Source organism: Staphylococcus nepalensis (assembly GCF_014635045.1).
GTDB classification, from domain to species: Bacteria; Bacillota; Bacilli; order Staphylococcales; family Staphylococcaceae; genus Staphylococcus; species Staphylococcus nepalensis.
Genome location: NZ_BMCF01000002.1, coordinates 461,371 through 519,041 on the forward strand (window position 1 = coordinate 461,371; position 57,671 = coordinate 519,041).

Consider the following 57,671-nt stretch of genomic DNA (forward strand, 5'->3'; position numbering starts at 1 on the left):
TGCTTCTCTTATATATGGCGGCGCTGGAAAACCTGAACAACTTGAACAAGGTTACTTTGTAAAACCAACGATTTTTAGTGACGTGAATAACCAAATGACGATTGCCCAAGAAGAAATATTCGGCCCAGTAATGTCAGTGATCACTTACGAAAATTTAGAGGAAGCTATTAAAATCGGAAACGATACAAAATACGGACTAGCAGGATATGTATACGGTGAAGACAAAGAAACACTCCATAAGGTTGCTCGTTCAATTGAAGCAGGTATTATAGAAATTAACGAATCAGGCCAAGCTTATAATTTACCGTTCGGTGGCTATAAACATTCTGGTATAGGAAGAGAATGGGGAGATTATGGTATTGAAGAATTTTTAGAAGTTAAATCAATTGCTGGATATTATCAATAAATTGGTAGTACAAGAGGAAATTTAGAATGTAACATTTGCATGTACTTTTCAACTAGTTGCTTAAATATATAAATGTGTGGCTGTTTTCACACTTGAGAAGTGGGAACAGCCCCTTTATTTGTAATAAAGACTTTTGAAATATATGGTATTTGTAACGCTTATATTACTAAAAATTTATACATTCTTAGTTTTGTTTCAATCTAATTATAAACTAGAGTATCAAACACCCATACAATTTATTCTAGGAGGCTAAATTATGGATTATACATTATTAGGCCATTCAGGGTTAACTGTTTCAAAATATGCTTTAGGCACAATTCCGTTCGCAGGTACAAATGGTTTCGAAAATGCTGGTGGCATGACCCAAGAAACCGCAAATTATATGGTAGATTATGCGTTAGAACAAGGTATTAACCAATTCGATACAGCTAATTTATATTCAAAAGGTGAGTCAGAAATTACTTTAGGAAAAACTATCCGAAATAAACGCGAAGAAATGATTATCAGTAGTAAAACTGGCGTACAATTATCAGAAAACCCTAATGATGGCGGGGCGACTCGTATTAATATTGAACATTCCATCGACAAAACATTAAAACGTTTGAATACCGATTATCTAGACTTATATTACGTACATTTATGGGATGGACAAGTGCCTGTGGAGGAAACTATCCAAGTGATGAATGACTTAATTAAAAAAGGAAAGATACGTTATTGGGGCGTTTCTAATTATAGTGGATGGGCATTAGCGAAAACCCACACGCTAGCGTCAGCCAACAATATGGCGCCACCGATTGCTCAACAAATTTACTATACTCCAGAAGCAAGAGAGGCAGAATATGAATTATTGCCTGCAGGCAAAGAGTTAGGCGTTGGCAATAGTATTTGGTCTCCTTTAGGTGAAGGCTTATTAACTGGAAAAATTAATAGAACTCAATCTGGAGAAGCTGGCACAAGACAAGGGGATGGTTGGCCAGAACCTTATATAAAAAATAAAGCATTATTTTATCAATTGATTGATGTCATGCAAGAAATTGCTTTGAATTATAACGTGTCTGTAGCACAAGTAACGCTTGCTTGGTTAAGAGATAGACCTAATGTAGATTCTATAGTCCTAGCCGCAAGAACTGAAGCGCAGTTAAAAGATAACATCGCGTCTTATCATCTACAACTAGCAAATAGTGAAATTGAAGCGATTAGCAATTTAACGACACCAGAACCGATTTATCCGTTATGGCATCGTGCGATGAACGCATACGATAAAGCTTCAGAAGCGGAAAAAATATATCTTAGTGAGTATAATAAACTTATGAACGACAAAAACAATTTATTGTAAGTTAAAAGCCAAGAAACTGGTACATTAAAATAGATAATAAAATTAACAATATCATAAATAATAAATAATGGTTAATAGTTAGGCTGTTTTCATAAATATCATATGAGAACAGCCACTTTTAATGTTTCAAGAGGTTCGTTAAAATTTCTGTATAACTATTAAAATGTATTATGTGTTTACGAATAATATGCTTTCTCTTTTTTACTGTTTTTGGCGCTTCAGCCATTTATTTACAAAATAACAACGTGGAAAACATAACTAGATTTGCTACCGAAACAGCAACGTTTGCTACCTTACAACATTATCCATTAGGCTTTATTTTAAGCATGCTCACATTGATTGTTATAGCTATATTCTTTATTACTTCAGCTGATTCAGCGACTTATGTTTTAAGAATGTTAACTACGAAAGGTTCTATCTCGCCACCTAGTTTTGTGAAGGTTCGTTGAGGGTGATTTTAGCCTTATTTTCTATCATCATGTTTTATACAGGTGGTATGCAGTCTATACAAAATTTGCTAATCATTACTGCTTTAACTTTTTCTATCATTATTATATTAATGATTTGTTCTTTTTTTAAAGCTTTGCATGACTATCACAAATTAAAAATGTATTTTGAAAATTATAAATCACACTTAAGATATATATTATTTTATAAAAAGATACATATGCGTAGTTGCACATGTATCTTTTTATTGTTTTACACTTGCGTATCAGTTTTAGTTCATATAAAACAACTATAAATTCCAATCATTATTATGCGAAATTTCAGTGTTTTCGTTTCTTTTTAATATGTTTCTCTTACCAAATTCAAGACTTCAAAATTCTGAAAGAAAACACCCTCGAAATATTATTTTTTAAGATAATGATCAACGTTTTTTTCTATTTCTTAAAACTCTATACCTATTTTTTTGTCGATAACCATATGTGCTTTCTAATACAAGTTTTTCATCAGATAACCCAATTCCAATAGCGCCGACAACTGTAGCTAAAGAAGAAGCAAACCATGCATATCCAGATAACGTGTAAAACCTATACCTTCTTTAATGCCTAAAGTTTGCCCTAAGAAACTGGGTGGTAATAAAGTTACAGAAAGTAATAAAAATAAAAGGAACAAAATGAAATAAAATATTAAAATAGAACTCATTAAAGTTGATAACGTGGTTAAGTTATATAGTTTCCTAAATTTCTTTCTGTTTTTTTTAGATGGCACTTCCCATAAATTATGGGAAACAGTGATCCAAGCGAGCATTCCTAGAATGGAAGATACAGAAGCAAGTAACAGTCGCCATCCATTAAATAAATAACTTAATTGCCACATTGTAGTAAATGCCATACAAAAAGCACCTGTAGTAAAACCGATAGCTAGTACGCCGCTTAGTGTTTGTAGCATATTAAGTGGGTTATTAATAAATGTCATACCCGTAAGTATACGCATATAGCCCTTTATTTTAGAACCTAATATAAAACGTGTATGGAAGCTATCCGTTTCTTTAATTTTCAACCTTACACTTTTATAATTTCGGGGAAATATATTTATGAAAGAGGGGCTTCGTTTATTATTAGAATCATTATCACTTTCACTTATAGTTAAGGCCATTTTAATAATTAACTGTTTTATAACGTTCTTTTTAAGTTTCCATCCTAAAGAAGGGAGCGAAATTAAAATAACATCATTTTTTTCATTTATATCAGCGTTAACTACTTTGCCTTCATGAAATATTGGTAAGTCTGTGATTCCAATGGTAACGTCCCAAGCATTTTTTTTAGTATGCGCATTTATTTTTTGGAATATCTCATTAATAGATTCAGCAGATCCTGTTAAGGAATCAACGATGGTTTGAACCTGCCATTCTTCTGTGTTTTGACTTACTTCTTTTAAAGCACAAGGAATCATATCAATTAATGTGTTCACCTTTTTTTCGGCCTCTCCAGGTGAAACAACTAGGCCTAAAATTTTTTTATTCACTATGAACACCTCACTTTATATTATTTCTTATTTGAAGATTTGGCTCTATAGTATCTATTTAATTGTCTATAAGAATAAGTGATTTTTCTGATTTTTTCTTTTTTCTGCATTGTAGAACCGAAAGCACCCACTATCACGCCCAATGAAGTAATAAACCAACTTAACTTTAAATAATTGAGGGTTGAATGCTCAGGGTTAGCTTTTCCCCACATAGTGAACAACGTTTCTGGTATAAAAAATACAATCATTAAAGTCAACATTATATATAATATTAAATAATTTGTAATGGTTACGACACTTAATGTTGTAAAAGTAGTGATATTGTATATAAATCTGTATTTACGCTTATTAGCTGAAGCTTTAGGTTCCCATAAATTATGGGTATACATTAACCAAACAACCATACCAATAATAGCTATAAGTGTAAGCATGATAAAACGAATTAAGGAGAAATTGTCACTTAATTGCCAAGGTGTGGGAAAAATAGATATATAAGTACCAGTTGCAAACGATAAGGATAATATCTTTGTAAAAGAAGTTATCGCTTTCCATGGTTGGTTTAAATATGTCATCCCGCTAATAGTCTGCATTTTCCCAATCATTCTAGAATTTATAATATAGCGTTTGCTAACATGTTTTTTATTTTTAAAATCTAATTTATTAACCTTTGATAATAGGTTTGTTGTTATATGCATTTTTTTAATGTGCTGAGGATTATATTGTGCTGTTTTTGAAAGCAAATCATTGAGTATGTCTTTAATGATATTATGTGCCTTGCTTGTCATATTAATTGCACCTAGACTCGGGAGGAAAATAAGCGCAGAATTTTGGCTGATGTTCACGTCAGAGATAATCGTCTTCTTTTTTGAAAACCTAGGTAAATCTGTTAAACCTATTATATAATCCCAATTTTTCTCTTCTCTAATACGATTAATGATATGCATTGCTTTATTTATATGCTCAGAAGAATCAGTTATTGGGTCTTTTTTTATTTCAAACTTTAAATTTATATTCCAATTGTTTTCTTCTTTGATATTTGTAGATAATTTATTAACAATCTTAGACGTGATTTTTTCTGGCATCCCTGGTGAAGGGACTAAACCTACAACGATGGCATCCAATGTATCCCTCCTTTACTTTACGACTTCTTCAATCTATAAATTTTATATTCCCTTAATTGTTAGATAAAAACTGCGAAATAATTAACAGCATAATATATGTTGTCAATTTACAATTTTAGGGTAAACAAATCGTAATATAGAAAGGAGTTTATATGATGAAGTTAAATGCAATTATTTTAAACGGCTCTTTGAAACATGGAGATGAAGGTTCTAATACTGAAGCTTTAGCAAAAGAAGTTATTGAAATTTATCAAAAAGAGAATGTAAACAGCGAAATCATTCGTTTAAGTGACTATCACATTTCATATGGCATATCTGATGATATGGGCGAAGGTGATGAATGGCCTGAAATTTTAAAAAAAATTGCAAATGCGGATATTTTGATTATTGGAACACCTTTATGGTTAGGAGAAAAAAGTAGTGTTGCTACATTAGCGATTGAACGGTTATATGGCAGTAGCAGTTTAACAAATGAGCAAGGTCAATCAATTTTCTATAATAAAGTAGGCGGCGCCGTAGTTACAGGTAATGAAGATGGCGCTAAACATGCAGCAACTTCCATATTATATTCGCTATCTCACATCGGGTTTACTATACCACCGAACGTCGATGCATATTGGGTAGGCGAAGCTGGTCCAGGCCCTTCATATATGGATATTGATTACGAAAATGACTTCACAAAAAAACATGTAGAAATGTTAGCATATAATACCATTCATTTAGCTAAAATTTTCAAGGAAAACCCTATACCGAACAAAGGTAATCTATTAAATGACTAAAAGCAAAATTTGAAATCATTTTATAAACGTAACAAATAAGGTTCTTGGGCAACATCCTTCTACAAACTACCACGCTAACGATGACACTTGCCTAAGTGCTCAATTTAAAATTGTTTATTAAAATTAGCAAAACGTATTTTCAAAACTAAATCGAACGGTAATAAAGAAGACATTATAACGAAGACAACTCTTATTATCGTAGTAACCAACCAATCTATAATAAACAAAAGTAACCTAAAGTTTATTTATTACAATATAAGGGAAAAATTTATGTGACACAGTAAAAATTAGAAAGAGGTGGCAATATGAAAGCAGTTACTTTTCAAGGACAAAAACAGATGGAAGTAAGACAAGTCAAAGATCCTAGCATTGAGGCAACTACAGATGCAATCATTAAAGTTACAGCATCCGGTATTTGTGGATCGGATTTGCATTTGTATCACCAAGGTGATTTAATGATGGATCCAGGATTTGTTATAGGGCATGAACCTATGGGCATCGTTGAAGAAGTGGGTAAAGACGTTAAAAAACTTAAAAAGGGCGATCGCGTTGTCATACCATTTAATATCGGTTGTGGAGATTGTTATTATTGTAACCATGATATGGAATCTCAATGTGACAATTCAAATCAAGATCCAATAAACTGGAAAATGGATAATGGCGGTTTGTTTGGTTTTGGTAGTATGCACGGCAATCACTGGGGAGGCCAAGCCGAATATCTTAGAGTGCCATATGCAGACTTTTCTTCTTTCGTAGTACCTGATAATGATAAAAAAGATGAAGAAGTACTTTTTTTATCTGACGTAGTGCCAACTGCATATTGGAGTGTAGAACATGCTGGTGTTAAATCAGGTGATACTGTAGTTATACTCGGTTGTGGACCGATTGGTTTAATGGCTCAAAAATTCTCTAAAATGAAGGGGGCTAAACGCGTAATCGGTATAGATAATGTAACGCATAGACTGCAACACGCGAAACAATATAATCAAGTTGAAGTTTACAATTTCGACGAAGAAAAAGAAATCGGAAAATTACTTCGTGAAACAACGCAAGGCGGCGCAGATGTCGTTATTGATTGTGTAGGCATGGACGGTCAAGTAAAAGAATCTGAACGTAATTTAAGTTCAAATTCAGCGCAACGTGGAACGATAAGTCCAATTGATACGGCGGCTGAAGCAGTAAGGAAATTTGGCACAATTCAATTAACAGGTATATATGCCAGCCCAGCAGACGATTTTCCGTTAAATTTAATATTTAACCGTAACGTTCAAGTAAAAACAGGCCAAGCGCCAGTCATCCATCTCATGCCAAAACTATATGACATGATTCAAGATGGCACTTTTGACCCAACTGATATTATTACGCATACGATGCCTTTAGATGAAGCAGCTGAGGCTTATGAAATATTTGATCAGAAAAAGGATAACAATATTAAAGTCGTGTTAAAACCTTAAATACGCTACAGCAAATCTATCATAACAATATTTTGAACAACAAACACTATAGAGCCTTATCTAAAACTCAAGAGAAATGTTATAACAATTCAAATAGTAAACAAAAAAATCTCCACGTAAATCAGATATTTATTAATGGAGATTTTTTTATGAGGAATTCAATTATATATTTAAAACTAAAATAAAAAAAGCAATCATCGTAGTCATATAGTAATTTAACTTAAAATTCAACATAATAAAATGACTCATATTATCTGATTAGCTTATAGAGATAGACATCAAATAATCTAATCAGATAAACTAGTATTCAAAAAGTGATATAAAACTTTAAGTAATTAAGTATCACAAAGTGGAGAAGCATCTCAAATCGTAAATACAACTATAAACCTAACTTTAATATAACTTCCTATAATATATATTATGTAAACTAAAATATGAAAATAAATATAGTAATTGAATGATATGTCTTTTACGATACGTTTCATCAAGTTACTATAGGTGTATACGTTATTCAATTGTAATTTAAACTTTAAGTACATACGTTTATATATAGCCATCGTTATCTATTGAATATCAATTTAGTTTTAAATATTTCATATCATAAACTTTATATTGACTAAGCAATTTAAGCGTATTTAAATTGCTTAGTCAATATATATACTTATAAGTATGCCAATACATCTTAATTAAACTGATAAACTGACGTTATAATCTAAACAAGCAATAAGTTGCTATATACTAATTATAATTATTTACTTAAATTAATTGATAGTTTATTAAGTACAGCGCTTTGTCTATAAAGTGAACTATCTATAAAAATGTCTGTGATCTTATCTATTGCAGTTAAATCATTTACAATAGCATGAATATCAACACACGGTAATACAATTTGATGCTCAAATATAGGAACGTCAGCGTCATAAATCATTAAAAATAGTGCATTCGTAGTAAAATGGCTGCTATAAGTTTACAAATGACAGGTTTTGCTATAAAAATATATAATATTTTAGTCTTTAACTGATGGTTTTGAAGTAGTATATTAAACTATAAAGTTTACATAACATAAATAAAGTAAACTAATAAAATATTAAGTCTACTTCTTATAGCAATAAATCGCGCTTTTTTCACATATTTCACGTGTTTCCATCAAAAAAACCCAAAGAACCGAGACATTGTACATATCCCGGTTCTTTGATGAATGGCTATTTATTACTCATCCTCTTGGTATAAATAATCTCTTGTCATCGGTAAATCATTGTTCACACCTTTTGTAATCAAGAATTGATGTAAATCCGACACACCATAAGTGAAGTTTGCAGCACATGCATTTAAATATAAACGCCACATTCGAATAAATCGTTCATCAAATTGATCACGAACTTTATCTATATTAGATTCAAAGTTTTCTACCCAATGACGTAACGTTAATGTATAGTGTCTTCTTAGGCTTTCCACATCAACAATTCTTAAATTATTTTGTGACATATGGTCAATTAATTCTCTAATCGATGGAATTGCGCCTCCTGGGAAGATATATTTAGTAAGGAACTCATTACCTTCTACTTCCTCCAGGCCGGTAATACAATGCAACAGTGCTACTCCACCCTCTTTTAATAACTTGTGTGTATTATCCATAAATGTTGGGATATTCTCATGACCGACGTGTTCCAGCATACCTACGCTCACAATGCGATCAAAGGTTATATTTTCATTCATAAGGTCTCTATAATCCATCAATTTCACATCTACTTGCCCTACTAATCCTTCAGCTTCAACACGTTCTAATGTTTTTCTATATTGCTCTTCACTTAGTGTGATTCCCAATGATCGAACATTATATTGCTTTGCAGCTTCAATGATGAGATGTCCCCATCCTGAACCAATATCTAACAAACGTTGCCCTGGCTGTAAATTCAATTTTTTTAGTATATGGTTCATTTTATTGACTTGTGCTTCGTACAATGAATCATGTTCTGATTTAAAATATGCACATGAATAGTTCATAGTAGGATCTAACCAAAGACGATAAAAATCATTGCCTATATCGTAATGAAACGAAGCATTTTCTTTAGATGTTTGTTTGTTATTCCCTTTTTTAGTTGATTTGCTTAATTTTTTCTTAGGTTGATTTATAAAACTACTTTGTTTAGAAAATATCGTTTCCATTACATATTCTAAATGACCTTCTACTTCAATATCTTTATCCATATAACCTTCAGCTAAGGCAATCATAGGATTTTCTTTTAAAGATTTTCGATTTAATGGTTTATTAAAAGTCAAACGGAATTTCGAAATTCCGTCATTATAATGGATTGTTGAACCATCCCAAAACGTCACATCAAACGGCTCCGTTGATAAATTTTTCAATAACTTTTTGTATATCACTTTTTTAATTGACATAGCCATTGATTAAACACTCCTATACATACTTTCTAATAACATACTATATATATAGATTGAACTTAAATAGAGATTAAATCAAATATTACAATTTAGCTTTCTATAAACAATTAACATAATAATATTATTGAAAATAAACGTGTTGAAGGCTATGGTTTGGGGTAAATATTACTTAGAATGGGGTGAAATAGATGTATCCAAAAACAGGCATCAAATGGTCTAGCTTATTAATTGGCGTTTTTTTCTTAATTATTGGTGTATTTATCGTTAGTTTTCCAGAAGAAAATTTATTTGCTATTACTTGGTTGATTGGTATTTTATTTATTATTAATGGTTTTATTGAAATATTTATCAGACGTGTTATGAAACAAGCGACTCAAAATGGTTCCAATATACTTATTGTATTGGGCATTATTAATATTATCATCGGTGTACTTATATTATTTAATGTAGTAACAAGCACGACATTTATCGTTTATTTATTCGCGATTTGGTTTATTATTAACGCACTTTTTAATATGTTTACTGTGACACCAGCAGAAAAATCAAATAGAGGTTTCCATAGTTTATCTATCATTTTAAATATTATAGAAATCATATTTGGGGTTATTTTACTATTCAACCCTCTTATAGCAGCTGTTATCATTGCTATATTTATGAGTGCTGTTTTCTTTATTATTGGCATAACTTATATTATAGACGCCTTACATTAATAAGTTTCAATATATATTAAATATTGAAATATTTCTTTTAGTAATTTAACAATCAAAGAAGCATATTCCTGAAATATAAGGAATATGCTTCTTTGATATATTTTTAATTTTATATTATAAAATTATTTTTTACTATTCTGTTAATAGAATGAATTGATATTGCAAATGATATGCGTTGTACTTTATACTAAAAATGTGGAAGACAACTAGAATTTACATTACATGATAATCCACTCAAAGTTCACTGTTATATGAAGTGTGTGTCTTTATATAACCGACTTTTGAACATAAGAAAGCATACTGGATTGGGGCTTATGTTTACCAGTATGCTTTCTTTTTTATTTTTTGATTTTTTTTCTAATATTATTCAATGTATTAAATAACCAATATTTAGATTTCTTAATCGGTTTATAAAAATCACCAATTAATTCTTCTATTTGTACTCCAAAACCACGTTTAAATCGATATACGCCATAATCTTCACTGTTTTCAGTAAAATCACCTGATAAACCGTAGAAGTTGTAACGGCCGTATCCATGATCAAAACAATAATTAATCATATGCCAATGCATCATATAAGGGCCCATATATTGGTTATATTTTTCAGATGAACCACCTGAAAAATAATTCACTTCATAAGCATTAGCAAAATACACGCCTGCCGCAAGATTTAAAATAGAACCGTCTGTTAACCTTAACTCACTGGCATGTAACAATTCTTTTTTGTCATGCTCAATTTGTTTATCTATTTCAGCAATTTTTTTTAGTTGTTTATCTGATTTATTTTCTTTTTGCATCATTTGATCTCTGCGTGCTTCTTTATCATTAATACTTTCTTGTGTATTAATGATATATTCGTCTAAATCTATATAGGCTAAAGGAAGTAATGCTTTGTCTCCATAATTGTCTATAAAATTATAGAAATATTCATCCGTTTTAGATACAAACCCAGCCCGCTCTTCTGTTTCACGGTAAAGCGATAAAAAGAGATCAAATTCATCTTTTTCTAAAAATCTTACTTTTACCCCAAAATTAATTGCCTTATTAATATTACGCTTTCTTTGACTATCAAATTGTTTTTTTAGTGATGCTGGCGTTTGGCCATCCAAATTCAAAACGCCCATCCATCTTACTTGACTTGATGTATCATATTCAGTTGTAAATCCATGGTGTGTATAGCCATGAGACTTAAATAAATTAACAAGCGCATCACTTTTTTCATGATTGGGTAATGGATTAACGTCTTTATCATAGATTTGATATATCCAATATGGATCCATTTTTACATACAAACAGTTTTGTTTTTGAAGATAAGTATCTAATTCCCGTAAATAGAAGTCCACTAAGCCTAAGTCTTTATAATCCATTACTGGACCTCGATTTGAATAATATACATAGCTACCCATCGTTGGAATTTTAGAGAAAAGACTAGCAGCAATCACTTGATTATCATCATCTTTTAAGCCCAATAAAACAACTTGAAAACCATCTTCTTCTCTAGTAGCTATATTTTCCTTTACTTGAAAATAATGACTCTCTAATGCTGGGTTTTGTACAAAATTGTCATATTCTTTGACAGTTAACTCTGTAAATTTCATTATAGCTAGTTCCTTTCTAAATTATATTGCTTATTTCTTTTTATCTTTTAGCGTTTTTAATGTTGTATAAATTTTGTACATTGGTTTATTTATTGGCTTGATAAAGTCTCCAACATATTCAACGACGTTGGCGTTAAAGCCTTTTTTAAATTTAACAACACCTGCATCTTCAGCATCTTCTGAAAAATCTCCACTAATCCCATAAAAATTATATCTATCAATATGATGATCAATAGCATAATTTATCATTTTCCACTGTATCGCATAACTCCCTGCAAAATGCCTAAACTCATTAGATGTGCCTCCAGCATAATAAACTACTTCGTACGGGTTAACGATAAAGAACGCCGCAGAAATTGGTAATTCATTACCATGCGTTTCTTGTAATGCTTTCGCTTCATCAATTTTTTGTTGATTTGCAATGAGTTGTTTTTCTAAATTTTCTTTTTTATTATATGCTTTTTTATTTTCAGGGCGTTTTTCAATATCTTTAAGCGCTTTATTTATATCTTTGCTGAGCACTTCACGTTCAGATTTTAATTCTTCAATATATTCATCAAAATCCATATAAGCCAATGGAACTAAGACGCGACCTTTGTAGTATTTCAACCTATTGTAATAGAAGCTATCCTCTCTATCGTCAAAATCTTTCGTTTCTGAGGTATCCTCCATAAATGAACGGAAAATAGGTAATTCATCTTCATTTAAAAATCTTACTTTTACGCCGTTTTTTTGAACTTTTTTCGTATTACGTTTACGCAAACTATCCATATTATTGAGAACATCTTTTGCAGTTTTATCTTTTAAGTCTAATACCGAATGGAATCTAATTTGAATAATTGGATCAAAACCAGTTAAAAAACCTTGATGTTTATAACCAAGTTGTTTCATTTTATCAAAGAGCCAATCATGGCCTGCATTTTCTAATACTTCTCCATCATGATTACGGTACTGGTATGCAACATACGGGTCTACTCTTAAATATAACGCGTTGTGTTTTTTAACATATTTTGATAGTTCATTGAAAAAATAATGGACTAGTTCCTTATTTTCAAAATCAATAACTGGCCCACGATTAGTGTAAAAGTATTTGAATAATTTCATTACTGGTACAGCAGTTAATAAACAAGCTGCAACCACTTCGTTGTTGTTATCTTTTACACCTACTAAGTGTGTTTCAGTACCTTCTGCAATTTTCAGCTCATAATTTCCAACCATTTGTGTAAAATGACTGTTTGGCATATGATCAACAAATGCCCCAAACTCTTTAGCAGTTAAATTCGTAAATTTCATTTTATATACTCCTATTTGTCTATAGTTCTTTTTTCGAGTTTAAACTTCAATCTTGATTATTATACAATATTCATTTACAAAACTAAATCGATACCCTAGATATATTTGCTAAATGCTACAATTAGGTTTTAATCTATGTATTTTATATTATAGCACTATATTTATTTTAACAAAGAATACTCATTTAAACACAAATCTAAATTGAATAATAAGCATGTTCTATAAAAGACATAGATATAAATATATTTTCCTAAAATTATAGATTTTGTGCTTGTAAAAATGATTAGAGCAATAAAATAATAAGCTGTTGTAAGCCTTTTTTCGAACTTGCTTCACTACTTGCGATAATAAAGAAGGATCTGGGATATTTCACTATATCCCAGATCCTTCATAAAATTATATATAATTTATCTTCTATATTAATTTAAAGCATCTCTTAGTGCTTTACCTATTGCTACGCTTGATTGAGGATTTTGACCAGTAATGAATTGATTATCTGTTTCAATATGCTCTGTAAAGTCTTCATTTGTTATAAATTGAGCACCTTGTTGTTCTAATGCTGTTTGTGTTAGGAAAGGCACTTTATACTCTAGACCCATCGCACGTTCTTCATTATCTGTGAATGACGTTAAAGTAACGCCTTCTACTAGGTACTTGCCATTTTTATCTTTTGCACCTACAAAGGCACTTGGACCATGGCACACAGAGGAAATGAACTTGCCTTCATTTTTGAAGTCAGATAAGATATTAGCTAATCTTTGGTTGTGCGCAAAATCGAATACCGTACCGTGGCCACCCGGTAGATAGACTGCATCATATTCTATAACATTAACTTCATCTATGCTCGGCACATTTTTAATTTTTTCTACAAATTGCGCATATTTATTCAACTCGTCGTTTTGAGTTGAATTTGGATCTAAAGGAATTTCTCCTCCCTCAATTGAAACTATATCAACTTGTATACCATCTTCCGTTAGAATATGATAAGGTTCACTGGCCTCTTCTAACCATAAACCTGTTGGTGTGCCATCTTCATACTGTGCTCTACTTGTTATAATGAATAAAACTTTTTTACTCAACATAGTCACCTCTTCATTCGTTTGACTCTTTATTTGAATTAAATTGAATTCAATTTAACCATCTATAATTGATTTCTATTACAATTAATACCCGTCTCATACGAACTTCACACATCTAATATGTTTTTTATTTATCTAACGCTTTTCTGATAGAATTTAGATAATTTACTGTTTGTTGGTTCTGATCGCGATCAAATCGTTTAACAATTTCGCTGCCAATAACTGCACCATCTGCTACTTCAACAATATCTTCTACATGGTCAGGTGTACGAATACCAAATCCTGCAACTACTGGTACGTTTGCTTTTAATTTGATATTGTTTATTCTTTGTTTTAAGTCCGGATGAAACTTACCATTTTCACCTGTAGTCGCGTTCATAGTAACTGTATAGATAAACCCTTCGGCGTTTGCAACAATTTGATTGATACGTTCTTCTGAAGTAGTCATAGCGATTAGAGGGATAAGGTTCACTTTCCGGTTGGGATGCCTGTCTTTTAATTGTTGTACAAGCTCATGTGGTAAATCAGGTATGATTAAACCATATACACCAGCTTTTTCACACGCATCAAAAAACGCATCTTCCCCGTAATAATTTATAATATTAATATATGTCATTAACACATACTTACTAGATAATCTTTCACGATGAGCGGTTAACGCATCCAAGATGTATTGTATATTTACACCATCTTGAATCGCTTTATTGCCAGCTTCCATAATCACAGGCCCATCAGCTACAGGGTCAGAAAAAGGGACGCCTACTTCTATAATATCAGCACCTGCATCGCTTAACGTTTTCATGTTTTCAATAAAACGTTTGTTACCCATAATATATGGAATAAATAATTTACGCATCTTTGTCACCGTCCTGTTTCATGTAATTTCTTATTGTTTCCATATCTTTGTCGCCACGTCCAGATACAGTTACCACGATTATTTGATCTTTATCCATAGTTGGCGCTATTTCTTCAACAAAACTTAATGCATGTGCACTTTCAATAGCAGGAATAATACCTTCTGCTTTCGTAAATCTCACCAATGCATCCATCGCCTGTTTATCACTAGCTGTAGCATATTTTACTCTTCCAATATGATGATAATATGAATGTTCTGGCCCGACGCCTGGATAATCTAGCCCTGCAGATATGGAATGTGCTAATTCAATCTGACCGTGATCGTCTTGAATTAAATACATTTTAGTGCCATGTAAGATACCTTCTTTTCCTTTATTAATAGCAAGTGCATGTTTATCGCTATCAATACCTTCACCGGCTGCTTCAACGCCATACAATGCAACATCATCTTGTATAAATGGATAGAAAGTGCCAATCGCATTCGATCCACCACCTACGCAGGCAATAATCGCATCTGGTAATCGCCCTTCTTTGTCACTAATTTGTTCTTTAATCTCAGTACCTATTATTTTTTGAAAATCTCTAACTATAGTTGGAAACGGGTCTGGTCCTAGCGCCGATCCCAATAAATAATGCGTTTCATCCACATGACTGACCCAATATTGTAAAGCTTTATTTACAGCATCGGATAAGGTTCCCTGACCTTCAGTCACGGGTTCAACCGTTGCACCAAGTAATTCCATTCTAAATACATTTAACGATTGGCGTTTAATATCTTCTTCACCCATAAATACTACTAGTTCCATATCAAACAATGCTGCAGCTGTTGCGCTTGCCACACCATGTTGTCCAGCACCAGTTTCTGCTACTAATTTATTTTTCCCCATTCTTTTAGCCAAAAGCGCTTGCCCAAGTGCGTTATTAATTTTATGTGCACCTGTATGGTTCAAGTCTTCTCTTTTTAAATAAATTTTTGCTCCACCAAGTGATTCTGTATAGGAAGCTGCGTAAGTGAGTGGTGTTTCTCTGCCTACATAATCTTTTAAATAACCATTAAGTTCATTTTGGAATGAAGGATCATTTTTAGCTTCTGTATAAGCTTGTTTCAGTTCTTGAATTGCTGGCATTAATGTTTCAGGAACATATTGACCGCCAAAATTACCAAAGAACCCAAATGCATCCACTTCAGTTTGTATATGCTTAACCATAATTAATTAACTCCTTTTACAAGTTCTATAATTTCGTTCATTTTTTTACTATCTTTGGTGCCGTCGGTTTCAATACCACTTGCGATATCATAACCGCTATGTTTTAAGTCGCGCTCTTGCACACTTTGTATATTTTTATAATTCATACCACCCGCTATTAAAAAATCTACATCTTTAATTGCATTGAGCATGTCCCAGTTGTATGATTTACCAGTACCGCCGTAAGAAGTTGACGGGGTGTCTATAATAAATTGATCTACAAAGTCTTTATAAAACTGGATAGCTTTTATCAATATTTCTGAATTTTTTGCTGGCAACGCTTTGATGATTTTAATACTTTTCTTTTTTTGACGAATAAATGCTATTGTCTCAAGTGATTCATTTCCATGTAATTGAATCGTTGTCATATCTGTACCATCAATAAGTTTTGATAAAGTTGGGTTGTTTGGATTTACTACAATTACTACTTTTTCTTTGTCATTTGGTACAATCTTGGTAAGTGTTTGAATTTTTTCAATATCTACAAAACGTTTACTTTGTGGAAAATGGATAAACCCTATAGCATCGATATTTAAATCTTTAGCTTTGTTTACATCTTCGAGTGTTTTAAATCCACAAAATTTTAATTTCATACTTTCACCTTTTCTAATTTAAGTCCTGGTAAAAATTGGCTTAAGTCACCACACTTCATTAAAGATTCACCGATGAGCAAACCATCTATACCAGCATTCACAATATTCTCAACATCTTGCTGATTGCGTATACCACTTTCAGAAATATAATAATATCCATCTTTTTTATTTTCTAAAATTTCATTTGTATGCAAAACATCAGTTACAAATCTTTTTAAATCTCTATTATTAACGCCTATTAATTTAGGATTTAATTTATAAGCACGTTCTAGTTCTTCTTTATCGTGGACTTCTACTAATACTTCTAAATTTTGTGATGTCGCGTAGTTGTATAGCGTACTTAACTGTTCATCATCCAATACATTTACAATTAATAAAATGATTGAGGCACCAGCTTTTTTAGCAACATCAATTTGGATAGGGTCCACTACAAAATCTTTACATAACACTGGTAAATTCGTTAATTTTGTCAGCATTTGTAGACGTTCATAACTGCCACCAAAATAATGTTCATCGGTTAAAATTGAAACTGCGTTAGCACCATGAGCTTCATAATCTTTGACTTGCTGTGCTAAGTCTCTACCAGGAAGTTCATTTAATGTCGGACTTTTAGACTTAATTTCTGCAATAATGGCTAATTGATTCGATTGTTTTAATTGTGTTTCAAATGTTTGTTTATGAGATACATCTACCTCATTAAGTTCTGCTAATTTTGCTTTATAATACCCTTCACTTAATAAATCCTTTTTATATGCTACAATTTCATCCAATATAGTCATACGTTTTGCCTCCCATTTTATTATATTGTTTTAAAGCTTCGCCGTTTTCAATTAATACTCGAGCTTTATCAACACCTTTTTGAATTGTTGTCGCTTTATTTGCAACATACAAAGCAATACCTGTGTTTAATAAAACGACATCTCTTTTAGCACTGCGATCTTTGCCATTTAATATTTGTTTCGTAATTTCCAAATTGTCTTGTGGTGTGCCACCATACAAATCGCTATTAGGCGCATAATCTAAACCTAAATCTGTTGCATTCAATGTGTAAGATTGAATTGTTTTATCTTCTGTTACTTCATATATTATATTGTCTCCAGATAACGTGGCCTCATCCATACCATTTGCACCATGTAATACGATAGCTTTTTTTCTTCCTAAATCTGCTAATGTTTGAGCAATCTTACTTAAATTACTTGGTTCATATACACCCATAACTTGATAATCTAATTTAAATGGATTAATCAATGGACCAGTAATATTAAAAATAGTTGGATTGCTAATCGCTTTTCTCAGAGGTTGTATATTTTTCATTATTGGGTACGTTTCGGTTGCATTTAAAAATACTAATCCAACGTCTTTTAATTGTCCTTCTGTTTCCCTAACGCTGCGTGTCGCAATATTCATCTCATTTAATAAATCTGTGCTTCCTGATGAAGATGTCACGCTTTTATTACCATGCTTTATCACTGGTACACCTGCACTTGCTAACACAAATGAAACTGTGGTTGAAATATTAAAACTGTTTGATTTATCTCCGCCTGTTCCACAAACACACATGCTATCAGGACAATAGGGTTGTTCTGGGTACATAGAGCTAATGAGACTATGTGAAATATAAGTCAATTCATCTTGAGTTAGCTCTCTTTCTGAAAATGCTTCTAATAATTCTAATTTAACTGCTTCTTCTAAATCGTTCGCAATCAATAGTTCTATAAATTCATTCATTTGAGTTTGATTAAGTGGTTTATACTGTTTTATATGACTTTGTAGACTCATTATAATTGACCTCCTTAATGATATTTAAAAAGTTTTTTATAATTTCTTCACCATATTCCGTTGCAAATGATTCAGGGTGGTACTGAATTCCATAATGCAAGCCATTTCTGTGTTCAAATGATTGAACGCAATCATTTGTTTTAGCAGTTATTTTTAATGGTTTAGGTAACGTCTCAGGGTTACTGATTAATGAATGGTACCTCATTATTTCTGAATATTCAGTAATATCTCTATATAATTTAGAGTCACTTACAATTTGCATCGTATCTTTTTTACCATGTTTTATTTTTTTATTTTGTATTACATCGCCACCGTAATAACATGTTAATGCCTGTGACCCTAAGCAAACACCTAATATTGGTTTCTCTTTATAATGCTCAATAATATCCATTAAAAGATTTGTATCAAGAGGGTGGCCTGGACCAGGAGATATAATTAACCCATCAATTTCTAAACCAAATATTTCAGGGTCATCTGGATATTTAATCACCATATCTTCTGTTTTGCCTATAATATTCACTAAGTTATACGTAAAAGAATCATAATTATCAACGACTAAGATCATGGTGACACCTCCAGTAAACTTTTCGCTTTAAGTTTCGTTTCTTCTAATTCTTTCTCAGGTATTGAATCATATACAACACCACAACCTGCTTCTACATTAATATATGTTTCATCGATCATCATTGTGCGTATGGCTAATGCAAAGTCTAAATCATGATTGCAATTGATGTATCCTATACCTCCGCTATACACACCGCGTTTTTGAGGTTGTGCTTCATAAATTCGTTGAATTGCCCTTAATTTCGGCGCACCTGATACTGTACCTGTTGGCAATAAACTTGCAATAACTGTCATTGGTGAATAGTTAGATTTTAGTTTTCCAGTTATTTCACTCACAATGTGCATTACATGCTCATAACGTTCAATTGCCATTAACTTTTCAATTTTAGAACTAGCTATTTCACTTACTCTGTGAATATCGTTTCGGCCTAAATCAACAAGCATGCTATGTTCACTGATTTCTTTTTCATCGTTGATTAATTGTTGTTCATTTTTATAATCTTCTGCTTCAGTAGCACCTCTTTTTATCGTTCCAGCTATGGGATTAGTAACAACAGTTTGTCCTTTTACCTTCACAAAACTTTCTGGTGAACTACCTACGATAATCGGTTCGTCTAAATTTAAATAATACATATAAGGGCTGGGATTCTGGCGTTTTAGGTTTTGATAAAGTTGGTAAGATAACAATTGTATATTTACACCAAACTGATGCTTATATTTATAAATAATTGAAGGGACAACTTGGAACATATCACCTTGTTGTATTAATGACTTCATATCGCTCACTGTTTTTATAAATTCTTCTGGTGCAATATTCGATTCAATTTGTTTTTCATTTATCTCATTCTTTATAGGAGAAGGGTAAATATTGATATCCTTTAATGCTTCAACACGATGATTTACACGTTGTGCTAACTGTTGTTCACTATCATTAGAAAATAAGTCTGTTGCTATGACATAGAGATGTTCTTTGTAATGGTCAAATACATAGACGTCTTCGACCATATAAAATTTTGCATCGTGCTGTGGATGGTCATCTAATGCAATCTGTTTCAATATTGGAAATTCATGTCTAACTAAGTCAAAACTACATGAGCCTACAAACCCTGAAACAAATGGTAATAAAGCTAAATCTTCATCTTCTACAACAGCTTTATATTGGTCTATAAATGCTTTTAATTTATCATAGGGTTGCTCAGTTTCTATTAGCGTCTCTTTATCACTGTAATGTATCATCATATTTTCATTATCCAATGTAAGTGATCCATATACGTCAAATATCACAATTGAATAACGTCCTTTAAGTTTAGATTGGTCTGTGCTTTCTAAAATAATTTTGTGTTGCTTCAATCTTGCTAGTGCTTCTGGAGTTACTTCAGCATTTATTTTTTGATATTGCACCTTCATTTTATATTCCTCCCCATAAAAAAATCAGCGTCCTTAAATATTAATTAAGGACGCTGACGCGCGGTACCACCTAAATTAGTAGACATATGTCATAAACTATCTACCCACTCATTTGAATCTTCACTTGTAATCCAACAAAACCCAATTTCAGTATATGTAGGTGTTAGTTTTCATCAGCCACTAACTTTCTGTACGCTACCTTTCATAACTTACTTCATTTTGTTTTCTTTTTTAAATATAAAAAACACCACACTAACGCATGCTGTAAGGACGCGTTACCGTGGTGCCACCTTAGTTAACAAATTTATTGTTCACTTTAAATATATTAATCTGTATCAACATTTAAAAGCCCAATTCACAATATATGTTGTGCTAATTTTCATCGACCATTAGCTTTCTAATTGCTACAAATCACATACGCTACTCTATCTTTCAAATGACAACTTGTGTTTGTTGTAAAATGAATTAATTTAAATAATACAAGTATCATTTTCATTTGTCAACTTATAATTTAAAAACGCTCTTATTTTTAAAATAATATGCTGAGTTAACATTGTAACTAAACTGGTGTAATTAAATTTGTAAGTTTAACTTTAAATGGCAACTTAATCCAAATTATATTATAAAAATCATTCTAAATAAGCAATACTTGGATGTCACTCATAGTTGCTTATACTACGATGATTTAAACCGTTATTGAATAATCATTAACATAAATTCTCATAAATTTTTACTTATTTTAATAAAAAGTATTGAAAATAGCACATATTATTTTAAAATGAGAGTGAACGTTCTCTTTTAAAGGTGGGATATAATGACAAAATTAACTAAAAAACAGGAGCAATTAATCTACAGTGCCAATCAACTTTTTGATAAGCAAGGTTTTAGCGCAACAGGCATTGATCAGATTATCCAAGCATCAAATGTTGCAACGATGACTCTATATAGAAATTATAAATCTAAAGATGATTTAATCGTCGCGGTTTTAAAATATAGAGAAGATGTGTATATGAACTTCTTAGAAAATAACAATGATAAAAGCTTAAACCATATGATCGAACAGCATTTAGAATGGTTAAAGCGCAAAAATACAAACGGGTGTTTATTTTTAAAAGCTATGGAAGAATTTAGACATTCCAATCAAGATATTGTAGATATAGTCAGTCACCATAAAATAAAGGTGGCAAAATTAATAGAAGAAAAGTTAGAAAACGAAAATTATCGTAACATAAAAGATTTAGCTAAAAAGTTACTATTCATATTGGAAGGCAGTACATCAATGATAGAACATATGGATTTTGCAGATGTTAAATCTATTACGATGAGTCTTTCAAAAGGAGTGCTAAACAATGAATAATAAAATAATTATTTCTGGGACTTTAATGATTGCCGTTACTTACGGTTTAGCAAGGTTCGCTTTCGGACTATTATTACCCAATATTTCAAATGACCTCAAATTAGGTAGTGGTACTATGGGTATGATAAGTTCCGCAACTTATATTGCTTATTGTCTCGCTATTGCGATTTCTACTTACTATTCAAACCAAAAAGACCCAAAGATGTTTGTTAGTTTAGCTGGTTTAACTTCTATTTTAGGTATTTTTATCATATCCGTATCTCATGAAGCAGTTCTATTGTTCTTAGGTGTTTTTATTGCTGGTATGAGTACAGGATTTGGTTCACCTGCTTACGGTGAGGTGGTTCAAAATAATTTGGATAAAAACACGCAAAACAAAGCTAATACGTGGATAAACGCCGGTACTGGTTTTGGTATCGTAATCTCTGGACCTATCGCTTATATATTGTCTGATAATTGGAGAGTTGTTTATTTAATATTTGGAATTATAGCAATTATCGTTTTATTAATAAATTATCTTTATATACCTAAACATATTTCTTCTATAAAAAAATTCAAAACTCAAACACAGCCTTACAGTTTGAAACCATTACTACAAAAAAGCATGTCTATCAACATCGCTTCTTTGATTTTAGGTTGTGCGTCTGCTATTTATTGGACTTTCTCTAAAGATTATATTGCAACCGTACCTTCTAATTCAGATTTCATTACATCTTCTTTTTGGATATTGGTTGGAGTATCAGGCATCATCGGAGGATTTTCAGGTGGTTTAATTTCTAAATTTTCAATTAAAACTTTATATATTATCGTAGTATTAATGATGGCAACCTCTATTTTATCTTTAAATATTGATAACACTAACTTATTTATTATATTCTTATCCGCGCTATTTTTCGGCAGTTCTTATGTGTTTCTAACAGGCATTTTAATGATATGGGGTATTAAAATTTTTGAAAAGGCGCCCTCTTTAGGTATAGGTGTCCCATTTTTCACACTAGCTTTTGGCCAAATCATAGGTGCCATGGTTTCAGGGAATGTAATTCAATTTTCTTCTTATACCTTGGCTTTTTCTATATTTGGTGCCTTCTCTTTAGTCTCAATTGTATTTAGACCTAAAATTTAATTATTTTCTTTTTTGTAAAGTTTGCAATTTAAAATAAATTGATATCTAAATTATTTAAAAAATATGGCTAGCTTTCTTTTTACAAGTTTTATTGATCATGGAAAGTAGTAGTTTTGCTGACATAGTCTGAAATTCATGTATGCTAGGCTTACACTTAATATAGTTATTATATCATTATACAGAATGGTAGTACAAAATCATATAAATGGTTTACTCCTGCTTTTGTTGCATAATTTCATTACTATAAATATCACAGCTTATTGTTATAAATTGACTGCATTCGAGATGATTAACTATGTGATTATAATAACTATTATATATGTTTCAATATCATAGATAATTAAACAGATAGTTTTGTTATCTATTTCATGTTTTAAAATCAAACACGTATTGCGAATTAGCTTTTCCTACTATACAATGTTACTATTCTGAAAATTTTGATAGAGGTGGTCAGCAAAATGCAACAAATACTTTTCGTAGGTTTAGGTTTAATCGGCGGTAGTCTTGCGAGTAATTTAAGATATTACCATAATGATATTGAAATCACTGCTTATGATGCAGATGCCTCCCAACTAGAAAAAGCGTTATCTATTGGGATTATTGATTATCAATCTACCGATTATAAAACTTGTGTGGAAAATGCAGATATTATTATTTATGCCACACCCGTACAACAAACAATTAAATATTTACAAGCACTACCAAACTATCAAACTAAAAGCAATGTGATTGTTACTGATACTGGCAGTACTAAATCAACTATATTACAATATGAGCAGTACCTTTTAAACCATGATATTCACTTGATTGGCGGTCATCCTATGGCTGGAAGTCATAAATCAGGCGTGCTTAACGCAAAAAAACATTTATTTGAAAATGCTTTTTACGTGTTAGTACATGATGAACCAGGCAATAACCAAGCATTTGACGAAATTAGATCATTACTGGATACAACAAAAGCAAAATTTATTGCAACAAATGCAAAAGAACATGACTTTGTTACAGGCATCGTCAGTCATGTCCCCCATATTATTGCTTCGAGCCTTGTGCATTTAAACGCAAACCATGTCAATCATTCTTCATTGGTGAAAACTCTGGCTGCTGGAGGGTTTAGAGACATCACAAGAATTGCTAGTGGCAGTCCAATTATGTGGCGCGACATCACCATCGAAAATAAAAATACTATTGTTGATATCCTGAAAGAATGGAAAACACAAATGGAACATGTCATAAGCCTTGTGGAAGAAAATGACCCTGAAGACTTATATCATTTTTATAATGATGCGAAATTATACAGAGATGAACTTCCACTAAAATCACAAGGAGCGCTATCTATAGAGTATGATTTATATGTTGATATTCCGGATAAACCAGGTATGATTAGCCAAGTTACACATATCTTGAGTTTACATAATATTTCTATAAGCAACTTAAGGATTTTAGAAGTGCGCGAAGATATATATGGAGCTTTACGCGTTAGCTTTAAAAACCCTGAAGACCGTAAAAAAGGTGCTGAAGCGCTAAGTGATTTTGATACTTATATTGAATAGTTAATCAAAAATTTTCTGATTTTAATTTAAGACATAAACGTTATTCAACGATTGACCAAATCATGTCATTTGGCCAATCGTTTTTATATACCTCAGCCTATTTAATCTTATACAGCTTTATTCATTACGTGATAGTAAAATACCAAGGACGCTTCTATCTATATCATAATATTGCGCCATATCACATCATATTTTTTCCCTATGAAATGCTTAGTTATACCAATAGTCACTTGGTTATGGTACATTCTTATATTGCGCTCACTTTGGTACATCCGTATAGAATATGTTTTGCATAGTTTCAATCATTCACATTTTATGCCCTGCCATAAGACCTAATCGACCATGTTTGGTGCCCGCGTCTGTATAAGATATTGCCTTAGATACACTACCTTTACCAAATTTCTGATGTAAAGCGTCGATTGTTTTAGCTAATTTTTCAGTTCTTTTACTTTCATACTCATCTATAAATAAATTTAACTGTTTATCTTTTTCATCTATAAATTGAGTAAGTGAAATACTTACTGTTCTATACAATACTGTGGGATCACATAGTTTATCTGCTAAGCGTTCTACCGCTTCAAAAATAATACGCTCTAAATTTGTGGGTTCTTGTAATGTATATTGTTTCTCCACGCCGCCTTGGTTACTATAACCAAAAGAAAAGTGAATCGTCTTAACTAGTTTATTTCTTGCTCTAACACGGCTTGACACATCTTCAATTAATTCTTGCATCACAACTTTAACTTCATGATAATGGTAATCGCGCATTAATATTTGGCTTTTACAAATTGAAGGGTTCGTTACGTTATATTTATCTCTAATTTTACTTCGGTCAATTCCGTTTGCATGTAAATGTAAATCAACGCCAATAATACCAAAATCTCTTTTTAAATATTGATATGGATAATGTGCTAGATCTCCTATAGTAAAGATGCCTCGCTTATTCATTTTTGCTTCAGTCTTCTTACTAATTCCCCAAAAATCACTTAAAGGTGAAATAGGCCAAAGTTTATGAGGTATATCTTGATATCGCCACTCAGCAATTAAATGATCTGTATATTTGGCTTCTATGTCCATTGCTACTTTGCTCAGTAGCATATTCGACCCAATACCTATTGAACAATGTATACCCGTTTCTTCTAGAATTTCATATTGTAATTTTTGACAAAAAGAATGAACTGTACTGCTAAATCTACGATAACTTTCTGTGACATCCATAAAGAATTCATCAACACTATATTGATGCAAATCTTCTGGAGCGATATAACGTAATGCAATTTTAGATATTGCCACTGAAACTTCCAAATATTTTCTCATACTTGGATTAATAATATAAATATCGTTTCTATGCGGTATCTCGAATAACCTTGAACCTGTTTTAATACCTAACGCTTTTAATGGCCCTGTAGCAGCTAACACAACTGAACCTTGTTTCTTAGTATCTGCAACAACTGCCAACTTTTCTTTCATAGGGTCTAGCCCTTTTTGGATACAAGAAACGCTTGCAAAAAAACTTTTTTGATCAATACATAATATGACCCTTTCCTCTAACAGATTGTAATCATACATATGACACTCCCCCTTAGTCCTTTTTATTATATAAGAACACGTGTTCTATTTCAATATTTTTAAGAACAATTGTTCCTTTAACTATTTTTATAGTTTTGAGGATTTTCATGATATAATATAAAAAATAGACATATTAGGAGGAACTTAAATGCCGATTGTAAATGTAAAACTATTAGAAGGACGTTCAGATGAACAACTTAAAAATTTAGTATCAGAAGTGACTAAAGCTGTAGAAAAAACAACAGACGCCAATAAAGAAGCTATACATGTAGTCATTGAAGAAATGAAAGCTTCTCACTACGGCGTTGCTGGTGTTAGAAAATCAGATCAATAATTTCTTATAGTATAGAAAAACAGGACAAAAATCACATTTTCATCCCATTCCTTACTTCCCGCATACTAGAAGAGACCGAGACATGATTAATGTCTCGGTCTCTTCTTTTTTAAATTTTAAATATATTATTATTCATTTAAAAACTTTTGTACTTCTTCCTTATTTTTCGCTTTATCTATTTCTAAAGCACTTCCATCCATCGGTGTTTGAATATCTTGGTATGTGTTTTGTAATGGCAACGTAATAGAATCAACATTTTTATCTCCACGTATACCAAAATTCAAACCAGTTTGAATCAGCGCAGAATCTGGCATATTAGTATTTAAGTAACCTCTTAGTATACCTGCAACACGAGGTAATTTAGGCAATGTATCTAGACTCGCTAATTCTTGTTTAAGTGATTGCATGACTTGTTGCTGACGTCTTACACGACCAAAGTCACCTTCTTCATCGTGTCTAAACCGAGCATAACCTAATAATTCTTTACCATTTAATCTATGGTGGCCTTTTTTAAGGGAAACACCAATATTTTTGGACATATCTTTTTCAACGTCAATTGGTACACCATTAGGTTCCAATTCATCAATCATTTTTTCAAATCCAGTAAAATCAAGAATGGCATAATATTCTGGGTCAACACCTAAATTTTTCTTTAATGTCTGTCGTAATAACTCAGGACCTCCAATAGAATATGCTGAATTAATTTTATGTTGCCCATTACCTGGTATATCCGCATAAATATCACGCATCACAGACATCATCTTCATTTTTTTATGAATATAATCATACTGTGCAATCATGATAGAATCAGTTCTAGAAATACCACCTTGTTCTTTATCAGCACCTAAAACCATAATTGTAATCTTACCATCATTTTTTTTGGCACCGTTAAATTTGTGTTTTTTAAGTGTCTTACCGTGGTCTTCTGCATATTCAATCCCTGATTTATAACCATGAATAGAATATCCGACAATAATCGCTAAAATAATAATGATTATTAAAATAATAAATGGAAATTTTTTTAGCCGCTTCTTTTTGCTTCTACGCATTGTAGATTGTTTTTCTGTGTTTTCACTTTCTTTACTTCTTTGTTTATCCTCATTCATATGTAATCAACCTTATATCTTCAAAATTGCACTGCTATGTACTATAATTAACATATATTAAAGTTATATAAAAACTGCCTAAAAATCAAGTAATATCTTAATATTTGGTACTAAGGTCTAATATGGAAAGGATGTTAAGCATGAATATAAATAAAGCATACTTCGCTGGAGGTTGCTTTTGGTGTATGGTCAAACCTTTCGACACGTTTGAAGGCATTGAAAAGGTAACTTCTGGTTACATGGGAGGACATAAAGATAACCCCTCATATGAACAAGTTAAGACAGGTGACACCGGACATTATGAAACAGTCGAAATAGAATACGATGTTGCTCTGTTTTCATATAATAAATTATTAGAGATATTCTTTTCTGTAATAGATCCAACAGATGAAGGCGGTCAATTTCAAGATAGAGGTTCACAATACAAAACAGCTATCTTTTACACAAATGAAGACCAAAAAGCAGTAGCAGAAGATTATGTAGAAAAATTAAAACAAACAATAGATAAAGATAAAGCAATCGCTACAAAAATATTACCTGCTTCTACATTTTATGAAGCTGAAGCTGAGCATCAAGATTTTTACAAAAAAAATCCTGAGCGCTATGCGCAAGAGCAACAAGAACGCCAAAAATACAAATAAACAAATATTAAAAACCGGGTACATCTTAAATTTCAAAATGGCCCGGCTTTTATATATTTAAGATATAATTTACTGTTGACGTTTCATTTCTAAAGGGATTTTATGTTTTTTCTCTACCTTATTACCATTATATAAATCCATAATCGTCTTGATACTTTCTTCACCCATTAAATTAGGTTGTTGCGCAACTGTAGCAAATAATTTACCGCTTTCCACAGATTTAATAGCATCTTCATTACCATCAAAACCAATGACTTTGATATCTTTGTTTCCTATGGCTTCTACTGCACCTAAAGCCATTTCATCATTTTGTGCAAAAACGGCTTCCATATCAGGATGAGCTTGAATCATATTTTGTGTTACGTTTAACCCTTCAGTCCTGTTGAATTTAGCACTTTGTTTAGACACTACATCGAGTGATTTGTCAGCAATATTATGGAAACCTTTACCACGTTCTCGCGTAGCACTGGCGCCTGGAACACCTTCAAGTTCAGCTACTTTTGCGCCTTCGCCTAACTCATCCACAATCAACTCACCACCCATTTCACCCCCCTTGATGTTATCTGAAGCAATAAATGAAGCTACTTCGCCTTTTGCTACATCTCTATCTAATGTGATCACTGGTATGCTTTCATCATTCGCAATTTGAATACTACCAGATATTGCGTCTGAATCAGTTGGATTTACGATTAAATAATCAACTTTTTGTTGAATCAAATCATCTATATCATTAGCTTGCTTCGCCGCATCATCTTGTGCGTCAGCAAATTTAACTTTAACACCTTGTTTCTTAGCTTCTTTTTCAATACCGTCTTTAACTTTTACAAAAAAAGGATTATTTAGTGTAGAGATACTCACCCCAATAATGACATCCGATTTTTTCTTATCTGATTTACCGTTATCATTTTTTTCCAATGGTGATTCTAGTGAACAACCAGCTAAAAATAATACTAAAGCTAACGCGCTTATAAATAGTCTTTTCAATATCAGCACCCCCAATTACTTATTTTTTCTATCAATTAATACAGCAATAATAATAACGACACCTTTAACAACTTGTTGATAAAAAGAAGATACCCCTAACAAATTCAAACCGTTATTCAATACACCAATGATTAATACCCCTATTAACGTTCCAACAATACGACCTTTACCGCCTGTTAAAGAAGTACCACCTAGCACAACAGCTGCAATAGCATCCAATTCATAGGACATCCCTGCGGTTGGCTGCGCTGAATTTAAACGAGAAGTTAAAATAGCTCCCGCCATAGCTGACATTAACCCTGCTAAGCTATAAATCATTATTTTAATTTTGTTGACTTTGATACCGGAAATAAATGCAGCTTTTTCATTTCCTCCCATAGCATACGTTTGTCTACCAAATACTGTTTTATGTAACAATATATATAAGATAATAAAGGTGATAAACATGGTAACTGCTGGTACTGGTATACCTAGGAAATAGCCTCTACCAAACAATTGAAAAGCATAGCTACCATTTAAATTCGTAACAGGATTACCATCTGTAATAACAAGGGTTAAACCTCTAAAGACAGTCATCGTCGCTAATGTTGCAATGAACGGCGCCATCTTGCCAATCGTTATTAATAATCCATTAATAGCACCTAATATAGCACCAAAAAGGCACCCGATTAACAGTGCTAAAATTGAGTCTATGCCAGTAACCATTATAATCGCAACAACAGCACTAGATAATGCTAATGTTGAACCTACTGATAAATCAATACCTCCCGTTAAAATGACAAAGGTCATCCCAAACGCAATTAAACCATTGATTGAAACTTGTCTTAATAAATTAAATAGATTAGAAGGCTCTAAAAAAGCACTATTTAGTGTACTTATAATAATAACCAATAAAATCAAACCAATAAAAGGTATGATTTTTTCTAAATACGAATAAGAAAATGATAATTTAGACTGTTTCATTATTTTCCCCTCCTGTAGCTAAAGTCATAATATGTTCTTCAGAGATAGACGCGCCCTCTAATATACCTGTAATTTTTCCTTCGTGTATCACTGCTACTCTATCGCTCATACCTATAATTTCTGGTAATTCTGATGAAATCATAATTATAGACATGCCACGGTCTGTTAGTTCGTTCATCAATTGATATATTTCGCGCTTAGCTCCTACGTCAATGCCTCGTGTTGGCTCATCTAAAATCAAAACATGTGGTGCTGTTGCAATCCATTTAGCTAAAACGACTTTTTGTTGATTACCACCTGATAAATTAACGCAAGCGTCCTCTTTTTTACCTTTAATATTCATGCGTGCAATCATTTGATCAGAATATTGTGCCATCGTACTTTTAGTTAAAAAACCTGTTTTTGAAAAACTTTTTAAAGCAGGTAACGTAATGTTTTCTAGAATTGAATCTTGTAGCACTAATCCTTCTTCTTTTCTATTCTCAGTGATAAAAGCAAGTCCTTGTGAAATAGATTGATTGGGGTTCTGAATTTGAATTTGTTTATCATTAAGTTTGACAGTCTTATTTCCCTTATCTAAGCCGAATAAGACACGCATAATTTCTGAACGACCAGCGCCCATCAAACCACTAAATCCGAGTATCTCTCCTTTGTGTAAATCAAAATGGATAGGCTTTAATTGATGCTCTACTGAACTTAAATCTTCTACAGAAAGGACAATATCTTCTTGGTGATAATGCCTATCAGGATACTGATTGTCTAGATCTCTTCCTATCATGGATTTTACGACTTCAGCATGAGTGGTGTCTTTTGTCTTTGTTGTTAAAATAGATTGGCCATCTCTCATAACAGTAATACGATCTGAAATACTAAATATTTCTTCCATTCTATGAGAAATATATATAAAAGAAACGCCTTCATTTTTCAAACGATTAATCTGTTCAAACAGAGTAGCTATTTCATTATTCGTTAAAGCAGCAGTAGGCTCATCCATAATGATAATTTTTGGCTTTTCCATCAACGCCTTACTAATTTCTAACATCTGTTGCATACCGACTGATAAAGTACCTGCCATTCTATTTAAATCAATATCAATATTTAATTTTTTGAAAACTGACAAAGCACGTTGTTTCATCTTTTTATTATCTACAACACCTAAAAATTTGGTTTCCTCTTTTCCTAAAAATAAATTTTCAAGCACAGTCAAATTTGGCCAAATATTTAATTCTTGTTGGATAAAGGATATACCATTTTGTTCAGCATCCATCGTATTTTTAAAATGAATCGGTTTCCCATCTTCTAATACGCTGCCACTATCAGCCTTATACACGCCGGTAAGTATTTTCATAAGCGTACTTTTACCAGCTCCATTTTCACCCATTAGTGCATGAATTTCAGCATCATTTATTTCAAAATCAACGCCGCTTAATACATTATTTTGCCCAAATGATTTGTATATTTGATTCATGTTTATCATAACTGCCCCCCTTTAAAATAAAACACCGCTTGTTAAAATTACATTGGCATAAGGTTTAGCTTCGCCCGTTCGGATAACTGCCTTAACCTCGTTACTTAACGTTTTTAAAGATGCATGCGATTCAGTTGTGATATCAATGTTCCAAGATAATAGCTTTACATATAATGCGCTGTTTTGTTTTATCATTTCATTAGCAATGATTAATTGTTCGATTTCCATGTGTTCTTTAATTAAATCGAATACTTCTTCGAATGAAGTTTTTCCAAATGTTAATGCTAAATCTATCTTTTTCACGCCTTCTGGCACCGGAAGACCACAATCAGCAATCATTATTTTGTCAGTATGTCCCAAATCACTCAATACTTTAGATATTTCACTGTTTAGAATACCTGTTTTATACATTTAATCTCCCCATTCGTTATATAATATATTATGTAACGGGTTACATAATTGCAGTTAAAACCTTATGCTCCCCCTTCGTTTAGGTGATAATACAAGTTGCTTATCATAATCATTCGTTTTTAAATTCAATAATTTTGATACAGCTTTTTGGCCTAAGACATATGCAGATTGATCAATTGTTGAAATGTTTGGAAATGTCATTGTCGAAAATGGTATATTATCATAACCTACAATTTGAATATCTTCAGGTACTTTAAACTTAAATTGTTGAATAATCCCCATCGTTTCAATCGCTAAAATATCATTGCTACATATGATACTATCAATTTTCAAATTTTTAATTAACGAAATAAATGCCTGCTCATTTGTTAGCTTTTCAGATTCATAATAAAAATACTTCACATTATATTGCTTCAATATTGATTCAATACCGTTGATTCTTGACTTAAAGGTATTAATTTTTAAATCCAAATGGATAATCAATATATTTTGTGGTTTGCCTTCTAAAATAAGTTGCGCTTGTAATTCTCCTCCTTCGAAATGGTTTGCAGAAACGCCACTAATGACATCATTAACGCGATCTACAAATACACATGGCATATTTTGAGATTTTAATAATTTTTCAACTTGCTTATCAGCAAATGCTGTAGTAATCACTCCAACACAATTATAAGAATTAAAAGTAGAAAGATAATCTCTAGCTTTATTAGCATTATTATCACTATTACCAATTAATACTTGAAAGCCTTGTGATAATGCTATATCTTCAACGCCTCTCGCTATTAATGTAAAAAAAGGATTGCTAATATCTGGCAATAATAGACCAATCATTTTTGACTTACGTTTATACAACGTGCGTGCCGCTTCATTAGGTTGATAGTTAAGTTCACTGATGGCACATTCAATGCGCTTTTTCGTTTGTTCTTTTACATATCCATTATTATTTATGACTCTAGACACCGTTGCTACAGAACAACCTGCTAAATTTGCTACTTCTTTAATTGTCGTTATAAAAATCACCTCTATTTGTGTAACCGCTTTCATATTATCACAAATTTTTCTGTTTTGATAGTTTATTCTAGTGATTAATTATTATATTAATAAGAGATGATTTAAGTCATTGGTTATGAAATAAAATAAAAAGTTATGTCTAACATAGCATTATTTATACGCTATTTAATAGGATAAAGAAACTTGATTCACATTTTCTATAGCCTTAATTTGTCCGTTTGGATCAAAATATACTTTGACAGAGAATTGGTTAAACGGATTATCATCATATATCATCGTACCATTATTATAGTTTTTGTCTCTATTTCCATGCACTTGAGTAAACGCTTGAATATAAACATTGTTAGGAATAACAAAAAATCGTTGCACTTTATCGTTTTGATAATAAATTGCTATATTCCCATATTTTTGTGTTTTAAGATTATTAATTTTTAAATGTTCTTCACTATTTCCATAATATCGTTCCACTTTACTTTTACTCATGCCTTTAGATATGTGCATATATTGATTTCTAACATCACGATTCATAAAATTTTCACTAAATACTTGTGATAGCACATCAATTTGAGGAGAAGGATATTGTGAATTGTGTTTATTTTTAGTTTCATTATTTTGAGATGGCTGATTAACGCTTTGATAATTTATCTGCTTTGTCTCATATAATGATTTAATTGAAAGTACTAACGCTACTAAGAGAACTATTAATACCAAGCTAATTATAATTTTTTTCATTTTTTCACCCCACTGCACCCTTTGCAAATAATTAATATTTATATATTACTATATAACTTTAAAACCTTAAATGTATTTTCATAATTTTATAAATCATGGCTACAATAGTATGTTTTTAAATGTAAAAATACTATTTAAATTCAAAAAGAAATAAAGTAGATAAAATGTCAATTATTATTCAAATAATATCGAATCACACTATTGAAAGCGTTTTCTGTTGATGCTATTATATATATATACCTTAAACAGAGGGTAAAGAGAAATTCATATATAGTTAGGATCAAATGATATTTAGAAAGTAATATAGTTAGTTTATTAAAGTAGTTAATAACTTCTCCGGCGTTAACTACCAAAACCATTAAAAACTATAACTCCTAAAAACAACCAACCATCATTAACGGGATGCGTTGGTTGTTTTTATTTTATTCTTTTTTTCTAATTACACGCATAACTTTTATCATACTGAGCCATAGTGAATGTCTTTTACGATAGACTAAAAATCTCGGTTGCCAGCTAGGATTAAATTTCTCTTTATAACGTCTTAATCCTTGAAATCTATATAAACCATTAAAATGTTCAAAAATTCTGCCAGCCAGTCTTTCACCAAAGAATGAAAACGGAACTTTACCTACATTAGATAATGTGGCCATACCCATATTAAAATATTTATAATTATTGTTTTTAGACCACAACAACATATGAATATATAAACTATCCATCAAAGGCAATGTTACATCTGATTTCCAACGTATTAAATCAACAGAAAGCGTTGCGTTATAATTTGTAGGCATAAAAGTACAGAAGCCAAGTATAGCACCGTCCATATCTTTAATCATTGCTATAGGTGCCTGGGAAAGATAATGCTCATCAAAATTACCAACAGAAAATTGCATTTCTGTTGATCCAACTAACCAATCGTCACTTATTTGTTTTAATTCATCTAAAAACGCTTGCGAAAATGGAGGATCTAGTATTTCAAATGTACAACCTGAGTCCTCTAACTTATTTAATGTAGCTCGTAAGCCACGCTTTTTTTTGCCTGAAATAGTAAAAGCTGATAAGTCTATGAGCGCTTCTTCACCTAATTTGAAAAATTGATTCCCAAAATCATGATAAATAGACATATATCTATCAGTAACTTGATAGAAAATGATATCATAGCCTAAATAGTGCGCTTCACTATATAATTTTTCAAGCAACTTATGAAACGATGTAGCATTTCCAATTGGGTCTCCTAAAACAATATATGTGTTGCGCTTACGCTGATACATCACGAACGCATCTTTAGTATCATTAAAGAAAAACTTTTTATCGCCGCTATATATGAGGTGACTTAAGTAATTACCGCCATAATTATCAATAATGGTTTTACATTGTGCTAAACCCTCATCATTGCTTGAAGATTTAAACTTCGCTTCAAACCACCATACAATCACACTCACAATAATGACTACTGTGATAATCGTAAACCAAAAGTAATACCTTAATATTGATGAGTCCATTTCTAAGTGATAAATATCCAAAGTATAAAATGTACTTCTTATAATATTGTGATTCACAAATAAAACGAATGCCCCTATTAATAAACTGACCAATAACTTAGTATATCTAAATTGGCGTTTAATAACACGTGACCTTTTATAAAATACGACTAACATAATGAACATAGTTGTTAACCAACCTAGTAATATTAAAGAAGGATACGTATAAACCGTTACACAGAATATAATAATGATTGAAATAATAGAAAACAAAATGGCTCTTTTGGATAAATAGTAAACGCCTATAACGTTTAATAATAATAATAAACAAGCACATGTGTGAATAGAGACAGTGATATAGTAAATGGCATGATAATCACTATATAGTCCATCATAAATAATTGTAATATTATTGAAGAAAAACAATAGACTTGTAAACGTAAGTAATATCGCAATCGAAAATGCTGGTATTCTTGCTAAAATATCTTTTTGATATGACGCTAATAATGAAGACATATCTTTAATAGGAACCATCAATTTAGAATCATCCCAATAACGTTTAGCTGTATCTCGGAATTCAAAAGTTGCTAAAATTAATGCAATTAATACTGGAAACAGATAATACACTAATCTATAAAGTAATAACGCTAAGACAATTTTCTCTTCTGGAACGTTTAAACTTTTTAATCCTAATAATACGACCAAATCAAACGTACCAAACCCTCCAGGTATAAAACTGATTAGCCCTGACAGTGCGCTAATGACAAATATACCTATAAACACAGATAAGTTCACTTGAACACCAACAGTATATAATGACATATATAATACTAATGCCGCGATAATCCATTCAATGCTAGAGACAATTGTACAATATAAACCTATCAATTTATGCTTTTTGTTTACTGGTCTTATAATTGTAGAAATTATAAATATAGGTAAAAACAAGGCAGCAATATACATTACCCATTTAATCCAAGGAAACGGATTAAATATGTGCTTCACATCAAACACATGAAATACTACTAATATTGAGAGCATACTTAAACCGGTCAACATAGATATTAAAACAACAGAAATAGAATGCAATAACTCTTTTTTATCTTCAGCAGTATCTTTATACAAAATAAATCTTACACTAGCCCCGATAACACCACCAAACCCTAATACAGCATTTAAAGCATTGACAATATAGCCAATGCGAATAGCCTTAGGTAATGAAACCTTCAGATTTAATGATCTAGCTAAAATCACATCATACATAGATAATATAAGTATAGCCGTACCGCCACTCAAAAATAGCACGATCAACCAAACACTATTAAGATCTCTAATAGCGTATATCGTTTCTTTCAAATTGATATGAGCTAACTCTCTATATAAAGTAAATACAACAAAAATAAATAATGAAATTGCAAAGATTACTTTCAAAATAGACAATACTTTATTTCTTGATTGCTTTGACATGTGTTCACATCACTTTTCTATATTCATATATTATTTAAAATATAGCACGATTCTTATTTTTAATAAATAATTTATATAGCAAATACATATTACAATATTGTTAGTTTTAACATATATACTTATAGCAACACATCTTTAATAAAAGTACTTTGATACTGTGATTTAAAAACGACAAAACTGCATTGGAAATTGAGATTTCCAATGCAGTTCTTTTTCAAATATTTTCTTAATTTTAACTTAACGTATTTCTTCATCCGAAGTGATTTCGTACTCGCCTGCATCATCACCATAATATTTGTTATAGCGACGTTTATACATTGTATATAAATGAGATACAAGTACTTTTAATATTGCATACGCAGGTATACCTAAAATAACACCAACTATACCTAATAAATTACCTGCACTTAATAAGATAAAAATAATCGTAAGTGGATGAATTTTTAATGTTTTGCCCATAATATTTGGGGAAATAAAGTGACCTTCAATAAATTGAACTGCTGTCCATACAATTACTAATTTTAATAACATGAATGGTGACGTAATTAAAGCAATAATAATAGCTGGAGATATCGCGATCGTTGGGCCGATGTACGGTACTACACTTGTTACAGCAGCAATTGAAGCTAAAATTAAACTGTAATCTAAACCGATGATGCTATATCCAATAAATAATAAAATACCAATACAAAATGACACGATAATTTGACCTTGGATATAAGAACCAACTTGGATACTCATTTTATCTAATAAGTCATGAAAATCTTTTCTAAACTTAGGCGGCATTAAATTTGTTGAAAATTCTTTAAAGCGGTGACCGTCTTTTAACATAAAGAATAAAACAAAAGGTGTTGTTGCAATAACAACGCCAACATTAACTAAAGCCTCAGCAAAATTTTTAACTTTAGAACCAAAACCGTTAAAGTAATCAGAAACCATCGAAGGTAGCTTTTTAGCTAATGAATCTAACTGATCTTGTATTTGAACATAAAAATTAGAAATTAAAGAATACTTCGTTACACTATCAATAAATTTATTTACTTTATCAACATAATACGGAAAATTATTCCCAAAACTTTTAAACTGTGCTCCGATTACTGGTATTAATAAATTAATAGCTAGTGCAATGACACCAACAATAACTAAAAATAATATAATAACTCCCCAAAGCCTTGAAATATTATAGCGTTCCATTAAATTCACTAAGGGATTAAATAAGTAATATAAAATAATAGATACTATGATTGGTGCGATAATCGTATTAAAAACAATAATAAATGGTTTGAAAATATAAGAAACTTGGTCAAAAATAAAAATTGCACAACCGATAAATATTAATATAAGTAAGGCAAAGGCTAAATCTTTTCCACCTATAAATTTCATAAAACGCGATTCAGGAAAACTTAAATTCAATTTTCTTTTTTTTGAATGATTATCTTGCTTTAATTGCTCTTCATTCGACATAAAATCACCATACCTTAAATTTTTTCAAAATATACAAATCATTTAGAACATAATGATGAAACTATGTATCTTTATACCTCTATACATGTAGTTCCATATTTAAAATAACTAATTTTAATCATAACACAATGTACATTTTTCAAACATATATATTTTGTCACATTTGATTTACAACTAATCATATTCTTAATAAGCGTAAAAACTATAAAGTATTTTATAAATGCATTGCTTTATTTTAAATGATTGAGAAAAATAAGCAAATATTTAAGTATTCAAAAAAGCAGTAATACGAAATCATAAAGTACTACGGATTTCATATTACTGCTCATATATGGATAAAATTTCACAAACATACAATAAATGCATTAAGAAAATAGTTTTACGCACATTCAAATATGATACATGAATTATTTCTTTTTCATGCCCCAACTCTCGATGCCGAATAAATTAATTTCCAACTCTTCAGGTTTAAACACAGGTTTTTTGCCTGCTTTACGTTGACGTTGATAGTCGTTCATTACTGCGAAAGCTATATTAGACAAACCAATAATAGCAACTAAGTTGACAATTGCCATTAGACCCATAAACACATCTGCTGTACCCCATACAGTTTCAGTTTTAACCACTGATCCTACAAATACAAGTACTACCACTAAACATCTAAAAATGAATAACACCGATTTATTTTTCCATAAGAATTCCATATTAGATTGGCCATAATAATAGTTACCAATAACAGAAGAAAAAGCAAATAAAGTAATTGCAATTGTTAAGAAAATACCCCCTGCATTACCTAAATGTTCATTTAGTGCTGATTGTGTTACTGCCACACCTTGTGCTGCATTTTCACCAAATTCTAATCCTGTATATAGTAAAATCATAATTGCCGTAGCGGTACACACTAGCATAGTATCAAAGAATACACCTAATGATTGAATTAACCCTTGTTTAACTGGGTGAGGCGCAGCAGCTGTGGCAGCGGCGTTAGGTGCCGAACCCATACCAGCTTCGTTTGAGAACAAACCACGTTTAATACCTTGAAGAATTGCTGCACCAACAGCGCCTCCAGTTACTTGTTCAAATCCAAATGCACTTTTAATGATTGTTCCAATCATCGGGATAATTTGATCATAGTTAAGTATTAAAATGACAGCAACTAAACCAATATAAACAATTGCCATAACTGGCACAATGATTGATGATAATGTCGCGATACTTCTAACACCGCCAAATATAATAATCGCTGTAACAATAGCTAATATAATACCCGTCACTATAGGACTTATATTATATTGCGTTTTTAATGACTCAGCAATGGTATTAGATTGCACTGTATTAAACACAAATGCAAACGTTACAGTAATTAATACTGCAAAGACGATACCTAACCATTTTTGGTTGAGTCCTTTAGTTATGTAATATGCCGGTCCACCACGAAACCCGCCATCTTCATCAGGTACTTTATATACTTGTGCTAAGGTTGCTTCGATAAAGGCACTCGCTGCCCCAATAAATGCAATGACCCACATCCAAAACACAGCACCAGGTCCACCTAACACAATCGCAGTGGCAACACCTGCAATATTACCAGTACCAACACGAGAACCAGCACTTATTGCAAACGCTTGAAATGGCGCAATACCTTTTTTTCCATTATCTAATGTTTCAGGTTTTTCTCCAATCGCTCGAAACATTTCTGGTATCCATCTTAATTGTACGAATTTAGAACCAATAGTAAAAAATATACCAGCTGTAATTAAAAGTCCAATTAAATATTGTGACCAGATTAAATCATTTCCGACTTGAACAAACGTTTTGAACCAATCCGGAATCAAACTATCAAAATTGCTCAATTTAATCCCTCTCATCTATCAAATAAATTTTTATAATAAAATCAAGAGATTTATAGCATATGTTCTGTGCACAGAAAACGATAAATTATTTATGTACACAGGAAAATGAATGAATAAGTTAAGTACAAATCGTAAAGCTTTGTGCAACACTATTTCACGTTACTATAAATCTCTTGTTTTATTTTTATGGCAACTTAATGGTATTTTATCATTATATTGTTGTATTTACTAACAGAAATTTTAAAATTACCTTATTTGATGATTAAGTTTTCCACTTCACCAAATTCTTTTACATCGACGATAAAACTACCATTTGTATATTGTTCTGATAAATGAATGTCTTTGATATTGCCACTTTCTTCGTGTCGTTTAGAAGTTATGGTATAAGTCGTATCATCAGGATGAATTATATGAGCTGCGACGATACGATGTGGTAATTTTTTAAGTTCTTTTAAAAGTGTAATACCACGTTGTGCACGTTTCGCTTGTTGTAATACTTTAAATCCTATACGTTTTAATGATCCACGTTGCGTCGCCATTAATATAGAACTACGTTCATTAATAACTTGCGTTAACACGACATAATCTTCATCTTTAAGGTTGATAGATTTCACCCCAGCTGCTCTAAGACCAGTGTCTGATAACTCATCGCTATTATAAGTTAATGACATACCTTTATATGTTATAGCAGTAAGTATTTGGGCGTCTTCTATTCTCATTACGTCTATGATTTCATCATCACCTTTTAATTTCATGGACACTAACGGCTTATTATAACGTGATGTTTTGAACATAGAAACATTACTTTTCTTAATCATGCCATTGCGTGTAGCTAAAATATAAAATGCTTCGGGCTTGAAATCACTTTCGCAGAAAGCATCAATGACATGTTCATCTTCGTCTATTGGGACGATTTGTGAAACGTGTTGCCCTAAATCTTTCCACTTAATTTCTGAAAGTTTATGCACTGGTATATAAAGGTATCTACCTTTATTAGTGAACACTAACGCGGTATCTAACGTGTTAGCTTCTTGATATTTAAGCATCATATCGCCATCTTTAACCCCAAGTTCTTCTACACCGCTTGCGTTAAAACTACGTAAAGAAGTTCGTTTAATATAACCATGTTTTGTAATGCTCACCATCACATTCTCACTTGGTACCATAACTTCTTTATCAATTTTAATTTCACTGATTTCTGCTTCAATTGAAGATAAGCGTTTTTGTTTATATTTATTCTTAATTTCATTTAATTCGTCTTTGATAACATTTAATAAAGCATCGTGATTATCTAATATATTTTTTAAATACGCTATTTTAGCCTTTAATTCATCATGTTCTTCTTGTAATTGCACGATATCCGTATTCGTCAAACGATATAATTGCAATGTTACAATTGCTTCAGCTTGTGCTTCTGTGAAATCAAATTCAGCTACTAAATTGTCTTTAGCGTCTTTTTTGTTTTTAGAATTTCTAATAAGTTTAATCACTTGGTCTAAAATAGATAGTGCTTTCATTAGACCTTCTACAATATGCATTCTACTTTCTGCATTATCTAACTCAAAACGCGTACGCTTCGTCACCACATCAATTTGATGATTAAGATAACTATCTATAAACTGACGTACACCCATAAGTACTGGTCTACCTTCACTAATTGCAACCATATTAAAGTTATATGAAACTTGTAAATCTGTATTTTTGTACAAATAATTCGCAACCGCTTCGCTGTTAACATCTTTCTTTAATTCAATAGCAATACGTAAACCAGTACGATCAGTTTCGTCACGGACTTCTACAATACCATCAACTTTTTTATCTGCACGTAACTCATCCATTTTTTTAACGAGCGCACTTTTATTAACTTCGTATGGTAACTCTGTGACAATTAATTCTTTTCTACCGTTTCGCAATTCTTCAACGTTTACTTTTGAACGAACTACAATTTTACCTTTTCCAGACTCATACGCTTTCTTGATACCATCTATCCCTTGAATAATACCACCTGTTGGAAAATCAGGGCCTTTAATATATTTCATTAATTGACTTACTGTGATATTAGGATTGTCAATAAATTTTAAAGTGGCTTGTATCACTTCAGCTAGGTTATGTGGCGGTATATCAGTAGCGTACCCTGAAGAAATACCTGTACTTCCATTGATTAACAAATGCGGCAAGCGTGCTGGTAAAACCATTGGTTCCATAGTTGTATCATCATAGTTCGGCATAAATGGCACTGTGTCTTTGTTGATATCCCTTAATAATTCTTCAGAAATCCTGCTTAATTTCGCTTCAGTATAACGCATCGCTGCTGCTGGATCGTTATCTATACTACCATTATTACCTTGCATTTCTATCAATACATGGCGTAATTTCCAATCTTGACTCAGACGGACCATTGCATCGTAAACTGACGTGTCACCATGAGGGTGATATTGTCCGATAACGTCACCAACCGTTTTCGCACTTTTACGGAAGTTTTTATCAAATGTATTACCGCTGGAATACATTGCGTATAAAATACGTCTTTGAACAGGTTTGAGACCATCACGAACGTCTGGCAGTGCACGCTCTTGAATGATATATTTACTATATCTACCAAATCGATCGCCAATAACATCTTCTAGCGACAAATCTTGAATTATTTCACTCAATTTATTTCCTCCTCATCGGAATAATCCTGTTCTAGTATTTGAATTTCATTATTATCTAAAATACTTTGATCTTCTTGAAGTCCAAATTCAACATGTTTTTCAATCCATTCACGTCTAGGAGCTACTTTATCTCCCATTAATGTTGTTACACGTTTAGATGAACGCAATTCATCATCAACTTGAACTCGAATAAGCGTTCTTGTCTCTGGGTTCATTGTCGTTTCCCATAATTGATCCGCGTTCATTTCTCCTAAACCTTTATAACGCTGTAAACTAAATCCTTTACCTAATTTCTTTTGAAGTTTTTCTAATTCTTCATCTGTCCAAGCATACTCTATTTTTTTAGAAGCCCCTTTACCTTTTTCTAGTTTATATAACGGTGGTAAAGCTATAAACACTTTCCCAGCTTCTACTAAAGGTTTCATATATTTAAAGAAAAAAGTTAATAGTAATACTTGGATATGAGCGCCATCTGTATCGGCATCTGTCATAATAATAACTCTATTATAATTGCTATCTTCTATTTTAAATTCATTACCGACACCAGCGCCAATAGTATGAATAATTGTATTGATTTCTTCATTTTTAAATATATCTTCTAAACGTGCTTTCTCAGTATTAATCACTTTACCTCTAAGTGGTAAAATTGCTTGATATTTACGGTCACGACCTAATTTAGCAGAGCCACCAGCTGAATCCCCCTCTACCAAATAAAGTTCTTTTTTCTCTGTATTTTTACTTTGTGCTGGCGTTAACTTTCCTGATAACAATGTATCTTTACGCTTATTTTTTTTACCCGAACGTGCATCTTCCCTTGCTTTACGAGCTGCTTCTCTTGCTTGTTGGGCTTTCAATGCTTTTTTAACGAGGGTTTTAGATAATTGCCCCTTTTCTTCAAGGTAATATGGCAATTTTTCAGATACAACAGAATCTACAGCACTTCTTGCTTCTGGTGTACCCAATTTAGATTTAGTTTGACCTTCGAATTGTAACAACTCTTCTGGAATACGAATTGAAATAATAGCTGTCAAACCTTCTCTAATATCATTTCCATCTAAGTTTTTATCTTTTTCTTTTAATTCATTTATACGTCTTGCGTAGTCATTAAAGACACGTGTCATTGCTGTTTTGAAACCAACTTCGTGTGTACCACCATCTTTAGTACGTACATTGTTAACAAAACTTAAAAGACTTTCTGAATATTGGTCATTATATTGAAATGCTACTTCTACTTCTATGTCATTCGCATTTCCCGCAAAATTGGCCACATCATGTAATACTTCTTTACCTTCATTGACATAGCTTACAAACTCTTTAATCCCATCTTCATAATGGAATACATCTTCTCTTTCTTTGCCCGCTCTTAAATCTTTAAGCGTTATTCTTAAATTTTTAAGTAAAAATGCAGATTCTTGTAAACGTTCACTAAGGACATCGTAGTTAAAAGATGTGGCTGACTTGAAAATCTCAGCGTCTGGTTTAAAAGTTACTTTAGTACCAGTTTTTTTAGTTTTTCCTAGTTTTTCCAGGCCTGTAGCTGGTAAGCCACCATGGCTAAATTTCTGCTTATAGATAGCGCCATCTCTATAAATTTCTACTTCCAGCCATTCACTTAATGCGTTTACTACTGATGCACCCACACCATGTAGACCACCAGACGTTTTATATCCACCTTGTCCAAATTTTCCGCCTGCGTGAAGTATTGTAAATATAACTTGGACTGTAGGTTTCCCTGACGTATGAATACCTGTTGGCATACCACGTCCATCATCTTCTATAGTGATACTCTCATCTTTGTTTATCGTAACTAAAATTTCACTACCAAAGCCGTTTAATACTTCATCGACGGAATTATCGACAACTTCATATACTAAATGATGTAAACCACGTTTATCAGTAGACCCAATATACATACCGGGTCTCTTTCTTACGGCTTCTAACCCTTCAAGAACCTGAATGGAATCATCCGAATAATTATTTTGTTTATTCATTGCCAATCGTTTCGCCCTCCTACAAACGTACGTTCGTTTTTAAAACTATACATTAGTTATTCTTATATAAATCTTGATAAATTGCAAGTATCAAATTTATAATCGAACCGTGTTTTACTACTCTTATAAATTTTATTCGTCTAACTATGGTCTTATGTGGTAAAATAATTCTAATGTCATTAAAGGATGTGGATTATGTATGGTGATGATAATTATCATGTTAATACTAAGTTATCTCATTGGTGCTTTCCCAAGTGGCTATGTAATAGGTAAGTTATTTTTCAAAAAGGATATTAGACAATTCGGTAGTGGGAACACTGGAGCGACGAATAGCTTTAGAGTATTAGGTAAACCAGCAGGGTTCCTAGTTACTTTTTTAGATATATTTAAAGGGTTTATCGTTGTATTCTTCCCACTATGGCTTCCAGTTCATGCAGACGGTGCTATTAGTACATTTTTTACAAATGGACTCATCGTAGGGGCATTTGCGATTCTAGGTCATGTTTACCCGATTTATCTTGGGTTTAAAGGGGGAAAAGCAGTTGCAACCAGTGCCGGCGTTATACTTGGAATCAACCCTATCTTATTAATCATATTAGCAGCAATTTTCTTTGGTATATTATATTTAACGAAATATGTATCACTATCAAGTATTATCGCGTCAATCTGTTGCGTAATTGGTGCGTTACTTATTCGAGATTATATTCTCCTTGTGGTGAGTATGGCTGTGGGTGTGTTATTAATATTCAGACATCGCACAAATATTGTTAGAATTTTTAAAGGTGAAGAGCCTAAAATTAAATGGATGTAACTATTACACGTGTCACGAGCAATCAATAAGTAAATAGTAACAAAATATTACTTAGGCTGGGACATCAACCAATGTCTCAGTCTAAAAATATAATATTAATTAGAAACAACTCATTTGAAAATATGCTAATATCGCACTTTTTAAATTGAGAAGCCAATATCTGAGCGGAACAAGGAAGTCTTATGATGAGATTGGATTTTTGTTCCGCTCTTTTTTAAATCATCATTATAGCTGTAAATGCGTAATAATAAATCAATTTGTTTTAAAGAAAATTAAGATTAAATATGTTATACTACTTTTATTATTACTCAAAATTGGGTAATACAAATAATACTAATTTTTTAAATTAGTAACCAATTGTCACAAGCTATAACTTGTGAAATGAGAGGGGACTTTTATTATGGATATAAAACTTTCAGATAACGCTGTATCTTGGTTTAAAGATGAACTTGATTTACCTGAAGATAACAAAGTCTTACAATTTTTCGTTCGCTATGGTGGAGAATTCCAATTAAAACAAGGATTTAGCCCTGCATTCAGTGTTGATCAAAAAGACGATGTAGAAATTGGTTACGAAAATCATTTTGATGGTTTAGATGTAGTAATTGCAGAAAAGGATTTATGGTATTTTGAAGACCATGATTTATTCATAGACATCAGTGATAGCGTGGATGAAATTTCTTACAGTGCTAAATAATTTTAATAGCTAAAATAAACTCAACACAGTTTATTAATCATATATATGAATTATATACTTAAAAAAGAAGCGGAACAGAAATCATATTTGGGATTTCTGTTCCGCTTTTATATTTCAGCTCTAGTCGTCTACTGTCTATATAGTATGCGAGGTCAAGACGTTATCTATGTCCGGCCTCCTTTTTGTTGATTTGTATAAATTTTTTAGTGTTATAAGTATTAGTGTACATCCCCAAAATACACTCCCGTAAAATTTATGTATATTCATGCACAATTCATATACTTATTTTAACTATGATAAACCATTCACAACCTCTAAATCTTCTCCTGCTTTATTTCGCTTTTCTACTTCTGAATATACTGCATGCCATTCAGGAAAATACTTATCTAATCGAATAGGCTTAAAGTTATCTTTTCGTATACAAGTTAACACTGTAGAGCCAGTAGTAGCTAGTTCTCCATCATTATTATATACTTCATAATAATATATAGATCTTAAGCGTGTATATTTTTCGACCCACGTTTTAATCTTCACTGTTTCTGGATACTGAATTGTTTTAATGTACTTAATATTTAAATCTGTAACTGGTGAAATGATGCCTGAATCTTCCATATCTTTGTAACTAAAACCTAATTTTGAAATATAATCTGTTCGTGCTACTTCAAACCAAGTAGGATAATTACCGTGATATATCACACCCATTTGATCAGTTTCAGCATAGCGTGAAGGAATTTCTGTCATACTATAAATCATTATAAACGTCCTCTTTTCAATTGTTCATATCATACTATATAAATAATAACATAAAAAAGGGGTGGAACAGAAATCACATTTTCTAAAATGATTTCATTGCCCACCCGGTAAGAATGATTGGAAAAGAATATAAGCGCTTAGTCCTAGCATAAGAGCTACGCATCCTTATAAACGACCAAATATTAATTTAATTGTTTCTCATCCCAACCATTTACTATTCAGTCATCCGTGAAGCTAAACTATTTTATATACTAGCCTCACTTATTTATTTGAATCAATAGCAAATCATTTATTCGTTTGCTAATTTATTTCTTAATACCAGTTGTAAAATACCGCCGTGACGATAATAATCAATTTCTACATGTGAATCGAAACGCGCAATTGCTTCAAAATCAATGACTTCACCGTTTTCTTTTTTAGCAGTTACTTTTACTAAATCATGCGGTTTTACATTTTCATCGATATCTACAGAAATAATTTCTGTACCATCTAATCCTAAGCTCTCTGATGAATCACCATCTTTAAATTGTAATGGTAAGACACCCATCATAACTAAGTTCGAGCGGTGAATACGTTCATAGCTTTGAGCGATAACCGTTTTAACACCTAATAAATTTGTACCTTTAGCAGCCCAATCACGTGAAGAACCCATACCATAATCGTTACCAGCTAGCACTACTAATCCAGTACCATCTTCTTTATATTTCATAGCTGCATCATATATAGGCATTTGTTCACCAGTTGGCCAGTAAGTTGTAAAACCACCTTCAGTACCTGGTGCTAATTCGTTTTTAATACGAATATTCGCAAATGTACCACGTACCATTACTTCGTGGTTACCACGACGAGAACCGTATGAGTTAAATTGACGAATCGGTACGCCATGATCTAATAAATATTTACCTGCTGGCGTATCCTTACCGATAGCACCTGCTGGAGAAATGTGATCAGTCGTAACTGAGTCGCCAAATTTGCCCATAACACGTAAATTATTTAATGATTTAATCGCTTCTGGTTCTTTTGATAAATTTTGGAAGAATGACGGGTTCTGGATATATGTTGATTCTGGATCAAAGTCATATAACGGTTGATCTGTCACGTCAATTTCGTTCCACATTTCATTATTGTTGTAAACAGTTTCATACTCTTCTTTGAATAATTTAGGCGTAACGACACTATCTACAGTGTCAGCTACTTCTTTAATTGATGGCCAGATATCTTTTAAGTAGATATCTTCTCCGTCTTCACCTTTACCTAAAGGTTCATTTTGCAAATCAATATCAACCGTACCTGCAAGTGCGTAAGCAACTACTAATTGAGGAGAAGCAAGATAGTTCGCCTTAACTAGTGGATGAATACGTCCTTCAAAGTTACGGTTACCTGATAAAACAGAAGTTACAAGTAAGTCTTCTTCAGCAATCGCTTTTTCGATTTCTTCTAATAGCGGACCCGAGTTACCAATACACGTTGTACAACCATAACCTACTAAGTTAAACCCAAGTTCATCTAAATATGCTTGTAATCCAGAATCTCTTAAATACCCTGTAACAACTTTTGAACCAGGCGCTAATGAAGTCTTAACGTATTCAGGTACTTTCAAGCCTTTTTCAATTGCATTTTTCGCTACTAACCCAGCACCTAACATAACATATGGGTTTGATGTGTTCGTACAAGATGTAATCGCAGCAATTGCTAAATCACCAGTCGTCATTTGCGTTGTAGATCCATCTTTAAATTCAATGGTTGCTGTCTTATCAAATTCACTTTCGTCAAAACCATGCCCTTGGTTACCCGCTGGCGCAGTAACAGATTTTTCAAATTCTTCTTTCATATCACTTAAGAAGATTAAGTCTTGTGGACGTTTTGGACCTGATAGTGAAGCTTCAACTGTAGATAAATCTAATTCGACTACGTCAGAGTATTCTGGTTCATCTTTATCCGCAGTAAAGAACATGCTATTTTCTTCTAAATATTTTTTAACTAATTCAATTTGTTCTTCTGAACGACCAGTTAAGCGTAAATATTTTAAAGATTCTTCATCTACTGGGAAGAAACCGCAAGTTGCACCATACTCAGGGGCCATGTTTGCAATTGTTGCTCTATCAGCTAATGGTAAATGTTCTACACCTGGACCAAAGAATTCTACAAACTTGCCGACAACACCTTTTTTACGTAATTCTTGAGTAACACGTAATGCTAAATCAGTTGCAGTTGCCCCTTGTGGTAACGCATTAGATAATCTAACACCAATTACTTCAGGAATTGGGAAATAAGATGGTTGACCAAGCATTCCGGCTTCTGCTTCAATACCACCAACACCCCAACCTAATACGCCTAAGCCGTTAATCATAGTTGTGTGAGAGTCAGTTCCAACTAATGTATCAGGGAAAGCCACTATTTCACCGTCAACTTCACGTGCATGGACCACATTAGCAAGATACTCTAAGTTAACTTGGTGGACGATACCAGTTGCTGGTGGTACCGCACTGTAATTATCAAATGCTTTTGTAGCCCAATTTAAAAATTGATAACGTTCATAGTTTCTTTCAAATTCTAATTGCATGTTTCTTTCTAGTGCATCTGGATTTGCATAGCTATCGACTTGAACTGAATGGTCAATAACTAAATCTACTGGCACTTCTGGGTTAATCTTGTTTAAGTCTCCCCCAACATCATTCATAGCTTTACGTAATGACGCTAGGTCAACTACTGCAGGAACACCAGTGAAGTCTTGTAAAATAACACGTGATGGCTTAAAAGGTACTTCACCCTCTGTACCTTTATTGAATTCAGACAACGCTTTGATGTGTTCTTCAGAAATAACAAATCCATCTTCTTGTCTTAATTCAGATTCTAATAATACTCTAATCGAATATGGCAATTTTGATACTTTAGTTAACCCTTGTTCTTCTAAAGTATTTAAATCATAATATGTGTATGATTTTCCATTTAGCTCGAACGACTTTTTCGCTTGCTGTTTTAAATTAGAAGCCATATAAATCCCCCTTGAAATTTTTAGTAATTATATGCCGTTAATTAAATTGTATAATTATATGTAACTTAAAACAACTACCTACTATTATAAACATCTATAATTTAGATTTGAATTTACAATCAGTATGTATAAGTAAAACTTATCGTAAGTGTTTCGTGTAATAAGTTAATATTATTAAATGAGAATGATTATCATTGTTTTTAATAAGGACATTGTCTTGGTTTATAAACATATTTATAAAAGCAAAAAGTGGGACAGCAATCACATTTAAAAAAATGTTTTCTGTCCCACTTTCTTTAGATATAACTTTATTTCTTGGATTTTTCCGTATCTCTTAGAGGCGCTCTTCTATTAATCATTTCATCTTCAAAATCCTCTTGTTGATATTGTACATAGTCTTGAAGTCTATGCTTATTAGGCGTCAATGTTAAACCTAAGAATTTACGTTCTTTATTGGCATCTTTGTAGAATGAAGTCATCATCATTATTACTACAAAAGAGAATGGTAACGCACTAATAATGGCCGCACTTTGAATTGCATTTAATGCGTCAGCGCCATTGCCGCCACCTGCAAATAGTAATACAAATGCAATTAGTGATTGCGCAATACCCCAAGTTACTTTAACAACATTTGATGGTTCTAATGAACCAAACGAGGTTTGCATACCTAACACAAACGTTGCAGAGTCTGCAGAAGTAATAAAAAATGAAGCGATTAAAACAAGCGCAATTAATGATAAAACAATGCCAAATGGTATCTCATTAAATACACCAAATAGTTGTGTTTCAGCTGTCATATTGAATAATTCAGGATTCTTTTTACCTGTTTCAATACCTAGAACACCAAATACACTAAACCATACAAAACTTACTAAAGCAGGTACTAAAAGTACACCTGCGATAAATTCACGCACTGAACGTCCTTTAGAAACACGTGCGATAAATATACCAACGAACGGACTCCAGCTTAACCACCAACCCCAATAGTAAAGCGTCCAACTAGACATCCACTCACGTTTTTGAGGGTTTTGGGCAGCCGTGTCAAATGTATTAAATAAGAATGAATTTAATAAGCTACCTGTTGAGCTTGTCATCATATTTAAAATCAAAATCGTTGGTCCAATGATTAAAGCTGCAATCATTAATATTGCACCTAAACTAATATTTAAGTTACTTAAATACTGAATACCTCGACTTAATCCAGACCATGCACTCATAATAAACAGTATTGTAACTACTACAATAATAATTGCTTGTACCCAAATAGTATTTGGAATACCGAATAAGTAATTTAAGCCACCGTTAATTTGTAGTGCGCCCATACCTAAGGACACAGCAACACCGACAACTGTAGCAAATACTGCTAACACATCGATTACTGTCCCAATTGGGCCTTCTACTTTATTACCTAAAATAGGGCGTAATGTTCTAGATATCAGTCCTGGTTCACCTTTCCTAAACTGTGCATATGCAAGCGCTAGGGCAACTACACCATAGATTGACCACGCATGAAAGCCCCAGTGGAAAAATGTTGAACGTAACGCTTCAGTATACGCGGCAGTAGTTTTAGGATCTGCATTTGGAGGCGCAGCAAAATCTGCCATAGGCTCAGCAGCACCATAGAATACAAGACCAATTCCCATACCGGCACTAAACAGCATCGCAAACCAAGACACTGTATTAAATTCCGGTTTATCATTTGGTTTACCTAGCTTTAACTTACCGATAGGACTAAATATTAGGAAAACACAGAAGAAAACAATAAATGTCGTAAGAATTAAATAATACCAACCTAATTTGTCAGTGATCCATAGTTTTATTGTATTTGTAACAGTGTCAAATTGTTCCGGAACTATTGCACCAATTAAAACAACTATACCAGTAATAATTGCGCTATAGATAAAAACAGGCGATATCTTCTTACCATTCGGTTGATTTTCAGAAGAATTCACAATAAATTACTCCCTTTCATATTATATTAAGTTTTTAAATCAAAAAAGAAAATTGGAAAAATTAATTACTTTTCTATATTTTAGTTTAATCATTCATAAGAATAACAAACATCTATGTTAATATCAAATTCACTTTCAAAAAGTATTTTCTTAATTTATTAAATATTGTATAATAACTTTTATATTAAATTAAGAGAGGTAATTAATATGCTACAAGAATTCAAAGAATTTGCGTTAAAAGGTAATGTTCTAGATTTAGCAGTAGCTGTAGTTATGGGGGCAGCTTTCAACAAAATTGTAACCGCTTTAGTTTCATACATTATTATGCCTTTAATTGGTTTAATATTTGGTACAGTTGACTTCGCCAAGAGTTGGTCTTTTATGGGGATTAAATATGGTATGTTCGTGCAATCAATTATAGACTTTATTATTATTGCCTTTGCATTATTTATTTTTGTTAAAATTGCGAACACTTTAATTAAACAAGAAGAAGAGGAAATCGAAGAAAACACAGTGTTACTAACAGAAATTCGCGATTTATTACGCGAAAAAAATTAATTTTACACAGCGATATTATTTAAATTTTAGAGTCAAAACATTCCAAATCCCTTATCCATTTTAGCAACAACACTATCATGGATAAGGGATTTTAATTAATTTAATGACATAAAACGCGCTGACGAGCCAGAGATTATCAGCTATTTTTTAAACATTTTATTGCTTTTTAAAGCGGGTTGTACTTTGATACTGTTCTGTTTTCACTTCTAAAATAAGCGGAATACGCTGTTTTAATTCACTCACATGAGATATAATACCCACCATTCTCCCAGAAGATTTCAGACTTAACAGCGTATCTAAAGCTGTTTCAAGTGTTTCTTGATCTAATGTACCGAATCCTTCATCAATAAACATAGAATCTAAAGCAATCCCCCCTGATTCTTGTTGTACTACTTCACTAAGCCCTAAAGCTAATGCAAGAGAAGCTTGGAACGTTTCCCCTCCTGATAAAGAAGTGATATGTCTTTTTTTATTAGAATGCGAGTCAAAAACATCTATTTCTAAACCACTGTATCCTTTGGAGGTTTGTTCTCTTCGTACCAATTGATATCTTTGTCCAGTCATTAATGATAATCTTTGGTTGGCGTGCGCTAATATACGCTCCAAATAATATATTAAAACAAAGTTTTCTAAAGTTAATTTTTGTTCATTTTTGCCTGATAAAATTTCTGCTAATTGGAAAATCTCTTGTTGTTCTTGGAGTTCTTTGTCCAGATTATCAATAATTTTATTGATTTGTTCTATTTTCTTTTGATTGAACTCTAATTTGTAATGATGTTGACTCAATATTGAACTTGCGTAGTCTAATTTATGCTTTGCTTGTTCATGTGATGATTTCAACTCTGAAATATCTTGCAATGCTTTGTTGTCAATTTCTGATTTTAGCTGTGCAATAACAATTTCAAGATGTTGTTTTTCTTGATTGTATTTATTTATTTCTAATTCGATTTTGGATTTGTTTGGCACTTCATTTATAGTATGCTCTACTTGCTTAAGTGATGAAAAGCCAATTCTGTTCATTTCTTCATCAATTTTGTTATTGGAATCTTCAATGTCCCTATTTAAACTCTCTAATGTCGTTTTAAGATGATCTTGATCATTTAGCTCTAACGATAATTTATTACTGTCTTTTTGAATCTGTTGTTCTAAGCATTCATATGTTTTTTGGTAATCATTTATTTTCCCTAATTCCTTTTCATAAGCCTTGATAAATGTGTCAACGTTTGTATATGCTGTGGCGCTTTCAAAATCATTGATAGCGTTTATAAATTCATCTAATTCAAATTGCTTCGTTTTGAGATTTAGTTCAAATTCATGAATTTTTTGGTTTAATGTCATTACTTTGTCTTTAAGCTTTGTAATTGTTTCGTTTTCGGTTTCTAATTGTATTTTAGTTTTTGAAACTTCCCTCATACATTGTTCAAGTGCTTTATAATTGGTTTTTTCTAACTCGTCCAGATTAAATTTATTTAACTGCTCAAGTATATAATGGATTTCACTATCCAATTTAATTTTTTGTTCTTTTAAATCTGTATGTTTTTGTTCCAGTTCGGCTATTTTCTCATGTCTTGTTGTGAGTTCATCAAAATCTATATGTGTTTCTAATGTATGAACTTCATTTCCACAAACAGGACACGTGTCTCCTTGAGCAATTGCTGCTTGTATTTTCGAGATAATTTCTTGTTTATTATTTAAATCAATATTTGTTTTATCAATCTTTTGATATCCCTCTTCCACTGTGCTTAAGTTAACATCAATTTGTTTTTTTCTAGCTGTTTTGTCAGCTTTTTTTTCTTGTAATTTAAGATATTCATTTTTGTGTTGTTCATTTTGCTTATATGTTTTAATATCGTTATCCAATTTGTGTATTTTTTCATTGAGTTGTTCAATTTTTTTATAATCGGGTTCCCTCCCGTTTAATTGCGCTATATAAGTATTAAGCTGCTTCTTTTCTTTTTTATAATCATCTTCAAGTTTTGTATATTCATTTTTTAAACTTCCAATTTTTAAGTATGCAGTTTTATATTTATCATACTTGTTATAAAATAATTTGCAGTTTTCTATAAATATCTTAGATTTTTCTATAGATTGAGTTAAAGATTGGTGATTTTTGAATTGTTTTTTATTTTTTTCTAATTGTTCGTTTAAATTTGCTATGTAAGCCGCTTTTTTTGAAATATTTACTTTTATTTCGTCATGCTTTTTTAGTAATTTTTCTTTAGTATCAAATAAATTTGCTAAAGGTCTTACTTCATTAATCTCTTTTAACAGTTTCATTTGATTTTGGATATTATTTTCTTCTGATAACAATTTATTGTACTCTGTTTGTTTTTGTTCAAGGTTTGTCATCGCTTCTTGAAGTTTTAGATTGGTATTTAATTGGCGCTCAATCTTTTCAAATGTTTCTTTACATTTATCTCTTTTAGCAATTAAATCATTTTGAATAGTCTCACCTATTATTTTAAATTCTGGTAATACAGATTTAATTTTATTAGTCTGTCTTGCATTTATTGCTTTATATTCATTTAAAGTGTCCATATTAAACGTTTCTAAATCTTCCCAATCTGTCTCAAGCGCGTGATATCGCTTTTCAATTTGTATTCTTACTTTTTTTACGTCATCATTTAGCATTGCTTGTATTTCTTCGAATCTTTGACTATTAAAAAGCGTTCTTAATATTTCTTGCTTCTCTATACTTTTAGATAATAAAAATCGTTTAAACTCACCTTGAGGCAAGATAAACAGTTGTCTAAACTGTTCAGTATTGACTCCCAATAATGCTTTAATAAATTGGTTACCAGCATTTACTTTGCTTTCTCGTAATTCAAATACATCTTCCAATTGGTATATAGCAAGTTGACCGAGCGTTTTATTTTTATTTCCTTCTTTTATAAATGAACCTTGGCGATTAATTTTAAAAATTGTGTTTCTTAATTTAAATTCAAATTCTACAGACATTGGTGTTTTACCGTCTGCAAAATGACTTCGTAAATCACTCTCACTTCTATCTTTAGTGGATGCTTCTCCGAACAATGCAAATACAATAGCATCAAATATCATTGTTTTCCCAGAACCCGTCTTCCCACTAATTAAAAACAACTGGTCGTCATTAACTTGTTGAAAATCAATAGTTTCATCCAAGAAAGGACCAAAGTTTTTTAGCTTTAATGTTAAAGGTCTCAATGAGTTTGGCCTCCTTCAAGTAATTCGTTTAATACTTTACCGATTTTTTTATTTTGAACACTAGTTAAAGTTTCATTCGTAATATTTTCATAAAATTTATTAATAATTGTTTCATCATCTAATTTTTGAATTTCAATGTTTTCGTGATGAATGGGTGTATTAAACTCAAAAGTTTTGTTTGTAAGCGCTAATGTATTAGGATAAATTTGTTTTAAATGCATCATTGGATCACTGACATGTGACATATGCTTCAGCTTGAAATGTAAGTAGTTATATTTGTCTTTTATCTCTAGTTTTTCTTGGATTGCATCATCATAATTTCCTTCAACTACCTCCAATTGCCTTAAAGGGGTTAAAGGTCTAAATTTACTTTTAATTTCATTATCAATTATTTCAATTACTCTGTAACCTTTTGGTTGTGTAGATTCTGAAAAAGAATATTGTAATAATGAGCCACTGTAATGTACAAAATTAGAATTGATACTAAAAGGATGATGTAGATGACCTAACAATACTTGATCGAAACGTTGAAATGAACTTTCTTCAACTGATTCAACTGTACCAATTGTTAATGGTCTCTCAGATTCAGTTCTAATTCCGCCTTGGACAGTAAGGTGACCTACTAACATATTCGTCTTATCTCGATCCAAATGCTGCGTCATATATTCAATGGATTTCGATAAAGCTTGCTGATGCGTTTCAATCATTTTATCACCAAAGAAATAGCTTGTTTCATTAACTGTAGAAAATGGTAAAGTATAAAAATCAATATTCCCTATTGAAACAGGACTTGCCATATCTTCAAGCGAAGTCCGAATATAAAGTTGAGATTTCTCAAACCATTTTGAACCATAATTGAGTCTTTCTTTACTGTCATGGTTGCCATTAATCATAATTAGTGGCATATTCATTTCTAAATTTAATGTATTTATTGTACTTTCTAATAATTGAATTGCTTCTTTGTTAGGGTAACTTGTATCATATAAATCACCTGCAATTACAATCACATCAGGTTGTTCATCTACCATTGCTTTTATAAATGATTCTAATATATAAGATTGGTCTTCAAGCAATGATTTTCCATTCAAAATTTTGCCTAAGTGCCAATCTGCTGTATGTATCACTTTCATATTACCACTCCTGTAAGAACCTTTGTTCGCTTTTATATTACAATATGCCTCATTATCACACAAGTATAGTTTCATGATAAAAAAATAGGCTACTTAACCCCTACGAAACAAGGAAATTTAGCAGCCTCTTAATACCAAATATATTCAATTTCTGGGATGTAGTTATTTCAAACTCAATGTATTAAAGTTCTTTTAATTTTTTTATATTTATATAACATGGCTAATCTCCATGGTACAATCATGCAAAATGCAAGTAAGAAGAACATACCAGCAATTTCCCCTGGATCAATTTGATTACTAACAAATATTTTGATTATAGTTCTAATTAGTAATAGCGAAATTAAAATGATAGGAAAAGCTTTGGAACGCTTCATATATATTTCACTACCCTGTGTTTCAAATTTAGATGTCCATATCAATACTGTTGAAAAAAGAACACCTAATATAATACATTCTATGATTTCAATACCTGTTAATCTAAAGTAAGGTACCACATACATAAGTGCACCTGTTGCCATGAAGAAAGGAGGTAGAATGATTTTCTTTTCATTTACTGGGTATTCTTGTGCTTTCATTCTTACAAAAATAACGCCAATACCCATTAAAAAAGCTACTACTATAGAAAATACTAAATATAACATGCTTACACCTTCTTTAAGTTACTAGCTTAACTCTCACCTTGAATAGTATATCACTTAATCATTTAATATTCAGTATTTTTAAATTAAAACATCGCATGTTATATTTTATTGCATTCTTAAACATGTATGGATTGGCTCAAAACAATAAACAGAGCTGTTTATACATTAGTTATCTTAAAATAACATGCTCAATCACGGGA

General features: G+C 31.8%; 46 protein-coding genes and 1 pseudogene (1 of these 47 running past the window's edge). 14 read left to right on the forward strand and 33 right to left on the reverse strand.

The genetic code is table 11. From position 1 onward, the window contains the following. From IEU88_RS05330 to IEU88_RS05340, 3 genes and pseudogenes are all read left to right on the forward strand, one after another. On the forward strand, positions 1–406 hold the end of the coding sequence (locus IEU88_RS05330; RefSeq protein ID WP_103373425.1) for an aldehyde dehydrogenase family protein. It extends 1,022 nt beyond the left edge of the window; 406 of the gene's 1,428 nt are visible here — the last part of the coding sequence; its start codon lies beyond the left edge, outside the window; its stop codon occupies positions 404–406. A 256-nt stretch (positions 407–662) separates the two neighbouring features. Next, a complete protein-coding gene (locus tag IEU88_RS05335) occupies positions 663–1,742 on the forward strand; it encodes an aldo/keto reductase (protein ID WP_103373424.1) in 1,080 nt (359 codons plus the stop codon). Positions 1,743–1,924: 182 nt separating this feature from the next. Then, positions 1,925–2,484 (forward strand): annotated as a pseudogene (locus IEU88_RS05340) (BCCT family transporter); the annotation flags it as partial. Between the two features lie 245 nt (positions 2,485–2,729). Here IEU88_RS05340 and IEU88_RS05345 read toward each other — a convergent pair. After that, a complete protein-coding gene (locus tag IEU88_RS05345; RefSeq protein ID WP_103373423.1) occupies positions 2,730–3,710 on the reverse strand; it encodes a 5,10-methylene-tetrahydrofolate dehydrogenase in 981 nt (326 codons plus the stop codon). Positions 3,711–3,730: 20 nt separating this feature from the next. Beyond that, entirely contained in the window at positions 3,731–4,831 is a 1,101-nt protein-coding gene (locus tag IEU88_RS05350) for a hypothetical protein (RefSeq protein WP_096809819.1), read from the reverse strand. A gap of 152 nt (positions 4,832–4,983) precedes the next feature. On the opposite strand from IEU88_RS05350, the gene IEU88_RS05355 reads away from it, so the two are divergent. Together IEU88_RS05355 and IEU88_RS05360 are read left to right on the forward strand one after the other, a co-directional pair. After that, positions 4,984–5,610 (forward strand): flavodoxin family protein, encoded by a 627-nt coding sequence (locus IEU88_RS05355; protein WP_229719011.1) that lies wholly within the window; start codon positions 4,984–4,986, stop codon positions 5,608–5,610. 305 nt (positions 5,611–5,915) lie between these two features. Next, on the forward strand, positions 5,916–7,064 hold the full coding sequence (locus tag IEU88_RS05360; RefSeq protein ID WP_096809822.1) for an alcohol dehydrogenase catalytic domain-containing protein: 1,149 nt from the start codon (positions 5,916–5,918) through the stop codon (positions 7,062–7,064). A 748-nt stretch (positions 7,065–7,812) separates the two neighbouring features. Here the strand turns inward: IEU88_RS05360 and IEU88_RS05365 are convergent. Both IEU88_RS05365 and IEU88_RS05370 read right to left on the reverse strand, forming a co-directional pair. After that, complete coding sequence (locus tag IEU88_RS05365) at positions 7,813–7,992, reverse strand: hypothetical protein (RefSeq protein WP_096809826.1); 180 nt, start codon at positions 7,990–7,992, stop codon at positions 7,813–7,815. A 281-nt stretch (positions 7,993–8,273) separates the two neighbouring features. Continuing rightward, a complete protein-coding gene (locus IEU88_RS05370; RefSeq protein ID WP_269668774.1) occupies positions 8,274–9,470 on the reverse strand; it encodes an SAM-dependent methyltransferase in 1,197 nt (398 codons plus the stop codon). A 185-nt stretch (positions 9,471–9,655) separates the two neighbouring features. Here IEU88_RS05370 and IEU88_RS05375 point away from each other — a divergent pair, with 185 nt between their 5' ends. After that, the gene (locus IEU88_RS05375; RefSeq protein ID WP_096809828.1) at positions 9,656–10,177 is read left to right on the forward strand and encodes a DUF308 domain-containing protein; all 522 of its coding nucleotides are present in this window, start codon (positions 9,656–9,658) and stop codon (positions 10,175–10,177) included. Between the two features lie 338 nt (positions 10,178–10,515). On the opposite strand, the gene IEU88_RS05380 is transcribed toward IEU88_RS05375, so the two are convergent. From IEU88_RS05380 to IEU88_RS05425, 10 genes are all read right to left on the reverse strand, one after another. After that, positions 10,516–11,775 carry an aminoacyltransferase gene (locus tag IEU88_RS05380; protein WP_096809830.1) on the reverse strand — a complete coding sequence of 420 codons (1,260 nt, stop codon included), beginning with the start codon at positions 11,773–11,775 and terminating at the stop codon, positions 10,516–10,518. Between the two features lie 30 nt (positions 11,776–11,805). Further along, a complete protein-coding gene (locus tag IEU88_RS05385; protein WP_096809831.1) occupies positions 11,806–13,068 on the reverse strand; it encodes an aminoacyltransferase in 1,263 nt (420 codons plus the stop codon). 419 nt (positions 13,069–13,487) lie between these two features. Then, a complete protein-coding gene (locus IEU88_RS05390) occupies positions 13,488–14,147 on the reverse strand; it encodes a type 1 glutamine amidotransferase domain-containing protein (RefSeq protein ID WP_103373031.1) in 660 nt (219 codons plus the stop codon). 127 nt (positions 14,148–14,274) lie between these two features. After that, positions 14,275–15,003: a tryptophan synthase subunit alpha gene (gene trpA, locus IEU88_RS05395; RefSeq protein WP_103373030.1), complete on the reverse strand. Its 729-nt coding sequence runs from the start codon at positions 15,001–15,003 to the stop codon at positions 14,275–14,277. Continuing rightward, positions 14,996–16,210: a tryptophan synthase subunit beta gene (gene trpB, locus IEU88_RS05400; RefSeq protein ID WP_103373029.1), complete on the reverse strand. Its 1,215-nt coding sequence runs from the start codon at positions 16,208–16,210 to the stop codon at positions 14,996–14,998. Before trpB ends, trpA begins: the two co-directional genes overlap by 8 nt. A gap of 2 nt (positions 16,211–16,212) precedes the next feature. Further along, the gene (locus tag IEU88_RS05405) at positions 16,213–16,842 is read right to left on the reverse strand and encodes a phosphoribosylanthranilate isomerase (protein WP_096809837.1); all 630 of its coding nucleotides are present in this window, start codon (positions 16,840–16,842) and stop codon (positions 16,213–16,215) included. Further along, positions 16,839–17,621 carry an indole-3-glycerol phosphate synthase TrpC gene (gene trpC, locus IEU88_RS05410; RefSeq protein WP_096809839.1) on the reverse strand — a complete coding sequence of 261 codons (783 nt, stop codon included), beginning with the start codon at positions 17,619–17,621 and terminating at the stop codon, positions 16,839–16,841. Before trpC ends, IEU88_RS05405 begins: the two co-directional genes overlap by 4 nt. Then, complete coding sequence (gene trpD / locus IEU88_RS05415) at positions 17,605–18,621, reverse strand: anthranilate phosphoribosyltransferase (RefSeq protein WP_103373028.1); 1,017 nt, start codon at positions 18,619–18,621, stop codon at positions 17,605–17,607. The genes trpC and trpD overlap by 17 nt, the downstream gene beginning before the upstream one ends. Beyond that, complete coding sequence (locus IEU88_RS05420) at positions 18,590–19,186, reverse strand: anthranilate synthase component II (RefSeq protein WP_103373027.1); 597 nt, start codon at positions 19,184–19,186, stop codon at positions 18,590–18,592. Before IEU88_RS05420 ends, trpD begins: the two co-directional genes overlap by 32 nt. After that, on the reverse strand, positions 19,183–20,592 hold the full coding sequence (locus IEU88_RS05425; RefSeq protein ID WP_103373026.1) for an anthranilate synthase component I: 1,410 nt from the start codon (positions 20,590–20,592) through the stop codon (positions 19,183–19,185). The genes IEU88_RS05420 and IEU88_RS05425 overlap by 4 nt, the downstream gene beginning before the upstream one ends. Positions 20,593–21,406: 814 nt before the next feature. Here IEU88_RS05425 and IEU88_RS05430 point away from each other — a divergent pair. The 3 genes from IEU88_RS05430 (at position 21,407) to IEU88_RS05440 (ending at position 24,622) form a co-directional block, all read left to right on the forward strand. Beyond that, positions 21,407–21,949: a TetR/AcrR family transcriptional regulator gene (locus IEU88_RS05430; RefSeq protein WP_096809849.1), complete on the forward strand. Its 543-nt coding sequence runs from the start codon at positions 21,407–21,409 to the stop codon at positions 21,947–21,949. Beyond that, complete coding sequence (locus IEU88_RS05435; protein ID WP_115342183.1) at positions 21,942–23,072, forward strand: MFS transporter; 1,131 nt, start codon at positions 21,942–21,944, stop codon at positions 23,070–23,072. The genes IEU88_RS05430 and IEU88_RS05435 overlap by 8 nt, the downstream gene beginning before the upstream one ends. Positions 23,073–23,530: 458 nt before the next feature. Next, positions 23,531–24,622, forward strand: coding sequence for a prephenate dehydrogenase (locus tag IEU88_RS05440; protein ID WP_096809853.1), 1,092 nt, complete (start codon positions 23,531–23,533; stop codon positions 24,620–24,622). 306 nt (positions 24,623–24,928) lie between these two features. Here IEU88_RS05440 and IEU88_RS05445 read toward each other — a convergent pair whose 3' ends face one another. After that, entirely contained in the window at positions 24,929–26,191 is a 1,263-nt protein-coding gene (locus IEU88_RS05445; protein WP_103373099.1) for a Y-family DNA polymerase, read from the reverse strand. Between the two features lie 148 nt (positions 26,192–26,339). On the opposite strand from IEU88_RS05445, the gene thmT reads away from it, so the two are divergent. Beyond that, entirely contained in the window at positions 26,340–26,525 is a 186-nt protein-coding gene (gene thmT / locus IEU88_RS05450; RefSeq protein WP_096809857.1) for a 2-hydroxymuconate tautomerase, read from the forward strand. 128 nt (positions 26,526–26,653) lie between these two features. Here the strand turns inward: thmT and IEU88_RS05455 are convergent, their stop codons facing one another. Next, on the reverse strand, positions 26,654–27,631 hold the full coding sequence (locus tag IEU88_RS05455; protein WP_096809860.1) for an LCP family protein: 978 nt from the start codon (positions 27,629–27,631) through the stop codon (positions 26,654–26,656). 140 nt (positions 27,632–27,771) lie between these two features. On the opposite strand from IEU88_RS05455, the gene msrA reads away from it, so the two are divergent. Beyond that, positions 27,772–28,272 carry a peptide-methionine (S)-S-oxide reductase MsrA gene (gene msrA, locus IEU88_RS05460; RefSeq protein ID WP_096809862.1) on the forward strand — a complete coding sequence of 167 codons (501 nt, stop codon included), beginning with the start codon at positions 27,772–27,774 and terminating at the stop codon, positions 28,270–28,272. A 69-nt stretch (positions 28,273–28,341) separates the two neighbouring features. Here the strand turns inward: msrA and IEU88_RS05465 are convergent, their stop codons facing one another. The 11 genes from IEU88_RS05465 to parE all read right to left on the reverse strand — a co-directional run bounded on the left by IEU88_RS05465 (position 28,342) and on the right by parE (position 44,751). Continuing rightward, positions 28,342–29,256 carry a D-ribose ABC transporter substrate-binding protein gene (locus tag IEU88_RS05465; RefSeq protein ID WP_103373100.1) on the reverse strand — a complete coding sequence of 305 codons (915 nt, stop codon included), beginning with the start codon at positions 29,254–29,256 and terminating at the stop codon, positions 28,342–28,344. Between the two features lie 15 nt (positions 29,257–29,271). Beyond that, complete coding sequence (locus IEU88_RS05470) at positions 29,272–30,219, reverse strand: ABC transporter permease (RefSeq protein ID WP_103373101.1); 948 nt, start codon at positions 30,217–30,219, stop codon at positions 29,272–29,274. After that, positions 30,206–31,696: a sugar ABC transporter ATP-binding protein gene (locus IEU88_RS05475; RefSeq protein ID WP_103373102.1), complete on the reverse strand. Its 1,491-nt coding sequence runs from the start codon at positions 31,694–31,696 to the stop codon at positions 30,206–30,208. The genes IEU88_RS05470 and IEU88_RS05475 overlap by 14 nt, the downstream gene beginning before the upstream one ends. A gap of 12 nt (positions 31,697–31,708) precedes the next feature. Further along, positions 31,709–32,098: a D-ribose pyranase gene (rbsD, locus tag IEU88_RS05480; protein ID WP_103373103.1), complete on the reverse strand. Its 390-nt coding sequence runs from the start codon at positions 32,096–32,098 to the stop codon at positions 31,709–31,711. A gap of 54 nt (positions 32,099–32,152) precedes the next feature. Next, entirely contained in the window at positions 32,153–33,118 is a 966-nt protein-coding gene (locus IEU88_RS05485; RefSeq protein ID WP_229719013.1) for a LacI family DNA-binding transcriptional regulator, read from the reverse strand. Between the two features lie 156 nt (positions 33,119–33,274). After that, on the reverse strand, positions 33,275–33,841 hold the full coding sequence (locus tag IEU88_RS05490; protein WP_103373105.1) for a hypothetical protein: 567 nt from the start codon (positions 33,839–33,841) through the stop codon (positions 33,275–33,277). Between the two features lie 422 nt (positions 33,842–34,263). After that, on the reverse strand, positions 34,264–36,789 hold the full coding sequence (gene mprF, locus IEU88_RS05495; protein ID WP_103373555.1) for a bifunctional lysylphosphatidylglycerol flippase/synthetase MprF: 2,526 nt from the start codon (positions 36,787–36,789) through the stop codon (positions 34,264–34,266). A 237-nt stretch (positions 36,790–37,026) separates the two neighbouring features. Continuing rightward, the gene (locus IEU88_RS05500) at positions 37,027–38,253 is read right to left on the reverse strand and encodes an AI-2E family transporter (protein WP_096809879.1); all 1,227 of its coding nucleotides are present in this window, start codon (positions 38,251–38,253) and stop codon (positions 37,027–37,029) included. 407 nt (positions 38,254–38,660) lie between these two features. Then, positions 38,661–40,106, reverse strand: a complete 1,446-nt coding sequence (gene alsT / locus IEU88_RS05505) for a glutamine transporter AlsT (RefSeq protein WP_096809881.1) — start codon at positions 40,104–40,106, stop codon at positions 38,661–38,663. Between the two features lie 251 nt (positions 40,107–40,357). Continuing rightward, on the reverse strand, positions 40,358–42,760 hold the full coding sequence (parC, locus tag IEU88_RS05510) for a DNA topoisomerase IV subunit A (RefSeq protein ID WP_103373614.1): 2,403 nt from the start codon (positions 42,758–42,760) through the stop codon (positions 40,358–40,360). Then, a complete protein-coding gene (gene parE / locus IEU88_RS05515; protein ID WP_170006944.1) occupies positions 42,757–44,751 on the reverse strand; it encodes a DNA topoisomerase IV subunit B in 1,995 nt (664 codons plus the stop codon). The genes parC and parE overlap by 4 nt, the downstream gene beginning before the upstream one ends. 202 nt (positions 44,752–44,953) lie before the next feature. Here parE and plsY point away from each other — a divergent pair, with 202 nt between their 5' ends. Further along, positions 44,954–45,562 (forward strand): glycerol-3-phosphate 1-O-acyltransferase PlsY, encoded by a 609-nt coding sequence (gene plsY, locus IEU88_RS05520; RefSeq protein ID WP_096811216.1) that lies wholly within the window; start codon positions 44,954–44,956, stop codon positions 45,560–45,562. A gap of 400 nt (positions 45,563–45,962) precedes the next feature. After that, entirely contained in the window at positions 45,963–46,259 is a 297-nt protein-coding gene (locus IEU88_RS05525) for a HesB/YadR/YfhF family protein (RefSeq protein ID WP_096809887.1), read from the forward strand. Between the two features lie 291 nt (positions 46,260–46,550). Here IEU88_RS05525 and menI read toward each other — a convergent pair whose 3' ends face one another. The 3 genes from menI to IEU88_RS05540 form a co-directional block, all read right to left on the reverse strand. Beyond that, positions 46,551–47,012 (reverse strand): 1,4-dihydroxy-2-naphthoyl-CoA hydrolase MenI, encoded by a 462-nt coding sequence (gene menI, locus IEU88_RS05530; protein WP_096809889.1) that lies wholly within the window; start codon positions 47,010–47,012, stop codon positions 46,551–46,553. Positions 47,013–47,301: 289 nt separating this feature from the next. After that, positions 47,302–50,007 carry an aconitate hydratase AcnA gene (gene acnA / locus IEU88_RS05535; RefSeq protein WP_096809892.1) on the reverse strand — a complete coding sequence of 902 codons (2,706 nt, stop codon included), beginning with the start codon at positions 50,005–50,007 and terminating at the stop codon, positions 47,302–47,304. Positions 50,008–50,315: 308 nt separating this feature from the next. Then, positions 50,316–51,959 (reverse strand): BCCT family transporter, encoded by a 1,644-nt coding sequence (locus IEU88_RS05540; protein WP_318270804.1) that lies wholly within the window; start codon positions 51,957–51,959, stop codon positions 50,316–50,318. 207 nt (positions 51,960–52,166) lie between these two features. Here IEU88_RS05540 and mscL point away from each other — a divergent pair, with 207 nt between their 5' ends. Continuing rightward, the gene (gene mscL, locus IEU88_RS05545; protein ID WP_096809895.1) at positions 52,167–52,517 is read left to right on the forward strand and encodes a large conductance mechanosensitive channel protein MscL; all 351 of its coding nucleotides are present in this window, start codon (positions 52,167–52,169) and stop codon (positions 52,515–52,517) included. A 156-nt stretch (positions 52,518–52,673) separates the two neighbouring features. Here the strand turns inward: mscL and sbcC are convergent, their stop codons facing one another. The 3 genes from sbcC to IEU88_RS05560 all read right to left on the reverse strand — a co-directional run bounded on the left by sbcC (position 52,674) and on the right by IEU88_RS05560 (position 57,471). Beyond that, positions 52,674–55,700: an exonuclease subunit SbcC gene (gene sbcC, locus IEU88_RS05550; RefSeq protein WP_115359565.1), complete on the reverse strand. Its 3,027-nt coding sequence runs from the start codon at positions 55,698–55,700 to the stop codon at positions 52,674–52,676. Further along, positions 55,697–56,830 carry an exonuclease subunit SbcD gene (sbcD, locus tag IEU88_RS05555; RefSeq protein ID WP_103373543.1) on the reverse strand — a complete coding sequence of 378 codons (1,134 nt, stop codon included), beginning with the start codon at positions 56,828–56,830 and terminating at the stop codon, positions 55,697–55,699. The genes sbcC and sbcD overlap by 4 nt, the downstream gene beginning before the upstream one ends. A gap of 173 nt (positions 56,831–57,003) precedes the next feature. Then, the gene (locus IEU88_RS05560) at positions 57,004–57,471 is read right to left on the reverse strand and encodes a CcdC family protein (RefSeq protein ID WP_103373544.1); all 468 of its coding nucleotides are present in this window, start codon (positions 57,469–57,471) and stop codon (positions 57,004–57,006) included. Between the last annotated feature and the right edge of the window lie 200 nt (positions 57,472–57,671).

Coding starts and splice junctions, on each gene's coding strand:
- trpB (WP_103373029.1), bottom strand. CDS start 16,210: ATGGTTAAGCATATACAAACTGAAGTGGATGCATTTGGGTTCTTTGGT.
- IEU88_RS05375 (WP_096809828.1), top strand. CDS start 9,656: ATGTATCCAAAAACAGGCATCAAATGGTCTAGCTTATTAATTGGCGTT.
- IEU88_RS05445 (WP_103373099.1), bottom strand. CDS start 26,191: ATGTATGATTACAATCTGTTAGAGGAAAGGGTCATATTATGTATTGAT.
- IEU88_RS05525 (WP_096809887.1), top strand. CDS start 45,963: ATGGATATAAAACTTTCAGATAACGCTGTATCTTGGTTTAAAGATGAA.
- IEU88_RS05430 (WP_096809849.1), top strand. CDS start 21,407: ATGACAAAATTAACTAAAAAACAGGAGCAATTAATCTACAGTGCCAAT.
- rbsD (WP_103373103.1), bottom strand. CDS start 32,098: ATGTATAAAACAGGTATTCTAAACAGTGAAATATCTAAAGTATTGAGT.
- IEU88_RS05380 (WP_096809830.1), bottom strand. CDS start 11,775: ATGAAATTTACAGAGTTAACTGTCAAAGAATATGACAATTTTGTACAA.
- IEU88_RS05420 (WP_103373027.1), bottom strand. CDS start 19,186: ATGATCTTAGTCGTTGATAATTATGATTCTTTTACGTATAACTTAGTG.
- parE (WP_170006944.1), bottom strand. CDS start 44,751: ATGAATAAACAAAATAATTATTCGGATGATTCCATTCAGGTTCTTGAA.
- IEU88_RS05370 (WP_269668774.1), bottom strand. CDS start 9,470: ATGGCTATGTCAATTAAAAAAGTGATATACAAAAAGTTATTGAAAAAT.
- IEU88_RS05360 (WP_096809822.1), top strand. CDS start 5,916: ATGAAAGCAGTTACTTTTCAAGGACAAAAACAGATGGAAGTAAGACAA.
- sbcD (WP_103373543.1), bottom strand. CDS start 56,830: ATGAAAGTGATACATACAGCAGATTGGCACTTAGGCAAAATTTTGAAT.
- IEU88_RS05475 (WP_103373102.1), bottom strand. CDS start 31,696: ATGATAAACATGAATCAAATATACAAATCATTTGGGCAAAATAATGTA.
- IEU88_RS05355 (WP_229719011.1), top strand. CDS start 4,984: ATGATGAAGTTAAATGCAATTATTTTAAACGGCTCTTTGAAACATGGA.
- IEU88_RS05455 (WP_096809860.1), bottom strand. CDS start 27,631: ATGAATGAGGATAAACAAAGAAGTAAAGAAAGTGAAAACACAGAAAAA.
- acnA (WP_096809892.1), bottom strand. CDS start 50,007: ATGGCTTCTAATTTAAAACAGCAAGCGAAAAAGTCGTTCGAGCTAAAT.
- IEU88_RS05440 (WP_096809853.1), top strand. CDS start 23,531: ATGCAACAAATACTTTTCGTAGGTTTAGGTTTAATCGGCGGTAGTCTT.
- IEU88_RS05490 (WP_103373105.1), bottom strand. CDS start 33,841: ATGAAAAAAATTATAATTAGCTTGGTATTAATAGTTCTCTTAGTAGCG.
- IEU88_RS05435 (WP_115342183.1), top strand. CDS start 21,942: ATGAATAATAAAATAATTATTTCTGGGACTTTAATGATTGCCGTTACT.
- IEU88_RS05405 (WP_096809837.1), bottom strand. CDS start 16,842: ATGAAATTAAAATTTTGTGGATTTAAAACACTCGAAGATGTAAACAAA.
- menI (WP_096809889.1), bottom strand. CDS start 47,012: ATGATTTATAGTATGACAGAAATTCCTTCACGCTATGCTGAAACTGAT.
- IEU88_RS05335 (WP_103373424.1), top strand. CDS start 663: ATGGATTATACATTATTAGGCCATTCAGGGTTAACTGTTTCAAAATAT.
- trpD (WP_103373028.1), bottom strand. CDS start 18,621: ATGAGTCTACAAAGTCATATAAAACAGTATAAACCACTTAATCAAACT.
- trpA (WP_103373030.1), bottom strand. CDS start 15,003: ATGCGTAAATTATTTATTCCATATATTATGGGTAACAAACGTTTTATT.
- msrA (WP_096809862.1), top strand. CDS start 27,772: ATGAATATAAATAAAGCATACTTCGCTGGAGGTTGCTTTTGGTGTATG.
- mprF (WP_103373555.1), bottom strand. CDS start 36,789: ATGTCAAAGCAATCAAGAAATAAAGTATTGTCTATTTTGAAAGTAATC.
- IEU88_RS05500 (WP_096809879.1), bottom strand. CDS start 38,253: ATGTCGAATGAAGAGCAATTAAAGCAAGATAATCATTCAAAAAAAAGA.
- IEU88_RS05425 (WP_103373026.1), bottom strand. CDS start 20,592: ATGAAGGTGCAATATCAAAAAATAAATGCTGAAGTAACTCCAGAAGCA.
- IEU88_RS05385 (WP_096809831.1), bottom strand. CDS start 13,068: ATGAAATTTACGAATTTAACTGCTAAAGAGTTTGGGGCATTTGTTGAT.
- IEU88_RS05470 (WP_103373101.1), bottom strand. CDS start 30,219: ATGAAACAGTCTAAATTATCATTTTCTTATTCGTATTTAGAAAAAATC.
- mscL (WP_096809895.1), top strand. CDS start 52,167: ATGCTACAAGAATTCAAAGAATTTGCGTTAAAAGGTAATGTTCTAGAT.
- IEU88_RS05560 (WP_103373544.1), bottom strand. CDS start 57,471: ATGTTATATTTAGTATTTTCTATAGTAGTAGCTTTTTTAATGGGTATT.
- thmT (WP_096809857.1), top strand. CDS start 26,340: ATGCCGATTGTAAATGTAAAACTATTAGAAGGACGTTCAGATGAACAA.
- IEU88_RS05365 (WP_096809826.1), bottom strand. CDS start 7,992: ATGATTTATGACGCTGACGTTCCTATATTTGAGCATCAAATTGTATTA.
- trpC (WP_096809839.1), bottom strand. CDS start 17,621: ATGACTATATTGGATGAAATTGTAGCATATAAAAAGGATTTATTAAGT.